This window comes from uncultured Eudoraea sp. (assembly GCF_947490415.1).
Taxonomy (GTDB): Bacteria; Bacteroidota; Bacteroidia; order Flavobacteriales; family Flavobacteriaceae; genus Eudoraea.
On sequence record NZ_CANLGX010000001.1, the window covers coordinates 980,413 to 1,038,083 of the forward strand.

The 57,671-nt window shown below is 37.4% G+C and carries 47 protein-coding genes (2 of these 47 only partly in view); 29 read left to right on the top strand and 18 right to left on the bottom strand.

The features are described 5' to 3' along the window. Both Q0874_RS04365 and Q0874_RS04370 read left to right on the top strand, forming a co-directional pair. Nucleotides 1-579: the 3' portion of an AraC family transcriptional regulator gene (locus tag Q0874_RS04365; RefSeq protein WP_299159840.1), read on the top strand. The gene continues 324 nt to the left of window position 1, outside the view; 579 of the gene's 903 nt are visible here — the last part of the coding sequence; the start codon falls outside the window, past its left edge; its stop codon occupies nt 577-579. A 159-nt stretch (nt 580-738) separates the two neighbouring features. Next, a complete protein-coding gene (locus Q0874_RS04370; RefSeq protein WP_299160103.1) occupies nt 739-1,398 on the top strand; it encodes a ThuA domain-containing protein in 660 nt (219 codons plus the stop codon). Nucleotides 1,399-1,562: 164 nt separating this feature from the next. Here Q0874_RS04370 and Q0874_RS04375 read toward each other — a convergent pair whose 3' ends face one another. Further along, entirely contained in the window at nt 1,563-2,399 is an 837-nt protein-coding gene (locus tag Q0874_RS04375) for an N-acetylmuramoyl-L-alanine amidase-like domain-containing protein (protein WP_299159842.1), read from the bottom strand. Between the two features lie 30 nt (nt 2,400-2,429). Next, nucleotides 2,430-5,954 (bottom strand): TraB/GumN family protein, encoded by a 3,525-nt coding sequence (locus Q0874_RS04380; protein ID WP_299159844.1) that lies wholly within the window; start codon nt 5,952-5,954, stop codon nt 2,430-2,432. Between the two features lie 210 nt (nt 5,955-6,164). Between Q0874_RS04380 and hemH the strand changes: the two genes are divergently transcribed. Both hemH and Q0874_RS04390 read left to right on the top strand, forming a co-directional pair. Then, on the top strand, nt 6,165-7,196 hold the full coding sequence (gene hemH, locus Q0874_RS04385; RefSeq protein WP_299159846.1) for a ferrochelatase: 1,032 nt from the start codon (nt 6,165-6,167) through the stop codon (nt 7,194-7,196). A gap of 87 nt (nt 7,197-7,283) precedes the next feature. Continuing rightward, nucleotides 7,284-8,660, top strand: a complete 1,377-nt coding sequence (locus Q0874_RS04390) for an MATE family efflux transporter (protein WP_299159848.1) — start codon at nt 7,284-7,286, stop codon at nt 8,658-8,660. A gap of 6 nt (nt 8,661-8,666) precedes the next feature. Here Q0874_RS04390 and Q0874_RS04395 read toward each other — a convergent pair whose 3' ends face one another. Then, a complete protein-coding gene (locus Q0874_RS04395; RefSeq protein WP_299159851.1) occupies nt 8,667-10,148 on the bottom strand; it encodes a glycoside hydrolase family 30 beta sandwich domain-containing protein in 1,482 nt (493 codons plus the stop codon). Between the two features lie 34 nt (nt 10,149-10,182). Further along, on the bottom strand, nt 10,183-11,070 hold the full coding sequence (locus Q0874_RS04400; protein WP_299159853.1) for a bestrophin family protein: 888 nt from the start codon (nt 11,068-11,070) through the stop codon (nt 10,183-10,185). 281 nt (nt 11,071-11,351) lie between these two features. Here Q0874_RS04400 and Q0874_RS04405 point away from each other — a divergent pair, with 281 nt between their 5' ends. From Q0874_RS04405 to Q0874_RS04435, 7 genes are all read left to right on the top strand, one after another. Further along, nucleotides 11,352-14,489, top strand: a complete 3,138-nt coding sequence (locus Q0874_RS04405; protein ID WP_299159855.1) for a glycosyl hydrolase — start codon at nt 11,352-11,354, stop codon at nt 14,487-14,489. 30 nt (nt 14,490-14,519) lie between these two features. Further along, a complete protein-coding gene (locus tag Q0874_RS04410; protein WP_299159857.1) occupies nt 14,520-17,651 on the top strand; it encodes a glycosyl hydrolase in 3,132 nt (1,043 codons plus the stop codon). Further along, nucleotides 17,651-18,202 carry a CopD family protein gene (locus tag Q0874_RS04415; protein ID WP_299159859.1) on the top strand — a complete coding sequence of 184 codons (552 nt, stop codon included), beginning with the start codon at nt 17,651-17,653 and terminating at the stop codon, nt 18,200-18,202. Before Q0874_RS04410 ends, Q0874_RS04415 begins: the two co-directional genes overlap by 1 nt. Nucleotides 18,203-18,319: 117 nt before the next feature. Beyond that, on the top strand, nt 18,320-19,735 hold the full coding sequence (locus Q0874_RS04420) for a HAMP domain-containing sensor histidine kinase (protein ID WP_299159861.1): 1,416 nt from the start codon (nt 18,320-18,322) through the stop codon (nt 19,733-19,735). A 14-nt stretch (nt 19,736-19,749) separates the two neighbouring features. Further along, nucleotides 19,750-20,532 carry an enoyl-CoA hydratase-related protein gene (locus Q0874_RS04425; RefSeq protein WP_299159863.1) on the top strand — a complete coding sequence of 261 codons (783 nt, stop codon included), beginning with the start codon at nt 19,750-19,752 and terminating at the stop codon, nt 20,530-20,532. 24 nt (nt 20,533-20,556) lie between these two features. Beyond that, the gene (locus tag Q0874_RS04430) at nt 20,557-22,107 is read left to right on the top strand and encodes a hypothetical protein (protein ID WP_299159865.1); all 1,551 of its coding nucleotides are present in this window, start codon (nt 20,557-20,559) and stop codon (nt 22,105-22,107) included. A gap of 56 nt (nt 22,108-22,163) precedes the next feature. Next, nucleotides 22,164-23,240: a PA0069 family radical SAM protein gene (locus Q0874_RS04435; protein WP_299159868.1), complete on the top strand. Its 1,077-nt coding sequence runs from the start codon at nt 22,164-22,166 to the stop codon at nt 23,238-23,240. Nucleotides 23,241-23,289: 49 nt separating this feature from the next. Here Q0874_RS04435 and Q0874_RS04440 read toward each other — a convergent pair whose 3' ends face one another. The 4 genes from Q0874_RS04440 to Q0874_RS04455 form a co-directional block, all read right to left on the bottom strand. Then, nucleotides 23,290-24,699 carry a Gfo/Idh/MocA family oxidoreductase gene (locus Q0874_RS04440; protein ID WP_299159870.1) on the bottom strand — a complete coding sequence of 470 codons (1,410 nt, stop codon included), beginning with the start codon at nt 24,697-24,699 and terminating at the stop codon, nt 23,290-23,292. A gap of 115 nt (nt 24,700-24,814) precedes the next feature. Next, nucleotides 24,815-25,474 (bottom strand): HD domain-containing protein, encoded by a 660-nt coding sequence (locus tag Q0874_RS04445; protein WP_299159872.1) that lies wholly within the window; start codon nt 25,472-25,474, stop codon nt 24,815-24,817. After that, entirely contained in the window at nt 25,474-26,208 is a 735-nt protein-coding gene (locus tag Q0874_RS04450) for a 1-acyl-sn-glycerol-3-phosphate acyltransferase (protein WP_299159874.1), read from the bottom strand. The genes Q0874_RS04445 and Q0874_RS04450 overlap by 1 nt, the downstream gene beginning before the upstream one ends. A 148-nt stretch (nt 26,209-26,356) precedes the next feature. Continuing rightward, on the bottom strand, nt 26,357-26,767 hold the full coding sequence (locus Q0874_RS04455; protein WP_299159876.1) for a BrxA/BrxB family bacilliredoxin: 411 nt from the start codon (nt 26,765-26,767) through the stop codon (nt 26,357-26,359). A 128-nt stretch (nt 26,768-26,895) separates the two neighbouring features. On the opposite strand from Q0874_RS04455, the gene Q0874_RS04460 reads away from it, so the two are divergent. The 4 genes from Q0874_RS04460 to Q0874_RS04475 all read left to right on the top strand — a co-directional run bounded on the left by Q0874_RS04460 (nt 26,896) and on the right by Q0874_RS04475 (nt 30,501). Continuing rightward, nucleotides 26,896-27,627: a TerB family tellurite resistance protein gene (locus Q0874_RS04460; protein ID WP_299159878.1), complete on the top strand. Its 732-nt coding sequence runs from the start codon at nt 26,896-26,898 to the stop codon at nt 27,625-27,627. Nucleotides 27,628-27,666: 39 nt separating this feature from the next. Then, nucleotides 27,667-28,251: a HupE/UreJ family protein gene (locus Q0874_RS04465; protein ID WP_299159880.1), complete on the top strand. Its 585-nt coding sequence runs from the start codon at nt 27,667-27,669 to the stop codon at nt 28,249-28,251. 173 nt (nt 28,252-28,424) lie between these two features. Further along, the gene (locus Q0874_RS04470; protein ID WP_299159883.1) at nt 28,425-28,862 is read left to right on the top strand and encodes a dCMP deaminase family protein; all 438 of its coding nucleotides are present in this window, start codon (nt 28,425-28,427) and stop codon (nt 28,860-28,862) included. A 16-nt stretch (nt 28,863-28,878) separates the two neighbouring features. Next, nucleotides 28,879-30,501, top strand: coding sequence for a S41 family peptidase (locus Q0874_RS04475; protein WP_299159886.1), 1,623 nt, complete (start codon nt 28,879-28,881; stop codon nt 30,499-30,501). Here Q0874_RS04475 and Q0874_RS04480 read toward each other — a convergent pair. Both Q0874_RS04480 and Q0874_RS04485 read right to left on the bottom strand, forming a co-directional pair. Further along, nucleotides 30,498-30,701: a hypothetical protein gene (locus Q0874_RS04480; RefSeq protein ID WP_299159888.1), complete on the bottom strand. Its 204-nt coding sequence runs from the start codon at nt 30,699-30,701 to the stop codon at nt 30,498-30,500. The genes Q0874_RS04475 and Q0874_RS04480 overlap by 4 nt on opposite strands. Before the next feature lie 47 nt (nt 30,702-30,748). Further along, a complete protein-coding gene (locus tag Q0874_RS04485; protein WP_299159890.1) occupies nt 30,749-31,321 on the bottom strand; it encodes a MarC family protein in 573 nt (190 codons plus the stop codon). A gap of 122 nt (nt 31,322-31,443) precedes the next feature. On the opposite strand from Q0874_RS04485, the gene Q0874_RS04490 reads away from it, so the two are divergent. Continuing rightward, entirely contained in the window at nt 31,444-32,013 is a 570-nt protein-coding gene (locus Q0874_RS04490) for a DUF3109 family protein (protein WP_299159892.1), read from the top strand. Here the strand turns inward: Q0874_RS04490 and Q0874_RS04495 are convergent. Together Q0874_RS04495 and Q0874_RS04500 are read right to left on the bottom strand one after the other, a co-directional pair. Beyond that, a complete protein-coding gene (locus tag Q0874_RS04495; protein ID WP_299159894.1) occupies nt 32,006-33,868 on the bottom strand; it encodes a tetratricopeptide repeat protein in 1,863 nt (620 codons plus the stop codon). The genes Q0874_RS04490 and Q0874_RS04495 overlap by 8 nt on opposite strands. Nucleotides 33,869-33,991: 123 nt before the next feature. Then, complete coding sequence (locus Q0874_RS04500; RefSeq protein ID WP_299159895.1) at nt 33,992-34,726, bottom strand: LytTR family DNA-binding domain-containing protein; 735 nt, start codon at nt 34,724-34,726, stop codon at nt 33,992-33,994. Between the two features lie 368 nt (nt 34,727-35,094). Between Q0874_RS04500 and Q0874_RS04505 the strand changes: the two genes are divergently transcribed. The 4 genes from Q0874_RS04505 to Q0874_RS04520 all read left to right on the top strand — a co-directional run bounded on the left by Q0874_RS04505 (nt 35,095) and on the right by Q0874_RS04520 (nt 40,058). Next, a complete protein-coding gene (locus tag Q0874_RS04505) occupies nt 35,095-35,268 on the top strand; it encodes a hypothetical protein (protein ID WP_299159896.1) in 174 nt (57 codons plus the stop codon). Nucleotides 35,269-35,287: 19 nt separating this feature from the next. After that, nucleotides 35,288-35,836: a hypothetical protein gene (locus Q0874_RS04510; RefSeq protein WP_299159898.1), complete on the top strand. Its 549-nt coding sequence runs from the start codon at nt 35,288-35,290 to the stop codon at nt 35,834-35,836. A gap of 638 nt (nt 35,837-36,474) precedes the next feature. Further along, a complete protein-coding gene (locus tag Q0874_RS04515; RefSeq protein ID WP_299159900.1) occupies nt 36,475-37,461 on the top strand; it encodes a ribonucleotide-diphosphate reductase subunit beta in 987 nt (328 codons plus the stop codon). Nucleotides 37,462-37,580: 119 nt separating this feature from the next. Then, nucleotides 37,581-40,058, top strand: a complete 2,478-nt coding sequence (locus tag Q0874_RS04520; protein ID WP_299159902.1) for a ribonucleoside-diphosphate reductase subunit alpha — start codon at nt 37,581-37,583, stop codon at nt 40,056-40,058. Nucleotides 40,059-40,695: 637 nt separating this feature from the next. On the opposite strand, the gene Q0874_RS04525 is transcribed toward Q0874_RS04520, so the two are convergent. The 3 genes from Q0874_RS04525 to Q0874_RS04535 are packed head-to-tail and all read right to left on the bottom strand — an operon-like array spanning nt 40,696 to nt 43,991. Then, nucleotides 40,696-41,616 carry a TIM barrel protein gene (locus Q0874_RS04525; RefSeq protein ID WP_299159904.1) on the bottom strand — a complete coding sequence of 307 codons (921 nt, stop codon included), beginning with the start codon at nt 41,614-41,616 and terminating at the stop codon, nt 40,696-40,698. A 9-nt stretch (nt 41,617-41,625) separates the two neighbouring features. Next, on the bottom strand, nt 41,626-42,273 hold the full coding sequence (locus Q0874_RS04530; RefSeq protein ID WP_299159906.1) for a gluconate 2-dehydrogenase subunit 3 family protein: 648 nt from the start codon (nt 42,271-42,273) through the stop codon (nt 41,626-41,628). Beyond that, nucleotides 42,273-43,991 carry a GMC oxidoreductase gene (locus Q0874_RS04535; RefSeq protein ID WP_299159908.1) on the bottom strand — a complete coding sequence of 573 codons (1,719 nt, stop codon included), beginning with the start codon at nt 43,989-43,991 and terminating at the stop codon, nt 42,273-42,275. Before Q0874_RS04535 ends, Q0874_RS04530 begins: the two co-directional genes overlap by 1 nt. A 236-nt stretch (nt 43,992-44,227) precedes the next feature. Between Q0874_RS04535 and Q0874_RS04540 the strand changes: the two genes are divergently transcribed. The 4 genes from Q0874_RS04540 (at nt 44,228) to Q0874_RS04555 (ending at nt 48,198) form a co-directional block, all read left to right on the top strand. Beyond that, nucleotides 44,228-45,232, top strand: a complete 1,005-nt coding sequence (locus Q0874_RS04540) for a sugar phosphate isomerase/epimerase (RefSeq protein ID WP_299159910.1) — start codon at nt 44,228-44,230, stop codon at nt 45,230-45,232. A 16-nt stretch (nt 45,233-45,248) separates the two neighbouring features. Next, nucleotides 45,249-45,692: a DinB family protein gene (locus Q0874_RS04545; protein ID WP_299159912.1), complete on the top strand. Its 444-nt coding sequence runs from the start codon at nt 45,249-45,251 to the stop codon at nt 45,690-45,692. An 11-nt stretch (nt 45,693-45,703) separates the two neighbouring features. Continuing rightward, complete coding sequence (locus tag Q0874_RS04550) at nt 45,704-46,933, top strand: nucleoside permease (protein ID WP_299159914.1); 1,230 nt, start codon at nt 45,704-45,706, stop codon at nt 46,931-46,933. Nucleotides 46,934-47,061: 128 nt separating this feature from the next. Beyond that, nucleotides 47,062-48,198 carry a Gfo/Idh/MocA family oxidoreductase gene (locus Q0874_RS04555; protein WP_299159916.1) on the top strand — a complete coding sequence of 379 codons (1,137 nt, stop codon included), beginning with the start codon at nt 47,062-47,064 and terminating at the stop codon, nt 48,196-48,198. 68 nt (nt 48,199-48,266) lie between these two features. On the opposite strand, the gene Q0874_RS04560 is transcribed toward Q0874_RS04555, so the two are convergent. The 3 genes from Q0874_RS04560 to Q0874_RS04570 all read right to left on the bottom strand — a co-directional run bounded on the left by Q0874_RS04560 (nt 48,267) and on the right by Q0874_RS04570 (nt 53,733). Then, nucleotides 48,267-51,479, bottom strand: a complete 3,213-nt coding sequence (locus tag Q0874_RS04560; protein ID WP_299159919.1) for a glycoside hydrolase family 2 TIM barrel-domain containing protein — start codon at nt 51,477-51,479, stop codon at nt 48,267-48,269. Between the two features lie 67 nt (nt 51,480-51,546). Beyond that, a complete protein-coding gene (locus Q0874_RS04565; protein WP_299159921.1) occupies nt 51,547-52,011 on the bottom strand; it encodes an ASCH domain-containing protein in 465 nt (154 codons plus the stop codon). 18 nt (nt 52,012-52,029) lie between these two features. Next, entirely contained in the window at nt 52,030-53,733 is a 1,704-nt protein-coding gene (locus Q0874_RS04570; RefSeq protein WP_299159924.1) for a GMC oxidoreductase, read from the bottom strand. A 150-nt stretch (nt 53,734-53,883) separates the two neighbouring features. Between Q0874_RS04570 and Q0874_RS04575 the strand changes: the two genes are divergently transcribed. The 5 genes from Q0874_RS04575 to gmk all read left to right on the top strand — a co-directional run. Further along, on the top strand, nt 53,884-54,936 hold the full coding sequence (locus Q0874_RS04575; protein ID WP_299159927.1) for a sugar phosphate isomerase/epimerase: 1,053 nt from the start codon (nt 53,884-53,886) through the stop codon (nt 54,934-54,936). A gap of 11 nt (nt 54,937-54,947) precedes the next feature. After that, nucleotides 54,948-55,712 (top strand): DUF1080 domain-containing protein, encoded by a 765-nt coding sequence (locus Q0874_RS04580; protein ID WP_299159930.1) that lies wholly within the window; start codon nt 54,948-54,950, stop codon nt 55,710-55,712. Between the two features lie 2 nt (nt 55,713-55,714). Beyond that, on the top strand, nt 55,715-56,527 hold the full coding sequence (locus Q0874_RS04585) for a DUF1080 domain-containing protein (RefSeq protein WP_299159933.1): 813 nt from the start codon (nt 55,715-55,717) through the stop codon (nt 56,525-56,527). 68 nt (nt 56,528-56,595) lie between these two features. Next, complete coding sequence (locus tag Q0874_RS04590; protein WP_299159936.1) at nt 56,596-57,453, top strand: YicC/YloC family endoribonuclease; 858 nt, start codon at nt 56,596-56,598, stop codon at nt 57,451-57,453. Further along, nucleotides 57,453-57,671 carry the 5' end (the start) of a guanylate kinase gene (gene gmk, locus Q0874_RS04595; protein ID WP_299159938.1) on the top strand. The gene runs 363 nt beyond the window's last position, so 219 of the gene's 582 nt are visible here — the first part of the coding sequence; the start codon lies at nt 57,453-57,455; the stop codon falls past the right edge of the window. Before Q0874_RS04590 ends, gmk begins: the two co-directional genes overlap by 1 nt.

Sequence of the window (57,671 nt, forward strand, 5' to 3'; positions counted from 1 at the left end):
TTTCATTCTCTATTTTCAAAAGAAGCAGACTATATTCCTTTTTTGAGTAATGATAATAAGGAAAAAAAATACTATTCCCAGGAAGGTGTAACTCCGGCAATTGCCGTTATACTAAGCCAAATAATTAATTATAATCTCCATCCTTCCATTAAGGCACTTTATGTTAAAGCCAAAGTTTATGAATTAATCTCGTTGTATTTCAACAAAAGTGAAGATGCAGATTTAGAACAGTGTCCCTTTTTGGTGGATGAGGATAATATAAAGCGAATAAAGCAAGCTAAAGAAATTATGATAAGCCGAATGGCAGAACCACCTACTCTGACACAGTTATCGGAAGAGATTGGCCTCTCACTTAAAAAACTAAAAGAGGGTTTTAAACAAGTATATGGAGAACCGGTATTTAGTTTTTTGTTTGACTATAAGATGGATTTCGCGCGTAAAATGCTTGAATCCGGGGAGTATAATGTGAACGAAGTAGGGCATAGGATAGGATATAGTACATCGAGTCATTTTATTGCCTCTTTTAAAAAGAAATTCGGGACTACTCCAAAAAAATATTTAATGTCATTGAGTAATTAGTAGTATCATTAAGAAGATTTCTCGATATTTAATAAATTATAAAATATACTTATGAAAACACTTGGAAAATTTATTGCCTCTTTGCTTTTTTGCATCTCACTAACAGCATCTTCTCAACCACAGCTGCAAGAAGAAAATATTGCTTCCATAAAAGAAGAAATGGCTCAAATCCTGGTTTTTACAAAAACTATGGGTTATAGGCACAAGTCTATTGAAAAAGGCGTGGAGACTCTGAAAAATTTAGGAAAAGAAAACAATTTTTCAGTCACGCAAACAGAAGATTCATTACAATTTAATGATACCAACTTAAAAAAATATGATTTAGTACTTTTTTTAAGTACAACTTTGGATGTATTGGGCCCTGATCAGGAACAGGCTTTTAAAAATTATATTAATAATGGCGGCAATTACATGGGAATTCATGCCGCCAGCGATACTGAATATGACTGGCCATGGTATGGTAAATTGGTTGGCGCATATTTTACAAGCCATCCAAATGATCCTAATGTCAGAGAGGCCAAAATGAACGTCGTTAACAGACAACATTTATCTACCAGTCATTTGAAGGACACCTGGGTACGCAATGATGAATGGTATAATTATAAAAATATAAATCCGGATATGAATGTGCTTATCTACCTGGATGAAACTTCATATGAAGGGGGCACAAACGGAGATAACCATCCTATTGCATGGTATTATGAATTTGATGGAGGTCGCGTTTTTTATACCGGTGGAGGCCATACAGAAGAATCTTTTGATGAACCAGATTTCCAGAAACACTTGGTAGGGGGAATAAATTATTGCCTGGGGAGATAAACAACATTATTTTGAAGAACCCATTTATCGGATTATTGAATAGGTAAGGATCGAAGAAAGTATAATAATTCTTCAGGTTTGGCACCTATAACAATGTGCGAAGAATACCTTAATATATATGCTCAATAAAAGAGCTGCACTTCAAGACTTCAGAACCACATTTTTTATAATGGCCTGGCCACCATTATCCCTGTATTCTTTTTAATCTTTTTTAAATATTCTACTAAAGGTAATTCAGAAATTTCCACCTTTCCTGAAGAAGAGGCATGCAGTAAGTGAATACGGCCATCTTTTTCTCTAATGGCAATGCCTGTGTGTGTGATATCCAGCCCGGTGATAGAGGTGGTTAGCGCAATAATATCGCCATTCTTTATTTGATTCTCATTGGCTTCAATCTGGTTCTGGGGTAAAATGCAAATAGATTTATGGTTAAGGTAATTTTCTGAAGCTTTAATTTTTTTGAAATTTTCTTCGTCCTGCAAAAAGGGATACAAATCCCTATGAGTACTCATAAAATTAATATCTTTCTTAATTTCGATACCCCCTATTTCTTCAGTTACATCTTCTAAAAGTTCTTTCTTTTCGTTATTTGCTATCCATTCGGAAAAATAATGTAATCGGGATGCATATCCATCTAATTCACCATCCTTATATCGTATATTTTCAAGAACACTCGCGAAGGAATCAAAATTCATTTTATCCTCCACCAACAACGTACTAAAGGCCAAAACGTTCTCAACATAGGTAGTACAGTCCATCCCGTGCAAATTAATAACCAAAGATTCAGATTTTCCTATTTCCAGTGTTTTTGCCACATATGGGGTTCCAAGAAATGTTTGACCAACGGAGATCATGGTATCGCCAAAATCTGATTGTTTTGAATTTTGAATTTCTTTAATCTTAATATCAAATGCCGTTTTGTCTTGATCTGAACAAATTAGCTGTTGCGCACAAATAGTAAGAGATAATAAAAAGAAAAAAAATGAAGAGATTAATTTCATGTTTATTTGCATATAGAGCAAAAATACAATTTAGAAGCCAAAACTTCCATAACCACGGTACTGGTTTGGCCTGTAGGCAATAGCTCTTTTACGGTCTTTTAGTAAAAAGGTTTCAGTCACAAAGTCGATTGCCTCCTCCTCAGTATCTGTATCTGCCATCCGCAATCCGTCATTAATATAATAAGGAACTGAATTGAAAGGCATATCATCTGCAAATACTACAATATGGATTTTAAAGTTCTTATGATAATCCTGGCTATTTTGTGACTTAAAATAATATGCAGTATAAGGGTTGCTCTTATAAGTCATAGACCTGTCGCCGATGTATATAATCTTATCTTTATTACTGTCAAATTTTCTGTCCTTATAAATGAGAGCTTCCGCCAAGTACTGTTCAGAGCTGTATTGATGCGGAAAAATATCAGATTTACCCTGATGCATTAACTTAGTATACAACAAAAGCCTGCTATTAATATCATAAGCCATAGAATTGATCACTGCCGTTGGGATGCTTTTTTCATCTGACGCAAGCTGTGTAACATAGGTGCTGCGAATTTTTGGATCTTTTACTAAAAGAAGCCGGTTAAAAAATTGACCCATTTCTCTTTCACCGGAAAAAGGATAGAGCAAAACAACATAATCTTCTAAAATATCATTATTTCTGAGCCTGATATAATTTGCCTGTCTTGTTTTTAATTCACTGTTGTTTTGTTCACCCAGGTGCCTTTTCAACAGAATTTTAGCATCATTTAATAGCTGGCTCCTGTATTTTTTATAATGTGAGGGTTTTACTAAATCTACCTTTTTTAGCTGTGCCAGAAGGGAAAAAATTGGAGCTTTATATTCAGTAATCGAACTGTATTTCAGCAATTCGGGATATAATCTCTTTGCCAATACCAAACTGTCTTCATATGGTTTAAAAATACTTCTTATCTCCGCCGTATTAGATACCAGAGGCAAATCTTGCGACATAAGATCGAGCAATAGATGCGCGGAGGCTTCAGTTTTTTTCCTTGCAATAGCCTGAAGAATTTTAATTTGCGCACTAGAATTATTATATGATCTGGCATATAAATCTATCAGGAACGGAATAACCTTATCATGCTGCAATTCTCCTAATTTCTTAATGAGGTAAGATTGTATATGCTTTTTATCCTCATCAAAGGAGTACTGTGAAATGTAGTAGGTTAACGAATCTAAATGGCGTTCATCAAATAAGAGGTATCTATAGCCTTTTAGAACTATACTGTCATTTTCCCTGAGTGCGGCAAAAAAATCTGCTGTTTTATCTTCAAGAAGATCTCGTCCTATAGGCTCACCTTCCGGTTTAAAATTGTCAAAAAAGGCACTTACAAACGGACTGGGTTCTGAAATGGTATCGACCACTGCTTTCAACTGGTAAAATAAACCACCCCTAATGATATTCTTAATTAGTATACCCCTTGTGCTTGCAGTATCGGTGATTACGAATTGCAATTCGTGGTAACCATCTCCTGATGTTTTAGTTTTTTCATTTTGAATTTTAAACTGTTTATCGGAGTATTGTTTTTTCCTTAATACCCAAATAGAATCTATATTAGAAAAGGTAAGATAGTCATGTGATTTTGTTATCTCTACCTCAATGGCCTCATTATTTTTGTTCTGATAAATTGTTTTTTTGGAATAGGGATTATAGGCTTTTTCTTTTTTCTTATTACCAAACTTGTGATTGCTGTGCTCAACAAATTTGGGTGGATTCACAGATGTAACAGTACTGAAATGCATGGCAGTGTCTACTACCTTTTTGAATACTTCAGGATAAGAAACTTCTCTTATTTTAAAAGAATTGAAAAATTCTTCAGCATTAATTTCACTTTTAGTACGAGTGCCTAGCAAATAATAATCACCCCGTTTGATTACGGTTTTCAGATATAAATCCTGACCGCTTACTGAATCCCAAACCGCTTTGGAAGTAAGAGATTTATTTTCAAAAGAATTGTATTTCGGCTTAAGCTGAAGGTCTTGGTATATTCGTTTTTGAATTTGTTTAAGTTCAAATGTATCTTCCTCAATAAAATTTAGGTCATTAAGGGTGGTCTTTTTAAGGAAATAATAGGAATTAGTTGCTGAGTCATATCCTTCAATGCTGCGACTGCCGCCTCTTGATGCATTTGTAAATTTATGAAGCCCTGGCATCGATATTTCAAAGTCCTTGTAAGTTGAAGTAATTAGCTTACTTCTGTCATCAGGAGCTTTAAACTTGAGGCTATTAAATATTATATCAGAATAATTTATGACGTAATCACCTTCTCCTCCCATTTTAAAAATAAGTATCTCCAAGGGGGTTATGTAAATTTGGTATCGCTGATGATCACCATTCTTTAGTTTGTTTCTAATATCCAGGCCTTTATACCTCTTGTTAATAATAGGGGTTTTACTTAATATGGTTCCTGGTATATTTTCAAATAACAATTGCTCAATATCCTCTATGGTGTAGTCTCCTCCGGCTTTTAAACTGGCATAGGTGGGAATCCTGTTAACCATAAAGTAACTTCCATTTGCTAAATCTGGTGAAACATAAACTGTAGTAATTCTTTCGGATATTGGATATAATTTATTGGGGAGTGAAATGGTAAAGAAATTATCATCTGGCCCAAAAGTTTTATAAGAATGTTCCCTTATTTTTTTTACGAATTTATCCTTAAGTTTTTGACCTTTTTCGGTAGCTTCTGAAACAAGGGGTTCTACAACATATCCTTTTTCTTGCAATAACGCAATTACACCGTGTGTGCCTGGCAAATGTGCTGCCCCAATTCCTGCAAAAACTTTAGCTTTTTGTATAGCAGAATCCAAACTTCTCGCCATGTTCTCATTACGGATATAGAGCATATTCTTTAGATAATGATCGGTATACATCGCTTTATCAATAGAATCTAATAAGCTTAAATTGCGCTCCCGATAAGCATCCTGCATTAAGAACATCAGGTCTTGTTGTTGCATCCGTTTTTGAAGCCATTCATCCGGTTTCATTTTCATAGAATTCAGGCTCGCTCTTCCTACCAATGCCGCCGATTCTTCCAGTTTCTCCAATGCAAGAATAGGTTTGTTAAACCGACTTCCTGCCTGATAAATGAACATGTCTAAATAGGTGTCCTCCTCAAAATTTTGTGAATACTCATTAGTTCTGTAAAGGATACTATTTACCAATTTTTCTTCAAATGCCAGGTAAGATGCCAGGTCTTTCTTTCTCGGATGTTGCAAAGCAAACGAATGTGTATAAAACCCTTTGGTGGTGAAGCCATAACCTTCTTTCTGGGTTCCTGAACCAAAACGCTCTTCGCTTTCCAGCCAGGTATCAGGATCAGATTCTAGAGCCACTATTTCACTTTTATCCAGGGCTTCGTAAAAAACATCGTCTAATCGGAAAGCAATTTTTTTACTAACGTGCATGGTGCCGTATAAATAGGAAGATGTTTCTAAACCGTTTCCAGATATTTCCCAGAGTAAACTTTTTTCCGATTGGGAATAGCCCATCAGTGATAGAACAAAGCAAATGATTACATTAGTTAAGCGCATTATTTTTGGTTTGTTTGGGGCCTCAGGTAATTTTATGAGGCAGGAATATTTTCTAATCTCCAGGTATTTTTGAATAAATTCCCGCTTAGATTGGTTAGGTCAATAGGGATTACTTATAAGGGCATCAGAAAAGTATTCACCATATTTTAACGGAGTTTCATTCCAAGTAGTATTTTTGTATTGTTAAAAAAAATTGCTTAAAAAAGAATTATGAAGGGTGTATTATTAGTGAATTTAGGATCTCCTGATGGCCCCACGGCTAAAGAAGTAAAACCATATCTGGACGAATTTTTAATGGATGAGCGTGTAATTGATGTGCCAAATTGGTTGCGTAATCTGCTTGTTCGTGGAATTATTCTTCAAACCCGCCCAAAGAAATCGGCAAAGGCATATGCTAAGATATGGTGGGAAGAAGGATCTCCTTTAGTAGTAATTTCAGAACGCTTTGCATCTAAGGTCCGGCAGCAAACAGATATTCCTGTTGCCCTGGGGATGCGCTATGGCTCAATGAGCATTAAGAACGCCTTAAAGGAATTAAAAGACAAAGGAGTAAGTGAAATACTACTGGTGCCTCTTTACCCTCACTATGCCATGTCTTCCTATGAGACTGTTGTAGTTAAAACTATGCAGGAACAGCAGGCGAATTATCCGGATATGAGAATTACTACCTTACCGGCGTTTTATAAAAATCCGGATTACATAAAAGTACTTTCGGAACAAATTTTGAAAGGACTAGAGAACTTTGAGTATGATCATATATTATTTTCTTATCACGGTATTCCGGAACGACATATCAGAAAGTCAGATCCAACCAAATTCCATTGCAAAATAGATGGAAGTTGTTGCCAAATAAACTCAGTAGCACACAATACATGTTATAGACATCAGTGTTATGATACCACAGAACTGGTAAAAGCGGAGTTAAACCTGGACGAAGACAAAGTGAGTACTTCGTTCCAATCACGTCTTGCCGGTGATCCATGGTTAAAACCTTATACAGATTTTGAGTTTGAGCGTTTGGCGAAAGCCGGGATTAAGAAGCTTGCTGTGATTACACCTGCTTTTGTAAGTGATTGCCTCGAGACTCTTGAGGAAATCGCGATGGAAGGTAAAGAACAATTCATGGAAGCAGGCGGTGAAGGTTATATACATATTCCTTGCTTAAATGAGAGTGATTCCTGGGTAGCTTTAATGGCGGAGTGGATAAACAATTGGCATAGCAGTAAAACTCTGCCGGTTTAATGCTTAGTATTCATTTATTATCATTGGCCTGGTAAAAGGTGAATTTATCTAATAGTATATGTATATTTTCATAATCATTGCATTATAATGGCTAAAGTCTCCTCAGATCAATTAGGGGCAGAACCCATTGGAAGACTTCTTATAAGGCAAGCAGTGCCTGCTTCGATTGGCATACTTGTGATGTCACTCAATATATTAGTAGATACTATATTCGTAGGGAACTGGATTGGTTCTATTGCCATAGCGGCCATTAATGTAGTTCTACCGGTTTCTTTTTTTATTGCAGCATTGGGAATGGCAATTGGAATCGGGGGAAGCAGTATTATTTCTCGTGCTCTTGGTGCAGATCATAATGAAAAGGCACTAAAAACCTTTGGAAATCAGATCACGCTTACATTGTTGGTCACCATTTCCATGGTGGTTCTAGGCCTTTACTATGTAGATGGTTTAATTCCTGCATTCGGAGGTAAGGGTGCTATATTTGATCCTGCAAAGATTTACTATACCATAGTTTTATACGGAGTTCCTTTTTTGGCTCTTTGTATGATGGGTAATACGGTTATTCGCGCTGAAGGGAAACCTAAGTTTGCCATGATTGCCATGATTATACCATCAATAGGAAATCTCGTATTAGACTACCTATTCATTTATGTCTTTGACTGGGGAATGGCAGGAGCAGCCTGGGCAACTACGGCAGGCTACCTTATGTGTTTTGCCTATATTTTTTATTTTTTCAGATCCAAAAATTCTGAACTAAAAATTAATTGGTCTCATTTTGGATTAGATAGAGATATTTTGCGAGAAATAGGGGGCCTGGGATTTGTAACCCTTTCGCGACAGGCAGTAACAAGTATCACCTATTTACTCATGAACAATATTTTGTTTGCCCTTGGGGGTGAGCCGATGGTAGCCGTGTACGCCATTATAGGACGAATGCTAATGTTTGCCCTCTTCCCTGTATTTGGAGTTACCCAAGGGTTCCTTCCTATTGCAGGCTATAACTATGGGGCACAAAAGTATAATAGGGTAAGAATATCAATTAAAACAGCTATTATATATGCCGCTTCTGTAGCTACCCTGGTATTTGTCCTTCTTATGATTTTTCCTGCAGAGATAACATCTTTATTTTTAAGCGATAAACCTAATATGCCCGTCCTTGAAATGGCAACAAATGCCTTTGTAATGGAACATACTCCTTCCGCAATGCGCTGGGTTTTTGCCGCAACACCCATTATTGCACTCCAGCTAATAGGAGCTGCTTACTTTCAGGCTATAGGGAAAGCGGTTCCCGCTTTGCTCCTTACTTTAACGCGGCAAGGATTCTTTTTTATTCCTTTAATCCTGACCTTACCAAATTTTTTAGGAGAACTGGGTGTTTGGATCTCTTTTCCCATAGCAGATGTATTGGCAACCTTAGTTACCGGGCTTTATTTAAGAAAAGAAGTCAAAAAGACACTAGTCTGAGATCTGTTATTCCCAGACCAATGTAGCTATATCCTTACCACCTAAAGTAATTATTAACTTTTCTCCTTCTTTATTGAGCTCAACAGTAATAGTCTCATTATTCTTATTTTGTAAAATTACTACTGTTTTATTTTCTGGAGTACTATAAGCTACGTTAAGTAGGTTCTCTTCCTGGTTAGAATCTATTCTAACCGAACCAGGGGGTACAAATTTGGAAGCATGAGCAATAATATAGTAGGCCGGATTTCTAATTATACTATCACCTTTTATTGTAATAGCTCCAAGACAACGAGTACAACCACCCCGATCTGTATGTGGTTTTTGATTTTCATCAGCTGCAAGATTCCATTGCAATACGTTTCGGCTCCAATTCCTGGGCGCACCAATAATAAGATTTTCCATATGCCAACTAAGATTCTCCTCAAAATCGCCGGGAGCACCTATCCATTGTTCAGTAAAATAGAGATGTTTCTCAGGGTGCGCATTATGCACTTTGGATAAGGCGTCTATAGTGCCCCCATATAAATGAAATGCTGAGCCGTCTACATATTGTGCAGTTTGCGGATCGTCCAGGATAGAAATAGGATAGTCTGGCCGGTCTGCATTATGGTCATAAAGGATAATTTTAGTTTCAATTCCATTTTCTTTAAAAGCAGGTCCCAAATGATTTTTTACGAATTCTCCCTGATCCTTGGCTATCATTAAGAGGCTTGGATTATTGCCCGGATGCAAAGGTTCATTTTGAACAGTAATAGCATCAATTGGGATACCCTCAGCTTCCATGGCTTTTATATATTTTACAAAATAATTGGCATAGGCGGGATAGTATTCTTTAAGCAGACTGCCACCGCGTGTATCTTTATTATCCTTCATCCATGCGGGGGGTGACCAGGGGGAGCCCATAATTTTTATTTGCGGTGATATTTTAAGTATTTCCTTTAAAGTAGGGATCAGATAAAGGGTATCGTAGGCCATTGAAAAATGTTTCAGATCAGGATCTGATTTGCCAGAAGGGAGGTCGTTGTAGGACCATGGAAATTCATCCAGATCCGAGGCGCCAATACTTACTCTTAAATAACTCACACCAATACTGTTATCACCTTTGCCAAAAAGTTCTTCTAATATCTTGCCTCTGGAGAGAGCAGTCATCTTTTGTAAATGCAATGCACTGCCCCCAGTAAGCGTATATCCGAAACCATCCATTATCTGATAGGTGGTAGAAGGGTCCACGGTAATTGTCGATTCAACAGAGGTGGTTTCAGAAACAGCGCTCATTTTAATTGCGACTTTGTTTAATAATTGGGTTTGGTCCAGTGAAGTGCGATATACTATTGCCGTAGATATGGCATCTTCTGAACCAGGCTGTCCCTTGCAGCTTAAGAGAACACCCAGAACAATAAAAATTCCAAATATTGAATACGTTTGACTGAGTAATTTGTTAAGACAATTAATTTGTTGGGCTAACTTTTTAAATAAACATAAAAACATAAAATTTACACTTTATAACAGAATTAAAAAACGTTTACATAATATAAAATCCTTTATTCTTTAAAGGTTCAGGTAATTCTTTTTCCCCTAGAAGTTCCTTAATATTGATCTCAATGTTACGTGAAATGCTAGTCATAGCGGTATCAGTCGGAAAATTTTCGAAGGGATCCTGAATGACAAAGGCAATTTTTTCAAGCATAAAAAAAGGGATGGAAATAAAAATTAATAACGGGATCTCTAAAAACCCATAGACATCTTCAAGTGCCAAAGAAAGCAATAACAAAAAGATATAGATAAAAAAGTGTAGCACATTTCTGTACGTTCTGGGAAACACTGTATTTTTTATACGCTCAGCCATGCCCATAGAGGCTGTAAGTTTCAAAATTGTGGTATCTAACTGAATTTGTTGGAAGTCATTGAGTGATTTTTCCTTATGAAGGTTTCTTACATTTTGTCCATGATGGTCCAGTAAAGTCAGAGGGACATGGTTTTTGTGCTTTATAGATATTATTTCATCCTTAGAAATGAAGTCTTCTAATTTACCAAGCACATCCTGCTTTCGCAAATGTTGCCCGAGTGCGTAACACCAGGCGATCTGTCGATAAGCCATAGTTTTCACAATACTGCTATCGGGTTCTTTAATGAATTGTTTTAGTTGAATCACTAAAGTTCTTGAATCATTGACAATGGCCCCCCAAATTTTTCGGGCTTCCCACCAACGGTCATAGGATTGTGACAACTTAAAAGACAATAACAAGGCAATAGCTGTTCCTAAAAATGTTCCAATACCTAATGGAATATCCAGGTTAACTACATAAAGTTTAAAAAAATAGATTATTATCGAAAACACACTGACAATAAGCAAATCCCATTTTATTTCTTTGAACCAATATTTTAATGGTATTCTCTTTTCTAATATCATCAGCTATTTCTTTATACTTACTTCTTTCTTAATTTATTAATTACAAGCCTGTGATCGTTAAATCAGCTTGTCTTAGGATGTTGAATTTTCTAATAATTCCAAATACCTAAAATTAGGGAATATTTCTGCACAAAGAGTCCAAATCACCTCTAATTAGGAACATTCAATACCTAATATGCCGAAATAATTAGTTTGATTGTTTACAATCATCTGTTCGGATATTACATTCTCAGTTCCCTACTTTTTTCCTACATTTAGCCATGAATTCAAATAAGTTTAATATGAAGATCATTACTTCGAAAGCCGGACTTATAATTTTGGCTGTTTTTTCTTTTATCTCCCTTACCAACGCTCAAAAAAAACGCACTAATTCTAATACCCAAACAGAATACCCGGAAGCATTATATTCAAGCCTTGAATATAGATTGGTGGGCCCTTTTCGCGGTGGGCGTTCTGCTGCGGTCACCGGAGTGCCCGGAGAGCCAAATCTATTTTATTTTGGCTCCACCGGAGGTGGTGTTTGGAAAACAATTGATGGCGGCAGGAGTTGGGAGAATATTTCAGATGGGTTTTTTGGAGGCAGTGTAGGCGCGGTGGAAGTTGCGAAAAGTGATCCTAATGTTATTTATGTTGGCGGCGGTGAAAAAACTTTACGGGGGAATGTATCTTCTGGTTATGGTGTCTGGAAAACTGAGGACGCAGGTAAGACATGGAAGTCAGTAGGCCTCAAAAACAGCAGACATGTACCGCGAATTCGAATACATCCGGATAACCCAGATATTTTGTATGCTGCGGTATTAGGAAATATATATAGACCAACTCAAGAACGTGGTATTTTTAAAAGTACAGACGGGGGCACTACATGGCGTAATACCCTTTTTGTAAATGAGCAGGCGGGTGCGGTTGACCTGGTTATGGATCCTAACAATCCTCGAATATTGTATGCATCGACCTGGAGAGCAAAAAGAACACCTTATAGCCTAAGCAGCGGTGGTGATGGTTCTGCTTTATGGAAAAGTACAGATAGTGGAGAAACCTGGAGTGAAATTTCAAAAAATGAAGGGTTCCCAAAGGATACTTTGGGAATTATAGGTGTAACCGTCTCACCTAAAAACTCTGAACGCGTTTGGGCCATTGTTGAACAAAAGGAAAAGGGAGGTCTTTATAGAAGTGAAGACGGAGGTAAAAAATGGACACAGGTTAATAGCGAAAGAAAGCTAAGACAAAGGGCATGGTATTATACCCGTTTATATGCCGATACCGAGGATGAAGATGTAGTGTATGTTCTAAATGTACGTTACCATAAGTCAACAGATGGCGGTAAGTCTTTTAATACTTTTAATGCTCCGCACGGGGATCACCACGATTTGTGGATAGCACCTGAAAATTCACAACGGATGATTATTGGAGATGATGGGGGAGCTCAGATTTCGTATGATGGAGGTGAAACATGGAGTACGTATTACAATCAACCTACTGCACAGTTTTACAGGGTTACCACAGATAATAATTTTCCCTTTCGAATCTATGCAGCCCAACAGGACAATTCAACGGTCCGGATTAAACATCGCAGTGATGGTGGAAGTATCAGTGAAGATGATTGGGAAAGAACAGCGGGGGGTGAATCAGCGCACATTGCTGTAGATCCATTAAATAATGATATTGTCTATGGTGGAAGTTATGGAGGCTTTTTAACCAGGGTAAATCATAATACAGGTACTATTCGCGGAGTGAATGTGTGGCCCGATAATCCAATGGGTTACGGAGCTGAAGGAATGAAATACCGTTTTCAATGGAATTTCCCTATTATTTTTAGCAAACTTAATCCGAAGAAATTATACACCTTTTCCAATCACGTACACATGAGTGAGAACGAGGGACAAAGCTGGAAACTATTGAGTGGGGATTTAACCAGAAATGATCCGGATAAACTTCTGTCGAGCGGGGGACCAATTACACAGGACAATACCGGTGTTGAGTATTATTGCACCATTTTTGCGGCAAATGAAAGTCCATTGAAAGAAGGTCTGCTTTGGGTTGGGAGTGATGACGGCCTAATTCATGTGTCGCGCAACAGTGGTGAAAGCTGGGAAAATGTCACACCTTCGGGGATGCCCGAATGGAGTATGATAAACAGTATTGAGCCTTCTGCTTTTGATGAGGGCACGTGTTATGTTGCGGCTACTCGCTATAAGTTGGGCGACTTTGAACCGTACTTGTACAAAACCAATGATTTTGGAAAAACCTGGATAAAAATAACGAACGGTATAAATAAAGAACACTTTACACGAGTTCTTCGGGAAGACCCAAAAAGAAAGGGTCTTCTGTATGCGGGAACCGAAACCGGGATGTATATTAGCTTTAATGATGGGCAAAACTGGAAGGCTTTTCAGCTTAATTTACCCATAGTCCCTGTAACGGATCTTACTATCAAGGATGACAATCTTATAGTAGCAACCCAGGGGCGCAGTTTGTGGATTATAGATGACCTTACGGTGCTGCATCAACTTGATGCGTCGAAAAAAAATGCCGCTATCATACTTTATAAACCTAAAGATGCATACAGGACCAAAGGGCGGGCTGCAAGTGAACCTTCAAAAACAGAAGGACAAAACCATCCGGGGGGCGTAGTGACTCAGTTTTACTTAAATGACTGGGATAAGAAAGATAGCATTGCACTGACTTACATGTCTATGTCGGGCGATACTTTGGCTAATTTTAGCACGTATAGTTCTAAAAAAGATAAAAAGTTAGAAGTTAAAAATGAAGGCAATACCCATGTCTGGGATACTCGTGGCAAAGGAGCAGAAAAACTGGAGGGGATGATTTTATGGTCGGCAAACCTGGAGGGGGCAAAGGCAGTCCCCGGATCCTATAAAGTATATTTAAACAGAAATGGCACAAGTATATCAGAAACCTTTACTATTTTGCCAGATCCAAGAGCCGAAGTTACTGTAGCTGATATGCAAATGCAATACGATTTTGTCAGTGATATAAATGCAACAGTTGATAAAGCACATCAATCCATCAAGAAAATTCGCAAAATCACAGCCCAGTTGGATGCTTTTATGGAACAGTATAAAGGAAATTCCGCAACCGCCGATTTAGTGGAAAAAGCGAAGGAAATGAAGAAGGGTTTTGAGGAGATTGAAAAGGCCTTATACCAAACAAAAAACAGAAGCGGTCAGGATCCTTTGAATTTTCCAATTCGACTTACCAATAAACTGGCCCATTTGAATAGTTTGGTCTCCTTAGACGATTTTCCGCCAACCGAGCAGGATATTGCTGTAAAAAATGAATTAACCACAAAGATTAATACACAACTTAGAGCTTTTGATGCAATGGTTGATAAGGAAATCAAAGAATTTAATAAAGCATTTAATGATTTAAACCTCAATTACCTCTTTATAGAAGAATAGTTTTTACACAATAGAACCCATACCATTATTATGAAACAAATTTACATATTGCTAGTTTTTGTATTTGCAGTTAGTCTGAGCTTTGCTCAGGATGCGGAAACTTATTTTAAACCACTTAAGTATCGAAATATAGGGCCATTTCGTGGAGGAAGATCTGTAACAGCGGTCGGAGTTATTGGAGATCCTTTAACTTATTATATGGGTACTACAGGAGGGGGCCTTTGGAAAACTTCTGATGCTGGTCAACGTTGGGAAAATATATCTGATGGGTATTTTGAAACCGGTTCTGTAGGAGCAGTTGCCGTCTCGGCCTCTGACCCAAATGTTGTTTATTGCGGTATGGGTGAGCATGCACCCAGAGGAGTAATGACTTCTTATGGAGATGGCGTATATAAATCTACTGATGCAGGAAAGACTTGGAAGAAGATTGGGTTGAGTAAAACCCAGCATATCTCGCGGATTGTAATTCACCCGAACAATCCAAATATTGTATATGTGGCCGCTCAGGGAGCACTTTATGCCCCTAATGAAGAACGCGGAATTTATAAATCTATTAATGGTGGAGAAAGTTGGGAGAAAGTGTTATTTGTAAATACACTTACCGGATGTTCGGAACTCTCAATGGATCCCAATACACCAGAGGTGCTTTACGCTGCAATGTGGCATCATCAAAGGAAGCCAAATATAGTTATTAGTGGAGGCCCGGGAAGTGGTTTATATAAATCTGTGGATGGAGGAGAAAATTGGATTGAAATACATGAAGGTCTGCCAGATGAAAAGGGTAAGATGGCTATAGCCGTAAGCCCCGCCAATTCTAATAAAGTATATGCATTAATTGAAAGTGATTCTGAGCAGGATAAGGGAGGATTGTTTGTGTCTGAGAATGCAGGAATTTCCTGGAGCATGGTAAGTGGTGATAACAGATTGGTGCAACGAGCCTGGTACTATATTGAAGTATTTCCAGATCCTAATGATGAAAATACGGTATATGTTATGAGTGCTTCTGCATTTCGATCTATTGACGGCGGAAAATCATGGGAATTAATAACGGGAACGCATGGTGATTACCATGATCTTTGGATCAATCCCAATAATTCAAAAAACATGGTTATAGCGGACGATGGCGGTGCCGCCATCACTTATAATAAAGGCAAAACATGGTCTACCCAGGATATAATGCCTACTGCTCAAATTTACCGTATAAATGCAGATAGGCTTTATCCGTACAACATCTATGGTGGGCAACAAGACAATACCTCCGTAAAAATTGCCAGCCTCTCATTAGGCCGAGAGGCAATTACTGAACGCGATTGGACTTATGCTGCAGGTGGTGAAAGTGCTTTTCTGGCATTTGACCCTGATAATCCCAGGTATGTTATGGGGGGAAATTATTTAGGGACTATCGAAATACTGGATATGGATACCAAGTCAGAAACAAAAATCATGGCAGCTCCCATCCAGTATTTAGGAAGAGCTGCCAGGGATATGAAATACCTATATAACTGGAGTGCCCCAATAATAAAATCTCAACATGAACCCGACACTTTTTATCATTGTGCCCAATTGGTTTTGCGAACAAGGGATAAAGGCCTCAACTGGGAAGAAATTTCTCCGGACCTAACACGAAATATGGACGACAAACAAGGCAAAGGAGGAGGTCCTTATACCGTTGAAGCGGTAGGCGCTGAAAATTATGGCACAATAGCTCATATTATTGAATCTCCCCATGAAAAGGGAGTGCTATGGACAGGAAGTGATGATGGCCTTGTTCATTTAACTAAGGATGGTGGGGATACCTGGGTAAACGTTACGCCTAAAGGGTTAAAAGAATGTTTGGTTAACGCTATTGACATTTCTCCACATGACCCGGCTACTGCTTACATTGCAACTACCCGATATAAGTTTAATGATTACACACCTGCATTATACAAAACCACGGATTATGGTAAAAGCTGGACAAATATTAGTTCCGGAATACCTTACGGGTCATTTACCAGGGTGGTTCGAGAAGATGCTTCACGTAAAAACCTTCTCTATGCAGGCACCGAAAAGGGAGTCTATATTTCCTGGAATGGAGGAATCTCATGGGAGCCGTTTCAGCTTAATTTACCCATAGCGCCAATTACGGATCTCATGGTGCATCAAGGCGATTTGATTGTAGCTACTTCAGGAAGATCTTTTTGGATATTCGACGACCTCGGTGCACTTGCTCAATACAAAACAAAAAATGGAGATTTAAAAATAATGGAGCCTGAGGATGCATATAATGGTTCCTGGGACAGCCCTTTAAATAAAAATTCGGCTAGTTTTAAAGGGACAGACCCTTTTTCCGGAGTCAACCCTGCTAATGGGGTAGTACTTTATTATGAATTACCCAAAAGCACTGATTCTACCGAAATTTCTCTGGAAATACACAATGACAAGGGAAACCTTATCCGAAAGTTTAGCTCCAAAAGGGATCTAAATTATAAAAAGCATAACGGCGGAGGGCCACCTCCTGCCCCGGTTCTTTCTAAGGAAGAGGGATTAAACAGATTTGTATGGGACATGCTTTATCCAATAATTCCAGGTATCCCCGATGTATATATTGAAGCTAACTTCCTGGGACATAAGGCACCACCGGGAACCTATACATTTAAATTACATCAGGGAGATAAAACAATAAGTACCACAGCTAAAATTCTTGAAACACCAGGTTTCGAAATTCAACAGGGCCAATATGCTGCTTACGATGCATTTATGACGGAATTGGAGCAAAATATTACCCAAATGCACCTGATGGTAAATACACTTTTTAGTGCTAAGATTCAACTTAAGGATATTATAAATGACCTTGAAGATGATACACTTAAGAAGGCTGGGATGGCTCTTTATAACAAATTGAATTCATGGGATGAGGAGATGATTCAACGCAAGTCCCAGGCATATGACGATGTGGAAAATTTTCCAAATAAATTTACCGCTGAGTATTTATTTTTGATAGACAAAACCAACAGTACAATTCCAAGGGTTAATACTTCATCGAGGACTCGAAAAAATGAATTAGATAAAGAATGGGAGCTGTTAAAAATGCGTGGAAATGAATTTTTAGATAAAGAACTACCGGATTTTAATAAAAAATTGTGGGAGGCTGGTATCGGGGCAATTAGATATAAGAAATAATGGAGGAATACTATAATTATATAAAATCACTGCATCTAATATTTGTAGTAACATGGTTCGCCGGTTTATTTTATATACCCAGATTGTTCATTTATCATATTGAAGCAACTGATAAGCCTTCTCCGGATAAAGAAATACTTTCTGATCAACTAAAACTAATGACAAAACGTTTGTGGTACATTATTACATGGCCTTCGGCTGTTTTGTGTACAATATTTGCTTTTTGGTTGTTATTCTTAATACCAGGGTGGTTAGAGCAACCATGGATGCATATTAAATTGTTGTTTGTGGTATTACTTATTGTTTATCATATGAAAACACATATGATATATCTTCAATTACAGCGCGATGAAATAAAATACACTTCCAATTTTATGAGAATCTGGAACGAAGGCGCCACTGTGATTCTGTTTGCAGTTACCTTTTTAGTTATATTAAAGGGTACTTTCAACTGGATTTTTGGGGTATTGGGGCTGATTGTCCTTGGTATTCTTCTTATGCTTGGCATACGGTTGTACAAAAGGATTAGAGATAAGAATCCCAATGCGTAACCCCATTTAATTTGGGGTATTTCGTTGACTGCTTTGGCTTGATTATTGCTATCTTTAAACTCAAATCAGGACTCCTTGCTTAAAAAATTATCCCTTAGATCCCGAATTTTTGTCACTATGATTTTACTGGTGCTTATAGCATCGGTATTAATAGCCGGAGTTACTATTTACCAATATAGGGAGCAATCTAAAGATTATCACCAGGTCCGTTTGGAGCGGAAGGAAGCTCAGATTAAACAGAGTATCGCCTATACCTTACAGGAAACCACTTATCCGGTGACTACAGAAAATCTGGCACTGATATTTAAAGATGAAATTTATCGGATTGCTGATGTCCAAAACGTAAACTTTAATATTTATGATCTTAAGGGGAATTTAATCAAGAGTTCAAAACCCAGATTCAGAAATGATTCTATATCTCTTCACTTGGGATCGGAAATAATTAATATGTTATCAAATACCGTGGATAAGCGGTATGTACTCGACGATACTGCTGCGGGGGATAAATATCAGGCTTCGTATACTTATATAACTGATGACAAATTTAAACCAATTGGTATATTAAATCTACCATATTTTCAGGATAACTCCTTCAACGACATGGAACTCAAGGAATTCCTGATGCGTCTGGGTGTTGTCTATCTGTTTATGTTGCTTATTGCTATTATTTTGGCTTATTTCATTTCAAAATATATCACCCGTTCTTTACAAACTATTTCCGAAAAAATTACGCAGACTGACATCACCAAAAGAAATGAAAAAATCTTTATTGAAAATCCGGGGCACGAAATAGGAAAACTTATTAATTCATATAATGAGATGATTGATGAACTGGAAATAAGCGCAGCCAAACTGGCACGGAGTGAAAGGGAACAGGCTTGGCGTGAGATGGCCAAGCAAGTAGCTCATGAAATAAAAAATCCGCTAACTCCTATGCGTTTAAGTGTTCAAAGTTTTGAAAGAAAATTTAATCCTGAGGATCCGGATATACAAACCAAGGTAAAGGAATATTCCAAGACTCTGATTCAGCAAATAGATACAATGAGCAGCATTGCTTCTGCTTTTTCAAGCTTTGCGGAAATGCCCGCTCAACAGAATGAAAATTTGAATGTGGTAAAAATAGTTAAACTGGCATTAGACATTTTTAATGAAAAATACATACATTTTATGGCTGATGAAGAGGAAATCATAGCCAAGTTAGACCGCACCCAATTGATACGTGTAATTACTAATTTGGTGAAGAATGCGATACAGGCAGTACCGGAAGTGGAATCACCAAGAATATTGGTTTCGGTAGTTTCTCATGGGGATAAAGTAAAAATATCAGTGGCGGACAACGGTATTGGAATTCAGGATGGCTTTAAAGATAAAGTGTTTGAACCCAAGTTTACAACTAAATCCAGTGGGATGGGCTTAGGCCTTGGCATGGTGAAGAATATTGTTGAAACCTATAACGGGAGTATTAATTTTACTTCACAACTTGGAAAAGGAACCGTATTCACTGTTATGTTTCCAAAAGGTGTAAAAAATTAATAAAATAACTATAGATGAACTTTGAAAATATCCTGATAGAGCATAATAATAGCCTGGCAACAGTTATTATTAACAGACCAAAAAAATTAAATGCGTTAAACAGAGCAACAATTAAGGACTTAAGTAAGGCATTTAAGACTCTGGCCAAGGACAAAACAATACGAGCCATTATACTCACCGGGAATGGTGAAAAGGCCTTTGTAGCCGGAGCGGATATTTCAGAATTCGCAAACTATTCAGTAAAGGAAGGCAAAGATCTTGCAGCAAAAGGGCAACAGGCTCTTTTTAACCTTATAGAGAACTTATCTACTCCAGTCATTGCAGCTGTCAATGGTTTTGCGCTGGGCGGTGGACTGGAATTAGCCATGGCTTGTCATTTCAGAATTGCCAGTAATAATGCCAAAATGGGCCTGCCTGAAGTTTCTCTTGGGGTGATTCCAGGTTATGGCGGAACGCAACGCCTGCCCCAATTAATCGGAAAAGGAAGGGCGATGGAACTTATAATGTCGGCCGGAATGATTGACGCAGAAAAAGCCCTATCCTACGGTCTGGTAAATTATGTGGTTCCGCAAGAAGAACTTTTACCACTATGTCTTAAAATTGCAGGCAAAATAACGAATAACTCACCTGTTGCAATTTCTTATGCAATAAAAGCGGTAAATGCGGGTTTTAAGAATAATGCGAAAGGGTTTGAAACAGAGATAAATGCATTTGGAAGCTGTTTTGGCACAGCTGATTTTAGAGAAGGCACTACTGCCTTTTTAGAAAAAAGAAAAGCAGAATTTCCCGGAACCTGATACGCTTAAAATTCTTAATCTATCATGAAAATTCGTTTTATATTATTTTTTGCGGTTTTTACTGCTGGCTTTACCCACGCGCAAAAAATGCCTATTTCCTATGATTTTGGAGAAAAATATGACGACCGATATAAGTATTCTAATTTAGTCTCTATTTCTGAGGATGGAACAGGCGGAACAGTTTTGGTTAGATCCTACTATACGGGAATGATCCTGAAACCTAAGGGTTATTTTATAGAGCATTATAATAAGGATCTTGAACTGATCTCAGAATATAATTATAAATTAAAAGGGCCTGATCTTATAGAAGGTTACTTAAGAAACGGACAATTATATTTGCTGTTTTTGGATTATAATTGGGAAACTTTGTCATATGACTATATAGTTCACCGCAGTCCTATATCAAATTTCAATTTTACCGAAGAGAAGTTACTCTCAATTCAGTCAGATCAGGTACAACAACCCTATGATCGCAACTATTACAACAGAAATTTTTCGTCTGGTTTTACCACAACGGCATTATTTAACGATGATAAAAGTGCATTTATAATTAGCACACATTTTAAGAAGGGAAAGATTAATAAACACAATATATATTTATTTAATGCTTCGCTCAATAAGATATTCGAACAGGATTTTTCTAATGAAATAGAAGATAAAAATTATGCTTTTGAAAATATAGTGGTCTCCCCCAATATGGAACGTGTATATATTATTGGCAAGGCTTATTTTAAGAAGAAAAGATTTACAGCCTTAGAACGTAAATTTCAGTATGAACTTATTATGCTGTCAAAACAAGGTGCCATTACACAAAACTTTGACGGCCCTGGTAAATTCTCTGAAGCTTTAAAGCCTATTCTCCGAAACGGGAATCTTATTTGTGTTGGGTTTTATGCCGATCGTAAGGATAACAGGTATAATGGATTGGGTTATTTTAAATTAGATCCAATAACACTTGAAGTCCAAATAAGGAAATACAATCCTTTTTCAAATCAATTTATGACAGACAAGTTTGGAACGGAGGATGCTGAACAGGTAAAGAATCTGGTATTTAAAAATGTAAGCTTTACTCAGGATGACGAAATACTCTTTAATGCTGAGGAGTATTTTGTTACATCAAGTGTACAGGCAAATTCAAGCGGAGGCAGAATAAGGGTTGAACGTTTTCATCACAATGATATAGTGAGCGCAAAACTCAATTTAAAAGGTGAAATGCTTTGGGCCAGAAATATTAATAAATCGGAAGTAACACAGGGTGACGGCGCCTATGCATCTTATTGTTCCTATACTAAAAATGATAACACCTACTTTTTTATAAGTAGCTCAGCTGAAAATCCGCAATTACTCAATAATGAACGTGTAATTTTTAAACAGGGCATGAGCAGGAATAGAAATGTTTTTGTCATTCAATTGGACAAACATGGTAAAATGAGTTATGAAAAAATCATTGATGATAAAGAAGCTCGCTTGCCGCTTATGGTTTCAAAACCTCTTGTGGACTTCAACGATAACGCGGTTTTGTTTTACGCTAAAAGAGGAACTAAAAAACAATTGGTGAATGTCTCTATCAATTAAATTTATAAAATTGTCTAAATAGGAATAATTCCATAATTTTGGAATAAATCCATATATTGAAAAAAGAAAATTTTATTAGGGGAAGAGGAGCACAGCAAAATACTCCAAACAAATTTCTTAAACACATACACGAAATACAGCAAGATTTTCTTGAGTTTTGCAGAAAGGAAGGCGAAGAGGCCGTACAAAGGAAAACACAATACTTACCTGTTTTCCCTAAAACAATCGTAAATAAAGTTACCAGTCCCGACGTCGGGATGGAATATTCGATGAATCCTTATCAGGGCTGTGAACACGGGTGCATATATTGCTATGCCAGAAATACCCATGAATATTGGGGCTTAAGTGCGGGTTTAGATTTTGAACAAAAGATTTTAGTAAAGAAAGATGCTCCAAGGCTCCTTGAAGCTAAATTAAAAAGTGATAAATGGAAAGCTGCTACCATTGTGCTTTCGGGAAATACAGATTGTTACCAGCCCGCAGAGCAGGAATTTAAAATAACGAGAGCTTGCCTTGAGGTATTTTTGAGGTACCGCCATCCTGTAGGGATCATCACTAAGAATTCTTTGATTTTAAGGGATATGGACCTGTTAAAGGAATTAAATTATCACGGGTTGATTGGAGTAAATATCTCAATTACTTCGCTTTCAGAAAATACTCGAAGAATTTTAGAACCCAGAACAACAACTATTAAAAAACGTCTTGAAACAATTGCCATTTTAGCTGAGAATAAAATCCCGGTTAATGCCATGCTGGCTCCAATTATTCCGGGCATAAACAGTCATGAAATTATAAATTTGGCAAAGGCGGCTGCTGACCATGGTGCGTCTTCTTTTGCTTATACTATAGTTAGATTGAATGGCGCCATTGGCCTTATTTTTACAGATTGGATCAGGAAAGTCATGCCTGATAGGGCAGAAAAGGTATTGGGCCTTATAGCATCATGTCATGGGGGCACATTAAATGATAGTAGATTTGGTTTGCGAAGCAAGGGCGAAGGCCATATTGCATATCAAATACAAGAAATGGCCAAATTAGCTAAATTGAGATATTACAAAGGAAGATCATTTTCCAAGTTAAACAGAGAATTACACGAACAATATAAACAGGGTCAATGGAGGCTATTCACCTAAACCTGGTTTTTGTTGTGTTTTTATTAAAGAAGATAAGAAAAATTACTTCTTAACTAAGTTCCCATCCCTTACGATAAGTCCCCTTTACCCATTCGTTGGCTTTTTCGTAATTAGTAACCCTCATATTCTCACCATCCCATAGTATTTTGCGTCTCCCCGGATATATAAATCCACGGCCATTTTCATTTGGTTCTTTATACTGAAAAGACTTGATAGCCAGGTTACCCATTAAAACAGCTTCTGTCAAAGGTCCTGAACGCTTAAAATCCGAGGAAGTCTCAGAGCCATTTAAACAAGCTTCCACCCAATTACTTTGATGCCCACCGGTATCCCCTGCTATTCTTTTCAAATAAGGTTCAGGTGCATTTATCTGTTGCATCCTCTCAGAAGGTAACAACCGGGCATTTCTGGAATATGTATCACAAACTAAAATTCCTTTGGATCCGTAAAACACTGTGCCTCCACCAGTATCTCCAATTTTTTCATCATCTTTTAATTCATCAGGCAGATCAGGCATTAAACCCCCATCATACCAGTTTAAGGCAATATCACCATGTTCAGCCGTATTAAATTTAAGCCTAACCAAAGAAGAAGAAGGACAGGATTCACTATAATCCGCTTCAATAAAATCACCTACCCAATTAGTAGTACAGCTAGCTTCAGCCTCTGTAGGATATCCAAGGTCCAGCACTCCAAAAGGAGTTTCCATGATATGACAACCCATATCACCCAATGCTCCGGTTCCAAAATCCCACCAGCCTCGCCATTTAAAAGGGAGATAGGAATCATTATAATCACGCATTGCCGCAGGACCCAACCATAAATCCCAATCGAGTCCTTGTGGAATTGGATCTATTTGGGTAGGTACCGGAACGCCCTGGGGCCAAACGGGCCTGTTCGTCCAGCAATCAACTCTTTCTATTTTGCCAATTACCCCGGATTTTATCCATTCTTTCGCCTCCCGGCTTCCATCACTGGAAGCCCCCTGATTACCCATCTGAGTAACAATTCCATTTTCCCGGGCAACTTCTGTCATTAATCGGGCCTCCCTAATATTGTGGGTTAGTGGTTTTTCTACATAGGCATGTTTTTTTTCGCGCATAAAAGGCAAAGCAATAGTCGCGTGTGTATGATCTGGGGTAGCCACCATAATGGCATCTATATCATTTAAATGGTTGTCAAATACCTTTCTGAAATCTTTGTAGCGTTTTGCTTCTGGATATTTATCGTAACTGCTTTTCGCTCTGCGATCGTCTACATCACATAAAGAAACATACTTTACCTTATTTGTCATATCAAGACCGTTCATAACCCCGGCACCACGGCCACCCACACCAAAGGCTGAGACATATAATGTATCACTGGGGGGCACATGACCTTTCCCTAAAACAAAGCTGGGGACAATTGAAAAAGCAGTAGAAGATGCTGCTACTTTTTTGACAAATATTCTTCTTTTCATAGTGGAGTATGATTTTAAAATAAGGACAGAATATACAAAAAAATAGGACGTATCCCTTTAAAGTGAATGTGTTTCGTTAATTCAGATAAAAGTATGTATTGAAATCAAAATTAGGTTATTTTATACCTTCCCATTCCTGATAGAATTGGTCGAGATAACTGAGCATAAATGCATGACGCTTTTCCGCCAGCTTTTTACCGGTAGACGTATTCATCTTTTCTTTTAAGAGCAGCAATTTTTCATAAAAGTGATTGATTGTAGGGGAATCAGACTTCTTATATTCTTCCTTGCTCATTGACCTATTTGGGGTAATTTTTGGATTATAAAGTTCCCTGTTTTTAAAACCACCATAGTTAAACGCCCGGGCTATACCTATGGCTCCAATGGCATCTAACCTGTCTGCATCCTGTACTATCTGCAATTCAATAGAATTAAAAGGATTATCTGTATTGGAAAAGCTATTCTTAAATGATACAGATTCAATAATTTTAACAATGTGTTCCCTGCATAATTGATCCACATTGTGTTCTATCAAAAATTCAGAAGCTACCTTAGGACCCACAGTTTCGTCACCATCATGGAATTTGGCATCCGCAATATCATGCAATAGTGCCGCCAGTTGAACTACAAATAGATTGGCGTTTTCTTTTTTAGCTATATGTACAGAATTGGCTAAAACCCTTTTTGTATGAAACCAATCATGGCCTCCTTCAGCTCCTTTAAACCTTTGTTTGACAAATTTTTTTGTCTTTTTTAAAATGGCCTTCCGGTTCATTAAAATGAAGTTACTCCGTTAGTTATCTCTTGTTCTACCTTATCAATTAATTCATCAGGATTTCCACTATTATTAACCGGCTGATGAATTTTAAAGGTTAAATGTGATCCAATCCCATATGGAAATTTACCATAACGAAGCATTTTCCATGAATTATTGATACTTATTGGAACAATTAATGCAGAGGGTGCTTGTTTCATAAGGATTTTTAAGCCCGTTCTTTGAAACTTTTTCGGATGTCCGTTCCGGCTTCTGGTTCCTTCAGGAAAAATAACCGCACTTCTGTTGTATTTTTCAATATACCGACCAAGTTTGGATATTTCCATCAGGGCCTGTTTGGCATCCTTTCTGTCAATAAGTACAGATCCGCCATGTCTAAGGTTATATGAAACGCTGGGGATGCCTTTCCCCAGTTCAATTTTGCTCACAAATTTGGGATGATGTGCGCGCATAAACCATATTATAGGAGGGATATCATTCATGCTTTGATGATTTGCAACTATAATAAGGGGCCTGTCTTTAGGTATTTTGTAGGGATTGGTAAAGGTATATCTGGTTCCCAGAACATGTGTGCATCTTATCAGTGCTAAATTGAGGATACTTACACTTTTTTTATGGGCATTATAACCAAAAAGATTGAAGCAAACCCATTGAATGGGATGAAATATTACCAAGACTAATCCAAAAAAGATAAAATATATTACGGTAAGTGGATAAGCCAATATTTTTTGCATGACACAAAAATAAAAAACCGCTTTTATAGAAGCGGTTTTTTACCATTTTTTATGTTATCTAATAAACATTTATTCTAAATGAAGTCTTTGAACCTGAATGAAACCTACCATAAATTCCCGGGGATTTATAGAACTGGCACATCTAATGTTAGCAGAATTCCTCGTATGCTTGCATTAAGTTCTCTGAAATCAATTCTGCAGGTCTTCCTTCGATATGATGTCTTTCTATCATATGTACCAATTCCCCATTTTTAAACAAAGCCATACTTGGTGATGAGGGAGGAAATGGAATCATAAGATTTCTTGCCGCATCTACGGCTTCCGTATCTACACCCGCAAAAACAGTGATAAGATGGTCTGGTTTTTTGCCATTTCCCAGGCTTAATTTCGCAGCTGGTCTTGCATTCGCAGCAGCACAGCCACATACAGAATTAACAACTACCAAGGTAGTACCTTCCTGTTTTATGGACTTCTCAACTGCCTCTGCAGTATATAATTCTTCAAATCCGGCTGAAGCCAGGTCTGCTCTCATTGGTCTTACTAATTCTTCAGGATACATAAGCATTTTTTTATTAAATTATTGGCAAAGATAGTGAAATTGTAATATCCTTAACCAAAAGCTTAACCATTCTTTAAGTAAGGGATTCATTCATATTATCCTATATTTGCGCAAATTTTACTACTGTTATGATTAGGTGGTTCGCCGCAATTTTGGGTTATTTTCTTTTCCGTTTACCTGGAGCTATTTTGGGCTTTTTAGTTGGGAGTTTTATAGATAATTTAAATAGCAGTTCCGGCGGAAGAACAGTCTTTAGTGATTTTACTAGACAGAAGGTGTCCCCGGCAGATTTTGAACTAAACCTCCTTTCGCTTTGTTCTATTGTGATTAAAGCAGATGGACAAGTAAATCAGCGAGAATTAGACTATGTCAGACAATACTTTCTAAGCACATACGGAAAGGAAAAAGCGAATGCTATTTTTAGAACATTTAATGAGGTTATTAAAAATAGAGAGATATCTGCTCAACGCATTTGCACGTACCTGAATCAGCGAACGCGCTATGAAGTGCGGTTGCAATTATTGCATTTTCTTTTTGGCATTGCACAGGCCGATGGAGCGGTGAGTAATCTAGAAATTGAAAAAATAAAGGAAATAGCCGGTTACCTGAGGGTGGGAAGCCATGATTTTGAAAGTATTAAGGCAATGTTTATAAAGTCTGCAGACAATGCTTACAAGATATTGGAAATAGAAAAGGCGGTTTCAGATGATGAAGTTAAAAAAGCCTATCGGAAAATGGCCAAAAAGTATCACCCGGATAAGGTGATCACAGATAATGAGGCGATTAAAAAAGGAGCAGAGGAAAAGTTTAAGGAAGTTCAGAGAGCCTATGAACAGATACAAAAGGAAAGAGGAATTTAATGAGATTTTGGAACTCTTTTATTTTTAAAAAGAATATTCATGTATGATTTTTGGTTCTATTGCAAGCTTGGAATTCACCATGTCTTAGATTGGGGAGCTTATGATCATGTGTTATTTCTGACCGCCCTTACGGCTCCTTTTACATTTAAGCACTGGAAGAAAGTAATTGTATTAGCGACATTATTTACCATCGCTCATTGTCTTTCTTTACTGTTATCTGCCTATTCATTTGTTAAGGTTGACGTCCAGTTAGTTGAATTTTTAATTCCGTTAACCATATTGTTAACTGCATTGTTTAACATAGTGCGGACTATTGTGTTCCAGGCTAAAAGCAAAGGATACCTGCTTGAATTTGCCACTACTTTTTTTGGCTTAATACATGGGTTTGGATTTTCTAATTACTTCAATATGTTAATGAGTGATGAAGATGAAAAGATAGGACCTCTGCTGGGTTTTGCCGGCGGAATAGAAATTTCGCAGGTCATTGTAATATTTTCAATATTAATACTGGCCTTTATAATGCAAAATAAGCTGGGTATGAAAAGGGTAGTATTCACGGTATTATTTTCCTCGATTATAGTATTACTTACAATACCTATGCTGATAAATAGTTGGCTCTGGTAAAAGAATTCATGTATTAAATCAACTTTGGTTTGGAGGAGAAATGTTTTAACAGATTAGATATACCAGACAACGGTTTTAATTAAAAATTAACCATATAAGGTTGTGGGACTTTCCCAAAGCAGGTATCTTAGTGCTTTACCTGAATAAAATGGCGCATACAAAGATTCTGTTTGGTGAGACAAAGTAAACAGGAAAAATACGATAAAGCTTATTTAAGAATGGCTCATGAATGGGGTAAATTGTCCTATTGTAAACGCAAACAGGTGGGAGCTATTGTGGTTAAGAACAGGATGATTATCTCAGATGGGTATAATGGTACACCCACGGGATTTGAAAATTTTTGTGAGGATGATGAGGGATATACCAAATGGTATGTTTTACATGCGGAAGCTAATGCTCTTTCCAAGGTAGCTGCTTCAACTCAGTCTTGTGAAGGTGCTACTTTGTATATAACGCTATCACCCTGTCGTGAATGCAGTAAGCTTATTCACCAATCTGGCATAAAACGTGTGGTATATCAAATTGAGTATAAAGATAATTCGGGATTAGAATTTCTAAAAAGGGCGGGGGTGGAATTGCAGCACCTTCCTGTTATTGACGGTGCTGTTTAAATTATAATTAGACTAAATGAAGAAACGTTATTATATATGGCCAACAATCATAGCCCTGGCTTTGTCGCTCGGAATCTTTGTGGGCGGGAAACTTCACTTTAATGATACTCCAGAGAAATTATTTACAACAAATTCTAAAAAAGATAAGCTTAACAGACTTATAGATTATATTGATTATGAGTATGTTGATGACATTAATACGGATAGTATAGTAGATGTTACCGTAAATAATATTCTGGATAAATTGGATCCTCATTCCGTTTATATTCCCAAAAGTGAAATGACCCGGGTTGCTGAAAATATGAAAGGGGATTTTGTTGGCATAGGGATAAATTTTTATATGTATAGGGATACTATCACGGTAATACGAACTGTAGAAAAAGGGCCTAGTTTTCTTAAAGGGATTAAGGCAGGAGATCGAATACTGATGGCAGGAAGTGATACCCTTTATGGCAAGAGATTGCCAAGTGAAGTTATTGTAGATAGATTGAAAGGACAAAATGGTTCGTCAGTTCAACTTCAGGTTTATCGTAAATCTGAGGATAAACTATTTAAGGTAAATCTTAAGCGAGACCGCATACCAATAAAAAGCGTTCAGGCATATTATATGCTTACCCCTGATATAGGATATATTAAAATAAACAGATTTGCCGAATCTACCTATAAAGAATTCAACATGGCACTGCGGATATTGCAGCGTCAGGGGGCAAAAAAGCTAACTCTTGATTTAAGGGATAATCCTGGAGGTTATCTGGGAATTGCAGAGCAGTTAGCTGACGAATTTTTGCAGGATGGTAAGTTAATTTTATATACTAAAAATAAAAAAGGGAAAATAGAAAAAACCTTTGCTACAAAAAAGGGTAATTTCGAAGATAAACCGGTCTATGTTCTAATAAACGAACGCTCCGCGTCCGCAAGTGAAATAATAGCAGGAGCCCTGCAAGACAACGATATAGGAACAATAGTTGGACGCAGATCTTTTGGCAAAGGATTGGTTCAGCGAGAAATGGAACTGGGCGACGGCTCAGCCGTTCGCCTGACAGTATCGAGATATTACACACCTACAGGTCGTTCTATTCAAAAGACTTATAAAAATGGAAATAAGGACTATTATCAAAAATTTACAGATCGCTATCATAACGGAGAGCTGATTTCTGTTGATAGCATCAAAGTAGCAGATTCTTTGAAGTTCACCACTCCTAAGGGGAAGGTGGTTTACGGAGGGGGCGGCATAATTCCTGATGTTTTCGTGCCAATTGGCAGTAATGAAGAAGAAGCTGTTGAAAGTCTGGAAAGTCTTGGTTTTATGTCCAGGTTTATATTTGAGCATTTAGAAGAAGACAGAAATAGATATACCAATTATACCGAAGCAGAGTTTCTCCGGGATTTTAATGTGGATGACATAGTTTTTGAAAAATTCGTAGACTACTCAATAGATCGAAATATTAAAATTAATTTTTATGATTTTGAAGAGAAGATAAAACTCTATTTGAAAGGTGCTTTGGCAGAGCAATTATTTTCCTCAAACCTCAATGCAAAAATAAAGTCAACTTCAGACAGTATGCTACAAAAAGTTCTGGAATTGGATCTACCCACAATTCATCCAAAAGAAAAAAAGCAGATTGAATTCAACAACTAATTATCCTCTATTTTTTTTTGAATTTTTTTGGAAGTCAGATATATTAACAGCAGTAAAATTGCGCATAGAGAGGCCACAATCCCAATTAAAGCAACAACACTATTTCCTTTCAGGGGCTCATCAAAATCAATAAGAGTAACATTGTAAGTAATAAGTACAAGCGCCAGGATTATAAGTACAATAGATAATGTTTTATTCATTTTAGTTGTTTCTAGTTTTTCACCCCGTTTCCTCTCAATAATCTATTCTAAAATAGTTGGTTAATATTTGAAGTAAATAACTTAACTGCTATAGCTAATAAGATTACTCCAAAAACTTTCCGAATTATATTAATCCCGTTCTTTCCAAGTATCCTTTCAATTGCCTTTGACGATTTTAGAACTATATAAACAAAAATAATATTTATAATAATAGCCACAATAATGTTCTCTACATGAAATTCTGCCCTTAAAGAAAGGAGAGCGGTCATAGTACCTGCACCGGCAATAAGAGGAAAGGCAATGGGAACTATAGAAGCACTTTCAGGCGCATCATCTTTATAAAGTGCTATCCCCAAAATCATTTCAATGGCTAAAAAAAACAAAACAAAGGCACCGGCCACCGCAAATGAATTTACATCTATCCCTATTAGCTTTAGAATTTCCTCGCCAATAAATAGAAAAGCTATCATAATACAAGCTGCTACAATAGTGGCTTTCCCTGATTGTATATGACCCACTTTATTTCGAAGACTGATAATTATAGGGACGCTGCCTACTATATCTATTACGGCAAAAAGGATCATACTTGCCGAGGCTATTTCTCTTAAGTTAAAATTCATTGGACTATTGAATTAAATAAGCTGGCAAATTTACGCATACCAAAGGTTTTTAGATCACAGAAGTACAAATATTTTATATATGTAAATTTCAATAATTACCTTTACGATCTTAATTTTACAGGATGTTTGAAATTGGTAAAGCCATAATCTCTGACGATATTTTGGAAAGGGAATTTGTATGTAATTTATCTGCATGCAAGGGCGCTTGTTGTATAGACGGAGAGGCGGGAGCTCCTTTGGAGGATAAAGAGACTGAAATTCTAGTGGATATTTACGCGGATGTTAAGCCTTTCCTTAGGGCGGAAGGAGTTTCAGCTATAGAAGAGCAAGGTGCCTTTATAAAGGGCGCAGATGGTGAATGGGAAACACCATTGATTAATAAAGAAGAATGTGCATATGTAATTTATTCAGAAAGAGGGATTGCAAAATGTGGACTGGAAGAAGCTTATAATAATGGAGCGACAAAATGGAAAAAACCCGTATCCTGTCATTTATATCCGGTAAGAATTACCGAATATGAGGAGCTTACAGCTGTGAATTATCATAGATGGGAAATTTGCGATCCGGCATGTTCTTTGGGAGAAGAATTGAAAATCCCCATTTATAAGTTTGTAAAAGAGGCACTCATTAGAAAATTTGGGAAAGAATGGTATCAGGAATTGGAAAAAATAGCGGTGGAGAACTCTAAATAGTAGGAATATGTAATATTACCTTGGTGCCCGAGGCTGCACCCAGCGTATTAAAAAGGTCTACAATTTCTAACTTAAATGTATTTTGATAATCTTTAGCAAAATTCTCCAATCGTTCTTTTGTAATATTGATTCCGACTGATTTTCTTTTTAAAATCTTGCTTTCCTTGAGTTTTTCTGCAACTTCTCTTCCCACGCCATTATCGGTTATAGAAATATCTATATAGCCGTTTTTCTTTCTGCTTACCTGTAATAAAATAGATTTGTCACCATCCTTTGAAGAAAGGCCATGCCATAATGCATTTTCCAAAAAAGGTTGAAGAATAAGAGAAGGGATTTTAACTATATGGGGATCAATACCTTCATCTACAATTATTTTAAACTGAATTTCATTGGAAAATCGGATATTTTCAATATTCATGTATAACTCTACGGTTTCTAACTCTTCAGCCAGAGGTATTTCCTTAAGAGAAGAGGCCTCAAGTATTTTACGCACCAGTTTCGAAAACTTATTTAGATAATGGACTGCGTTCTTTTTTTCATTGTTTATGATATAGAGCTTTATAGAATTTAGCGAATTAAATAAAAAATGAGGATTCATCTGGCTGCGAAGCATAGTTTGCTCCAGCGTAAGCACCTTCTTATCGCTTTTGAGCTGGGCTTGTCTGTATAAAATATATAACATTAGCGTAAATAAGGCCAAGAATAAGGCACCGATCAATAGGGTGTTTTGATTTCTGCGCAGTTTTAAATTCATTATTTCATTCTCTTTGGCAAGTACTTCTATCTGACTGTTCTTTTTCTCTGCCTCAGAACGAGAAATTAAATCGGCTAAATATCGCTTATTACGATCATTTGAAATTATTTCCTCCACACTTGCCGCCTCTAAAAAGAATTCTTTAGATTTTTTGAAATCATCTTTATTTTCCCATAAATCGGCTAAGAAGGAGTATGCCTCTTCCATCTCACTAAGCAGGTTATATTTCTTAGCTATTTCCAGCCCTTTATTTAGATTGTGTTGAGCCTTCTCAAACTGATTATTTTGCATTTGTGCCCAGCCTATATTTATATAAATTGCGGAAATAATCTTCATGTCGCCCAAATCTTTAGATAGTTCAAGAATGGATTCAAAAATTTGAAGCGCTTCATTGTTTTTCCCCTGATGAACATATATATGTGCAATTCCGAGATTTGACATCACTTTGATTCTTTTTGATCCAACCTTTTCATTAAAGACCTTGGATTTTTCATAATTTTGGAGCGATTCTTCAAGCTTACTCTCGGCTTCAAGGCATTCTGCAATTCCCATATAATTCATGGCAAGCCCGAGGGAATTGTCCAATTCGGCCTCTAGCGCTATTGATTTCTTGAAACTGGCAATAGCAAGATCGTATTGGCCTAGAGTTCTATAAATATGGCCAATACTGCTCAGAGATAAATTTAGGTTCCTTTTTATATTTTCATTAGGCTGTTCTATAGACTGAGCTAGATCTATTACCTTTTGGGCACAGTCTAAAGCTGAGGGGATAGCCTCTGTTTGCCGATAGACGGCACTTAACATAGTTAAACTATAAATTTGAAATTCTGTATTGTCATTTACCTCGGCGGCCTCTAAAGCCATTTGGTGTAGTTTAATGGCTTTGCTATATAGTGCATAATTCCGGTAAGATATGCCCAATTGATTAAATGCATAGGACTTGCCTTCATGGTAGTTTTCTTTAGTTGAAGCATTAGCAAAATAACGCATCAAACTGGTATCTCGCTGTATTGGCTTAAGCACAATGTCCAAATCATTGTAAGTCTCAGGGGCCTTGGATATAAGGCTTCCCGTTATTTCCTTGAAATTTTTGTCGCTCACCTGCGCATTCGCCTTATGCAAAAAGAGCATTGTAATAACCCAAAAAAGCAAGAAATAATTAGGTATAATAGAAGGACTTTGGGGGATTTTATAACTCTTTAGCATAGGTAATTTTCGAATTGATTATAACAAATCCAAAAAATCAGACTTTTTTTGACGGGATACAGGTATTTTATGATTGGATTGAAGCACCACATATCCGTCTGTTTTTAGAAACTCCTTAATTTTTGTAAGGTTAATTATATAAGAGTTGTGAATCCTGAAAAAGGAATCGCTTGGCAACAACTCATTAACTTCTTTTAATTTTTTGGTAAGAACAATCTTGTGTCCATCTACAAGATAAATAGTACTGTAATTGCCGTCCGATTCGGCATATAGGATCTGTTCACTTTCCAGGAATACTAATTTCCCGTCCGTATTGAAAGTAATTTTTTTTTGCTTTTCGTTAGCATTAAAATTCAGCAGAATTTTTTCCAGTCTATCTGTAGTATAATTTTTTGCGTTAAACTTTTTAATTTTTACAATAGTTTCTTTTAAGTCGTCCGTATCAATTGGTTTTAGAAGATAATCAATAGCCTCGTTCTTAAGTGCTTTTATCGCATATTGATTGTAGGCTGTTGTAATCACAACTGGAAAATCCTTATTGCTTAATTTTTTAATGAACTGAAACCCATCCATGGTAGGCATTTCAATATCCAAAAACAAGCAGTCCGGGGTGTTATGGCTAAGATAACTTAAGGCTTCAAAAGGGTCCGTAAAAGAAGCAACTACATTTATTTCATCACTGAAATTAGTCAATTCCCATGAAAGACTTTGAAGTGCTTTTATCTCATCATCTACAATAACAGCTTGTAACATTATCTTATTATATACTCGTAAGTTACAAAATTAGCAGTACTACTATTAAGACTTATTGAAATTTGTATAGATAGATTAAATAGGTGTATGACTAGTGCTAAAACACTTAAAGTTTACATTAAAAAAAATATTCACCGATTGTGGTCTTCTTTTTTTAAGAAAAAAATAGATTGTTAGAATTATAACAGATTGATATTAAAAAGACTAAAAAATTTCATTCAAAAACAAAATTAGCAAGGCAATTCATACATAATTCCATACCAATTATACAAATGAACTGTGCAGATCATTAGTTACTCCATAATTTGGCTCTACTATAATTTGGAAGAAAGCGTACTGCTGAAGGCTTGTAAAATGCATGTCAAACAATGAAAAAATGTGTTCTATTTTTTACCCTTTTAATCTTAGCATTATTGCTCGCAGTTTTGACGGATAATAAGGAACGCTTTGAGCTGTTAGATGAAGTAGTGTTTTCGGAGAATAACATTGATAGTCTTTTGGCGGAAGAACAGGGCCAAATAGAAGAATTATGTACAGAATAAAAATATAAAATAAACTACCATGCCACATCTCTTAATCAAATCCCTCAAGGTTGGTCTATGGGTTATTTTGTCCCTAATTTTCACCTCTAATAATTCAACGAAAATAAAGTCTGACAAGCTGGTCTTGGCAGCCGGCAGTTATATGCTAAATGTTGCCGGAGAAAGTGAGTTTCAGCTTCATGGGATAATTAATTTTGAAACTGCGATAAAGCGTTCTTCAAAAGGTAAGGAGTATACCATATTAAAATTAAACCTAAATGATGGTCAAGAGCTTCCCGGACATTCGCTGGGATTTTTTCTTTCTAAACAACACCAATCATTAAAAATGGCAAGGGGTCGCCATAAAATCTCTGGGAATATTGAAGGATTTCTTGATTATTTTGACGGGGTTTTTGGGTTTGCCAATATAAATCAATTTGGGGAATCACCATTTTTTGCGAAAAATGGCGCAATTACTATCAACAACATTGATGATAAAATATTAAAAGGTGGTATAAATGTAGTTTTTGAAAATCCAAATAAAGGCAGCTTTGAAATTAATGGTAATTTCATTGCCTTAAAAAAATAATGTTTGGAACTAATTATTTTATTGATATAAATTTGTTTATCAATATCAAGTTCATTGAAGAATAATAGCAGTTTTTATTTTTAAAGATCAAATAAAACTGTCAAACCATTATGTACGACTCTAAGGGGGTATGTCTTTATAGAAATACTACTGCTTTAATGCAGTCCCATAGGTGTAATTGCTAATTGGATAACCATACCAATCATGTTGGTCATGCAATTTGCTCGATTTTTAGGTTTCGGGGGAACTACCTAGATCAGCAGACCCAAACGGTAATTAACAGTTTAAACATCTATTGAGTCGTGCGGTTTGGCGGTATTTTTTTGTAGTTAGCTTACCAGCAAGGGATTAAATCATTAATGTTTTAGTTTACTTATTTAATAAACCAAGAAGTATGTTTTATTATACTTTCTGGTTTAATATTTCACATCCAATAATCACATTTTTTTTACAAAAATTTACTTTTCTGGAAACGTAGCAAACATCACTGGCGAGCCTAGATTTCAACATACGGTGTTAAAAACTTTGGGTAGTATTTTATAAAATCGCCTTTACAATTTGATAACATTTTTGAATCTTTGTTAGCCCAACACTTAGGAAATTCCACCCTACATTAACACTATTTAAAAAGAAAAAAAATGACAGCAGCCTTTGAGCCAATTTTACAGGAAAACGAAGATCGATTTGTGATATTTCCCATACAACATCATGATTTATGGGAATGGTACAAAAAATGTGAGGCTTGTTTTTGGACTGCTGAGGAAATAGATCTTCATGAAGACTTAACAGACTGGAATAATAAGCTTAGTGATGATGAGAAGTATTTCGTTAAGCATATCCTGGCATTTTTTGCAGCTTCAGATGGAATAGTAAATGAAAACCTTGCGGAGAATTTTGTAAACGAAGTTCAATATTCAGAAGCTAAATTCTTTTATGGCTTTCAGATTATGATGGAAAACATTCATTCTGAAACCTATTCTTTATTAATAGATACCTATGTTAAAGATGAAAAGGAAAAGGGGATTTTGTTCAAAGCAATTGAAAATTTCCCGGCCATCAAGAAAAAGGCAGATTGGGCTTTAAAATGGATTGACTCCCCGAGTTTTGCAGAAAGGTTAATTGCTTTTGCAGCGGTTGAAGGCATCTTTTTTTCCGGGGCTTTTTGTTCGATATTTTGGTTAAAGAAGAGGGGGTTAATGCCGGGTCTTACATTTTCTAACGAACTAATATCAAGAGATGAGGGAATGCATTGTGATTATGCCGTACATCTCCACAATAAACACCTGGTTAATAAGGTTCCAAAAAAACGAATCACAGAAATACTTGTAGATGCCTTGAATATTGAACGGGAGTTTATTACTGAATCACTACCAGTTAGCCTAATTGGCATGAATGCAAAACTCATGACGCAGTATCTGGAATTTGTCACCGATAGATTATTGGTTGAATTGGAATGTGATAAGGTTTACAACGCTACAAATCCGTTTGATTTTATGGATATGATTTCTCTGCAGGGAAAAACCAATTTCTTTGAGAAACGTGTGTCCGAATACCAAAAGGCAGGTGTCCTTAACAAAGACAAAGACGTAGATGCGCAAAAAATCAGTTTCGACGCAGATTTCTAAAGTATAGAATAACGTATTATACCTTATTTCTATAAGGGTTTTTAGTTCATTTAATTAGAGTATTTCGCTTATATAAGCTTTTCAATAACCAGTATAGCACTTAAAACAATTAGAACCACATGTATGTAGTAAAAAGAGATGGAAGAAAAGAGCCGATGATGTTCGATAAGATCACGGCCAGAGTACGCAAGCTTTGTTATGGTCTAAACGACCTGGTAGATCCTGTAAAAGTTGCCATGAGGGTAATTGAAGGTCTTTATGATGGTGTAACCACATCCGAGCTGGATAATCTGGCAGCTGAAATTGCAGCCACATTAACTACGGCACACCCGGATTATGCCAAATTGGCTGCGCGAATTTCTGTCTCTAACTTACATAAGAACACAAAAAAATCTTTTTATGAAACAATGAAGGATTTATATGAATATGTAAATCCTAGAACCGGAAAAAAGGCCCCGTTATTATCTGATGAGGTCTTTAAGGTTATATCTGAAAATGCTGATGAGCTGGATTCTACTATAATTTATAACAGGGATTTTGGGTATGATTATTTTGGCTTTAAAACCTTGGAACGCTCTTACCTCCTGAAATTAAATGGGAAAATAGCCGAAAGACCACAGCATATGTTAATGCGTGTGGCCGTGGGGATTCATCTTGATGATTTGGAATCGGCAATAGAGACTTATGAGCTCATGTCCAAGAAGTACTTTACACATGCTACTCCTACATTATTCAATTCAGGTACTCCTAAACCACAAATGTCTTCATGTTTCTTACTGGCTATGAAAGATGACAGCATAGATGGTATTTACGATACACTAAAGCAAACCGCTAAAATTTCGCAGTCTGCAGGTGGTATAGGATTATCAATACACAATGTACGAGCAACAGGATCTTATATTGCCGGGACAAATGGCACATCCAATGGAATTGTACCCATGTTGCAAGTGTTTAACGATACGGCTCGTTACGTTGACCAGGGAGGTGGAAAGCGCAAGGGGAGTTTTGCAATATATGTTGAACCATGGCATGCAGATATTTTTGATTTTTTAGACCTTAAAAAGAATCACGGGAAAGAAGAAATGAGGGCAAGAGACCTTTTCTATGCTATGTGGATCCCCGATCTTTTTATGAAAAGAGTAGAAGCCGATGCGGAATGGACATTAATGTGTCCGAATGAATGCCCTGGCTTATTCACCCATCACAGTGAGGAATTTGAAACATTATACACTGGTTATGAAGCGGCAGGAAAAGGCAGAAAAACAATTAGGGCAAGGGAATTATGGGAAAAAATCCTGGAATCACAGATAGAGACAGGAACCCCTTATATGCTGTATAAGGATGCAGCAAACAGGAAGAGCAATCAAAAGAATTTAGGTACAATCCGCTCTTCCAATTTGTGCACAGAAATATTGGAATACACTTCCCCTGATGAAGTTGCGGTTTGTAACCTGGCGTCTATTGCATTACCAATGTTTATAAAAAATGGAGAGTTTGACCATAAGGAACTCTTTAAAGTTACGAAACGAGTCACCAAAAACCTCAATAGAGTAATTGATCGAAACTATTATCCGGTAGAAGAGGCCAGAAATTCAAATATGCGACACCGGCCTATAGGTTTAGGTGTACAGGGATTAGCAGACGCTTTTATAATGTTACGATTACCTTTTACAAGTGATGAAGCCAAGCAACTCAATCAGGATATTTTTGAAACTCTTTACTATGCCGCCGTTACTGCTTCAATGGAACAGGCAATAGAAGAGGGAACTTATTCAACTTACGCCGGATCACCTATTTCTCAGGGTCAGTTTCAACACAATCTTTGGGGTATTCAGGATGAAGAATTATCCGGCAGATGGGATTGGGACAAATTGAGGAAGAAAATAGAAAAGCACGGTGTGCGCAATTCTCTTTTAGTTGCTCCAATGCCTACTGCTTCTACTTCACAGATCTTAGGGAATAATGAGTGTTTTGAACCCTATACGTCTAATATTTATACTCGAAGAGTACTTTCGGGTGAATTTATTGTCGTTAATAAACATCTTTTAGAGGACCTTGTTAAACTGGGATTATGGAATGAAAATCTCAAACAGGACTTGATGCGTGCCAACGGTTCCATTCAACATATTGATAATATTCCGGAGGATATTAAAGAGCTTTATAAAACCGTTTGGGAACTAAGTATGAAAGACATTATTGATATGTCCAGGCAACGTGGCTATTTCATAGACCAAAGCCAATCCCTAAACCTCTTTATGGAGAATGCCAATTATGGAAAACTTACTTCTATGCATTTTTATGCATGGAAGAGTGGCCTTAAAACAGGAATGTATTACCTGCGCACAAAGGCTGCGGTAGATGCTATTAAGTTTACTCTTGATAATACAAAGAAAAAAGAGATCCCAATTAGCGTAGCTGCAGAGGCGGAAGTTGCGGCTGCATCGCCAGAAGCCGCCGTGGCATTACCGGTTGAAACCACACCTGTTCAGCAACAGGAAACAGATGTAGAACCAATGTCAGCAGCTGAAATGAAAGAATTGATCGCCCGTTCCAAAGAAGGACTAGCAGATGATGATTGTCTGATGTGCGGTTCATGAACGTAACCTATACTGAAATGCAATTGGCTGACTATACTATATCGTTTCAGTTATAGTGTAATAGTGTTTATTGTTTAAAAGACACCTCGGGTAGGTCTAGCCCATTTCCAGGATCTATCAGCAGGTGTTTTTTATGTTTTAAATCTTCGGACTTAACGGGATCTACATAGGAAATAAAATTCCTTCTGAACTAAAGAATATAGAATAATCAGGATATCTATATGAAAAGTGCATAAGCGCCATATCAATAGATCTGAAACAATACTCTAGTTAATAAATAATAGTTGTTTTTTGGGGTAAGTCGCCCTTCTAAGCCTAAAGAATAATATCTTAATAGGGCTTTTGTTCTATTTTTTGAAAATAGGTCTCACAACGTTATACGAAATAATAATCATCGCTGTGTAAATCAATAAAAGAATAAAATAATTGTCCATTGCTCGGGATAAAATAAAACTTCCAACAATATAATATACGCATCAAATTCATATTCAGATTACCAAATTGTAAAAAAAACATATAAAAAATGTTAAAATCAACAATTTGACTCCCTAAAAACAAACAATTCGCATATTCATTTTAATAAAGAGACGTACTCCAGATATACAATTCATAGAAATAACAAAAAAAGCAGGAAAGATTAAATAAAAGCATCCACCGTTTTATAGGCATTTATTACAGCTAGTTCACCTTCTTGATCTGGTCGGGAATTTCCGTGTTCCATCCCCATAACCCCATTATACCCTTTTTCATGAATGAACTTAAAAACATTTTTATAATTTATTTCACCCGTGGTAGGTTCATTTCTACCAGGGTTATCCCCAATTTGAAAATATGCAATTTCCTCCCAGCAGGCCTCAATATTCGGAATTAGGTTACCTTCCTGGATTTGTTGATGATAAATGTCAAAAAGTATTTTGCATGAAGGAGAATTAACCGCCTTACAAATTTCATAGGCCTGAGAAGAACCTGTAAGAAATAATCCGGGATGGTTTCGGAAGTTTAGGGGTTCCAGTACCATAGTTAAATTATGTGGTTCTAATAAAGCACTGGCTTGTTTCAGGGATTCAATAACATGAGCGGTTTGGTATCCCATAGATAAGCCTAAGTCTAAATGTCCGGGCACAACAGTCATCCATTTCGCGTTTACACGCTTGGCTACAATAATGGCTTTCTTCATATAGTCTAAAAACTCTTCCCGTTTCTCCGTTTCTCCGGATGCCAGATTTGGTTCAGTCCAATAGATTTTATGTGCTACAAAAACACCCATTTCAATGCTCCGGGCGGCCATGGTCTTTGCCATTTCTTCCTGTAAAGCAACGGAACGCTCCATCATTCCATTGTCCTCAAAAGCAGTAAAGCCCTGGTCTGCCATGAAATTAAGTTGAGCTATTGGGTTTTCACCAGCACTATGTTTAAACATACCAAGGTGAGGTGCATATTTCAGATGAAAGGAATGCTTTAAAGGTGTTTTAGAAATAGAGCCCAAGGCAGAAAACCCAGTCAGGGACAGGGCGCTTGCACTGCAAGCTGATTTTGTTATAAAACTTCTTCTTTTCAATTAAATTAATTATAAGGACCAGTCTTTACCCCCTGTGAGTTCATTAAGATCACCACAACCGATATATTCTCCGGGAACCGGCAGGTATGCGAGCACTTCCTCTCCAACATATTCTGAAGTTTTGTATCCCCAAATTGTCATATCGCGGAGATTCTTTGCAAAGGAATAACTGACTACCTCATCAGCCAACGCCTCATTTTCTCCTTTAGCAATTGCCGAAGTATTTTTAATAGTTAGTTCCGCATTCTTTATGTCATCTTCTTCGCTAACTTGCAGGGCAGCTGCTAAGACGGGTTCCAGGTCTTCAGAAGTTAAATCATCTGCTTTCTTTTTGCCGGAATCCTGTAAAGCCGTTTCAATGAATTGTTCAAAAGACACTTTGACCATGGCTTGCTGTCCATCTTCCATAACCTCGTTCGTAAAACGATCTATGAATACATGAACGTTCACTTCAGTGGCCGAAGGCGTATCTGTTTTAGGGAGGATAATATCTACTAGCTTGTAAATTATATTGCCCTCCTCTTTGGTAAAAAAATCAGGTTTCCAGTCAATTGTATTTACATCATTACATCCTTGAACAAGGCTTAATAATGTTGGGGTGGCTATAGTATATCCTAGGGCAAGCCCCATATTTTTTAACGCTACTCTTCTATCCATTATAATAATCCTTTTTTAAGTTGTTCAGCAGCATGGGCTGCAGCACGAGCCGTGAATGCCATATAGGTCAACGAGGGGTTTACGCAGGCTGCTGAGGTCATAAATGCCCCATCTGTCACATATACATTTTTGACTTCATGTACCTGATTGTATCCATTAAGGACAGAGGTTTTAGGATCTCTTCCCATCCGTGCAGTGCCCATTTCGTGAATGCCTAAACCAAGGGCTCCTGGCCTGTCATAAGCTTCAACGTCTCGGAGTCCGGATTTTTTCAGCATTTCATACGCCTGTTCTTTCATATCTTCCCGCATCTTCCACTCGTTTTCTTTAAACTCAGCATCAAATGTTACTGTTGGTAATCCCCAACCATCTAATTTGTCATAATCTAATGTCATCCGGTTATCTTCATAGGGCAATACTTCACCAAAACCGCCCATCCCAAAGGTCCAGCCACCTGGTTTTAAGATAGCCTCTTTAAGGTCTTTTCCATGTGATAATTCAGAAACGGCATCTTCCCAATTACCCCTGCTGCCACTTCCCTGATATCCATATCCGCGTATAAACTCTTTCATATTAGTATCTCCGCCAATATTCCGGAAGCGCGGCACATAGATTCCATTAGGTTTTCTTCCCTTATAAAATTTGTCTTCATAACCGTCATATTTTCCCGCGGCGCCTACCCCCAGATGATGATCCATAATATTTCTGCCTAACTGATCTGAATCATTACCCATTCCGTTGGGGAACCGATCCGATTTTGATTGCATCAATATTGATGTAGAAGCTATAGCAGAGGCACAAAGGAATATCACCTTTGCTTTAAATTCAAAGGTTTCTTTGGTAACCCTGTCTATTACTTTTACTCCGGTTGCTTTTTTGGTATCGGGATCGTACATAACCTCATGAACAATAGAATCGGGTCTCAGGGTCATATTTCCGGTGGCTTCTGCTGCCGGTAAGGTAGAGGAGTTACTGCTGAAATATGCGCCAAAAGGGCATCCCCGTATACATCTGTTTCTAAATTGACACCGGGTTCTCCCATCCCCGTCAAACTGTTTAGCACTGTTAATATGGGCCACTCGGCCAGCGGTGATAACGCGCCCCCCAAAATTATCGGCTACCTTTTCACGGACATGTTGTTCAATACAGTTTAGTTCCATCATAGGCTCAAACTCACTGTCTGGTAATTGTGGAAGCCCTAAACTTTCCCCTGTCACCCCAATATAAGTTTCAACTTTGCTATACCAGGGTGCTATATCCTTATATCGGACCGGCCAGTCAACAGCTATGCCATCCATTTTATTGGCTTCAAAATCCAGATCGCTCCAACGGTAGCTATGGCGCCCCCAAAGCAATGATCTCCCACCCACGTGGTAACCGCGCATCCAGTCGAATCGTTTTGTTTCATTATAGGGATGTTCCAGGTCATTGACGAACCAAAAATTATGTTGTGCTCTTACGGTGTAGCCTGTACGCGCTTGTTTTGATTGTTTGGCTACTTCTTTCGGGGGCATTTCCCCATTATTAGGAAAGTCCCAGGTATCCATATTTGCCGTGGGATAATCTTCACGATGCTTTACCATTCGCCCTCGTTCCAGAACAAGTGTCTTTAATCCTTTCTCACACAATTCTTTTGCTGCCCAACCACCACTAATACCAGTACCTACAACAATCGCATCATACAAGTCCTGTTCTTCATTGTAATAAAATTTACCCATGTAGTACTATTGTTTACTTGCTAAAAGTATCAAATATAAAATTAATTTTCTACATTTAAAGTCATATTAACTTATGGAGTCTTCATTAAAATGAAATGTAAACTGAGAATATAAAAAAGCTTTATTTTATAAAGGTTGAATAACATTTTAAAGCCAATTCCAGTGATATTTCGAATGAGAAAATATAGTTACCTAAGGTTTTAAAAGTATACGAACTATTTTACAGAATCAGATTTATGAAAAGAAGAAAATTCATTAGAAATAGCACCCAGGCAGGGATAGGTTTTTCTTTGCTTGGAATTTATTCCTGCAAGGACGAAAAGAAAGTTGTAAAAGAAGAAGAAAATGTTGAAAAAGATGCGCTTATGTCCATGGCCCCCTTTTTTAAATTATCCCTGGCACAATGGTCTATTCACAATATGATCAATAATGATGGTGTTGATCCTTATACCTTTGCTGAAAAAGCCAGGAATTGGGGATTTAAAGGACTGGAGTATGTAAGTCAGCTATATAACAAAGAGTTGGAGCCCGCCAATTATTCAAAGGAAGCCATGCAATCTTTTGTAGATAAATCTAACGCCGAAGCTGAAAAACACGGATTAAAGAATGTCTTGATCATGATTGATGGACAAGGAGATCTGGCAATTTCCGATTCTAAAGAACGTAAAAAAGCAGTTGAAAATCACTATAAATGGGTTGATGCTGCCGCGTCTATGGGTTGTCACTCAATTAGAGTGAATCTTTCGGGGAGTTCCGATCCAATTGAATGGAAAGCCAATTCAATTGACGGCCTTTCCCAGCTTTCCACATATGCAAAAACGAAAAATATAAATATACTTGTGGAAAATCACGGAGGACTTTCATCGAATGCTGCTATGCTCTCTGATGTGATGACCCAGGTAAACATGTCAAATTGTGGCACCTTACCTGATTTTGGTAATTTCTGTATAAAAAGAAAAGATCCAAAAGATTATTCTGCAGGCTGCGCAGAGAATTACGATATTTATAAAGGCGTAAAAGAACTCATGGTGCACGCCAAAGCAGTTAGTGCGAAATCACACAATTTTGATGCAAATGGAAATGAGACAGAAATAGACTATGTTCATATGCTACAAATTGTTAAGGATGCGGGTTATACGGGCTATATTGGTGTTGAATACGAAGGAAGTGAATTATCTGAAGAAGAAGGGATTATAGCCACAAGAGACTTATTGCTCAAAGCATCTAAAGAAGTTACCTAACCACGCATCATGACCTATGAAAGTTTTTTTTAATCAGCTCTTTGATTACAATTTTTATTGCAATAAAAAGCTTATCGAGGAGTGCATTAAACTCGATAAGGTACCGGAGAAAAGTATATTGTTATTCAGCCATATCCTTAATGCCCACAATTTATGGAATGCAAGAATTCTTGGGAAACCTGCTGATTATAAAGTTTGGCAGATTCACCCTATTAAAAATTGGGGGGATATTCATTATGAAAACCAAAGAAGTTCTTTTGAAATAACCACGAATGCTACAGATTTTGAAATAAGGATAGACTTTGATAATGAAGAAGGAAGGCTTTTCACAAGTACTTTACAGGATATATTATTTCATATTATAAACCATTCTACACATCACAGGTCCCAAATAGCTATGAATTTTAGGGAGAATGAACTGGAACCTCTTTCATTAGACTATATTTTTTATAAACGCTAGCGGAAAAATTCATGAATAAAAAGATTCAGGTTCAACTTTCAATAATGATGTTCTTGGAGTTTTTTATTTGGGGTAGCTGGTATGTTACTATGGGTATTTATTTACCTAATAGTTTGGATGCAAGCGACCCTGAAATCGCCATGGCTTATTCTACACAATCCTGGGGAGCAATTATTGCTCCGTTTATTATCGGACTCATCGCAGACCGTTATTTTAATGCAGAAAGGATTTTGGGAGTATTACATCTTATTGGGGCAATTTTAATGGTGCAGTTGGCTTATGCAACAAGTTTTAATGGATTTTACCCTTATATTTTAGGTTACATGATATTGTATATGCCAACCTTGGCACTGGTTAATTCGGTTTCCTTTAATCAGATGGATAACCCGGCAAAACAGTTCTCCTTTGTTCGCGTTTTTGGAACCGCAGGTTGGATAGTCGCTGGTTTAGCTATTAGTTATTTCTTTCATTGGGATTCTATGGAAGGTTTAGCCAAAGGCTATCTTAGAAATACATTCCTAATGACTGCAGCAGCATCGGGCGTATTGGGAATTTTTAGTTTTACCCTGCCAAAAACACCTCCTTCAATAACAGGGAAAAGAAAAATAAGGATAGCAGATATTTTTGGATTTGAAGCCCTAAAACTTTTAAAGAACAGAAATTTTTTAGTGTTTTTTCTGGCTTCTGTATTTATCTGTATTCCTTTGGCCTTTTACTATCAGCATGCAGGACAATTCCTGGGAGAAATTGGGGTCTCAAACCCGGCAGGTAAAATGACTATAGGTCAGATATCAGAGATTCTATTTATGCTTCTTTTGCCTTTCTTTTTTAAGAGGTTTGGCTTTAAAAATACAATGATAGTTGCTATGTTGGCTTGGATGGTGCGTTATATCTGTTTTGCCTATGGAAGCGCCGGAGAATTTTCATTCCTTCTGCTTCTGGGAATTGCTTTACATGGCATTTGTTATGATTTCTTTTTTGTATCGGGCCAGATATATACGGATAGCAAAGCGGGACCAAAATACAAAAGTGCAGCCCAGGGATTGATTACCCTTGCTACTTATGGAGTTGGTATGTTAATGGGATTCTGGATTGCGGGAAGAATAACGGATTATTTTATTCTGGAAGAGGTCTCACATAATTGGGAAATGATCTGGATGTTTCCTGCGGCATTTGCACTTGGGGTTTCTGTATTGTTTGCGTTCTTATTTAAAAACGAGAGAATTGCCTATAAATCTTAGATATTTTACATAAATTGAACCGACCATATAGGTTCAAACAAGAGATTAAGAATCATGAGAAAATGGCATATTTTGAAAAGATTTTAACGAAAAGGTGAATATTAGAATAATAAAAATGATAAAATAAAATGGCAAAAAAAATTAGATTAGGAGTAATAGGCGGAGGAGGAGATTCCCTCATTGGGGTATTGCACAGAGTAGCTTCGCATATAAATGATAATTACCAAATAGTGGGGGGAGTTTTTAATCCCGATTTTGAATTGAACATGGAATTTGCAAAAGAAATTGATGTTCCAACAAATAGGATTTATAAGGATTTTGACACCCTTATTGATGAAGAATTAAAGCTGCCTAAAGAAGAAAGAATGCAGGTATGTTCAGTTCTTACGCCAAATTTCCTGCATTTCCCTATGGCCAAGAAACTGTTGGACAATGGGTTTCACGTGATCTGCGAAAAACCAATGACGACTACTTTGGCAGAAGCAAAAATTTTACAGGAGGCTCATAAAAAGGCAGGGACTGTTTTTGCCGTAACGCATACATACACGGGCTACCCGATGGTTCGTCAAATGCGTGAGATGATCAAGGATGGGGCTTTAGGCAAGATTCATAAAGTAGACGCCAGATACTATCAGGGATGGATTAACACAATAATCCATGACAAAGAAAAACGCTCCTCTGTATGGAGGCTGGATCCCAAAAAGGCAGGAATAAGTTCCTGTATGGGAGACATAGGGGTACATGCTTTTAATCTTATAGAGTATACTACAGGGTTAAGAGTAAAATCTTTGTTGTGCGATTTCAATTACCTCTATGATGACAACCAAATGGATGTAGACGGTACTGTATTATTGCGCATGGGAGAACATATTAAAGGTGTCATAAGAGGCAGCCAGGTGGCCACAGGTGAAGAAAACGGATTGGCAATTAGAATTTATGGTGAGAAGGCTGCTTTTGTATGGGAACAGGAAAGGCCTAATTTTCTCTATATGTTGAGTGATACAGAACCAACTCAAATATATAAACCGGGGCATGGATATAATTCTAAGCTATCTCTTGATGGGACTAAATTACCGCCAGGACATCCCGAAGGGATTTTTGATTCCATGGCTAATATTTATTTAGGAGCTGCCAGGGCTATACGTGGAGAAGATTATAATGACGGCGAATTCCCAACTATGTTAGACGGTGTTCGGGGACTTAATTTTATTGAAGCTACCGTGGAATCTAATAAGGAGGGTAATGTTTGGGTAGATATGGAATAATCATAACTACACTATAAAAAATAAAGAGTCGCTCAAAGCGGCTCTTTATTTTAATATATTTTTTCCTTTTATTGTATTGGCCGTATCATATAACTGAACGATAGATTGGTTGCAGGTATTTGATACTCTTTATGTGGCATTAGCCCCCAACTATTATCTCCCCCAATTCCCATTTGACTTTGGTCTATATTGATGTTGATCAGATCTCGTTTCGGAATATCAAATGTGTGGCGTTGCTGTTTCTCTTCTCCTTCATCAAAATCGGAATTATATTGGTGATGTGCGCTAAACCCAAAAGTAGTAGGGGCGGTAATTAAAATTCCCTTTCCATTACCATTGGTAAAAGAAAGTGTGCGCACATCGGTGCGATTACCATTTTCCTGTGGACGAATGTATTCAAAATATAAATCTTCAACTTTTGCCTCGTACAATCCCACTAAGGCCGAAGTTTTACGGTCCTGATAGTTTTCATGGGCTCCCCTGCCATACCAGGTTACATTTTCGTAGGCATCATCGATAACGAAATTATTGCCAAATCGTGGTAAAATGGGAAGAGTTTCATCAATCCCCGTTAACTGAGTTTTTACCAATATTTCCCCTTTGTAGTTGATGCTATATGTTATAGCTACTTGCCCTTCAACGGCTGGCAATGTATAGGTTGTGGTCAATTGAAAATCTTTTTTGACCTTAAAAGGGTTTTCAGCCAATTTTACCACATCCATTACTTTTTTCTCTCCATTGGATTTCACCTCTAGAGCGACTAGATTTTGATTATCAGTAGCTTCCTTCCACTTTTTTAGTTTTAAGGGCATATTGTAGCCAAAATCATTGTCGGTCGGTGCACGCCAGAAATTTACGCGCTGTCCTTTTATAATGATGTTCCCTTGACCATAATCTAATGTAACAAGTTTGCCATCATTGCTGTTGAACCCAATTTCAAATCCATTTCCCAAGACTTTGATGGTGTTATTTTCTTTTCTTACAGATATTCCTTCTATAGAATTCTCAAAAATAGCGGGTTTGTATTCGGTTAATTGAAATTGTTCATAGGCTATTAAAAAATGCTCAGGGATTAAAGCAGAAGCTGTTTTGGTGGTTGCAAAAATGTTTAAAAAATATTCTGCGTTTTTGTTTTTAAGTTCAGGTAATTCTAGTTGTAATTCTTTTGATGCATAGGGAGCTACTTCTACCTCAGGTATGTTCCCACTCGCTATCTGAATTCCATTTTCCATCAACCTCCAAGAAAAATTGTATTCTGAGAGATTTGTAAAATCATATTTATTTGTAAGGGTAATTTTGCCCGTTTTTGGATTTTCTGAATCAAATTTTACGTATTGGTATACTTTTTTCACTTCATATAAGGAAGGATGTGCAGACCGATCAGGATTTACGATTCCGTTTAAGCAAAAATTATCGTCGTTTTGAAGATCTTGTCCACCAAGATCTCCACCAAAAGCGTAAAATTCAACGCCTTCTTCATTTTTGGTTTTGAGACCTTGATCTACCCAATCCCAAATAAATCCGCCTTGTAATACATCATACTTTTCTATAGCATCCCAATAATCCTGCAAGTTGCCAACGCTATTCCCCATGGCATGTGCATATTCACATTGTATAAAGGGACGTTTTGGATTGTTTTCCGCATAGGCTATGCTTGCTTCTATAGTGGCGTACATAGGTGCCTGTATATCAGAATTCGCATACATTGTTGCTCCTTCATATTGCACAGGCCTTGTGGCGTCATGCGCTTTTAACCAAGCGTAAGTGGCCTCAAGGTTTTGACCATTACCCGCTTCATTTCCTAAGGACCAGGTAACAATGGAAGTATAGTTTTTATCACGTTCGAACATGCGAATAGTACGGTCCAGGTGCATGGCTTTCCATTCCGGTCTATAGCCCGGGTGAATTTTTTTGGCCGCTTCGTTTTTATCAAGGCCTTGATTGGTTGTACCCATTCCATGAATTTCTATATTGGCTTCATCTACAATATAAAAGCCATATTTATCTGCCATCCTATAAAAGAATGCGTTCTTGGGATAGTGACTACAACGAATCGCGTTTATATTAGTGCGTTTCATCACTTCCATGTCTTTTAGTGTTAGTTCTTCACTAATAACATGTCCGGATTCTTCATCATGATCGTGTAAGTTTACCCCTTTGATTAGTACAGGTTGCCCATTGACCAAAAATTGGTTGTTTTTGATTTCCACTTTTCGGAAACCTATTTTTGAAGTTATAGCTTCGGTAACCATTCCTTTTTTATTTTTGACCGCAAATAATAAGGTGTAGAGGTAGGGTTTTTCAGCATTCCAGGTTTTTATGTTTGGTATCTTCTTTTCAAAGTTTAGTGTATTGTTCCCTTTTGTAAGGTCAATTTTTTTGGTTTCTGCATAGATTTCGGTATCACCATCCAATAACTTTACCTGTATTTGATATCCTTTAGCTTTTTGGTCAGAAGTATTGATTTGTAAATTAAGTTTGAGCTTACCATCGGTATAGTTATTTTCTAAATCCGCTATGGCCCTATAGTCTTTAAGGGTTGTTTTATTAGTGGCATATAGGTAAACATTTCGGTCTATACCGCTGAGACGCCAAAAATCTTGATCTTCCATATAACTGGCGTCAGACCAGCGTAAAACCTGGACAGCCAGCGAATTTTTCCCCTTTTGAAGATATTGCGTAATATCAAATTCAGCAGGTGTTTTACTACCTTCACTATAACCAACTTTTTTTCCATTTATCCAGACGTATGCAGCACCACTTATACCCTCAAAGTGTAGATATATGTTTTTTCCATTCCAATTTTCGGGAATTTCAAAATTGCGTTTGTAGCTTCCTACGGGATTTTCATCATGGGGAATAAAAGGAGGGTTTTTGGGGAACGGATAAACTATATTGGTATATATAGGAATGCCCAATCCTTCTAGTTCCCAGTTAGAGGGAACAGATATTTTATCCCAGCCGGAAGTATCAAAATCAGAATTGAAAAAATCAACAGGTCTTTCCGGGACACTTTCAACATAGTTGAAATTCCAATTTCCATTTAAAGATTGATACAAGGGAGAGTTCTTCCAACTTTCATTTTCTAGTGCGTTTTTAACGGTTTCATACCTGTAAAAAGAAGCTGTTGGTGCTTCTCGATTAATTTGAAATATTTCAGGATTCTCCCATTCAGGATTCTCCCATTTTGGGGCTTGGGCGTTTGTAGCCAGAAAAAGAAAGTGACCAATTAGAATTGCAGAAAACCTAAAAATTTTATTATAGGATACTAAAATATGCATGACGGTATTCGTTTAAAAAATGGATTCTCCAAGATGAACAAACTTTTAAGAAGAAAGACATAGTTGTCTATCTTTCAAATACCTTTTCAAAATACTCACATACAATGATCATACTTTCTCTTGGGACTCTTCCAAATGCTTCTAGTTCTCGGGTATACTGATCCCAGTGTTTCGTTTTCCAGTATGCTAGGGACAAATCCCCTTCACCTTCAATTTTAGAATAAGATTCCCTAATGCTAAAGAATGGTTTAAGACGCACAGCCACCGTTCTTAAAATACATTTGGCATCTCCTTTCCAATCTGTTAGTACTGTAAAATCTCCAATCCTGGGAAGCGGTTCCTTTCTATATTGAAGTCCTAGTAAGGAATGAGAAGTGGCTCTTTTTTTTCCTGACAAGATTAAATTAAGCGTTTCTTTTACTTCTTTTTCATTTTCACCAATTTGTGTTACTTTGGGCTCATGTGAAAAAGCGTACTCAAGGTGATTATCTAAATAGTCTCCCCACAAATTTCTAGCTGATGCATTTTTCATACAATATCCACTTTTGATTTAGGAAAATTTTCCTGCATTAATCTCTTTAGCGGCATGATGGGCTGCTCTGGAGGTAAAAGCCATATAAGTAAGAGATGGATTAACACAGCTGGCAGATGTCATAAACGCGCCATCTGTCACATAAATATTAGGCACGTCATGAACCTGATTATTTTTGTTTAACACAGAAGTCCTGGAATCCCTTCCCATTCGTGCCCCACCCATTTCATGAATGCCAAGACCGGGTCCGGTAGTTCTGTCATAGGGTTTTATATCTTTGAATCCTGCAGCGGTAAACATTTCTGTAATCTGTTTGATAATATCTTCCCGCATTTTATATTCATTTTCTTTAAATTCAACATCAAAGTCTAATTGCGGTAGTCCCCATTGGTCTTTTTCGGTAGTACTCAGGGTAACTCTGTTGTCATGATAGGGGAGCATTTCACCAAATCCTGTAGCACCAATTTGCCAGCTTCCTGGTTTTAATACAGCCTCTTTTAAGTTTTTTCCATAACCGAGTTCTGCTACTGAAGCGGTCCAATCCTCTCTACTGGCCCCGCCCTGGTATCCGAAGCCCCTCAAGTATTCTTTCTTTGAAGTCTTTGCATTTAAATTTACAAATCGGGGGATGTAAAACCCATTAGGACGTCTTCCCTTATAATATTTATCAAGATGCCCTTCTACTCTTGCAGAAGCACCTAGTTGATAGTGATGGTCCATTATATTTCTACCCAATTGGTCATGATCATTACCTATACCATTGGGAAAACGTTCTGATTTGGATTGCAGAAGGATTCCCACAGAGGCCATTGAGGAGGCACATAAGAATATCACCTTTGCTTCAAATTCAAAATTTTCATGAGTTTCTCTGTCTATAACCCGGACTCCTGTGGCTTTTTTGGTATTATCGTCGTAAATAATTTCATGAACAATGGAATTTGGCCGCAATGTCATGTTTCCAGTTCGCTCTGCTGCGGGAAGTGTAGAAGAATTACTGCTGAAATATCCTCCGAAAGGACATCCGCGCCAACATCTGTTTCTATACTGACAAGGCGTTCTTCCTTCTATATTACCTTCTTTATCTGTAATATTTGCTACACGCCCTATAGTAAGTAATCGGCCATCATCGAACTTCTCAGATAATACATTTTTTAAGTCCTCTTCCGGGCACATAAGATCCATCGGGGGATGAAATTTACCATCAGGCAGATGTCTTAAACCCAGTTTTTCTCCACTAACCCCTATATATTCTTCCACCTTATCATACCATGGAGCGATATCCTTATAACGCACTGGCCAGTCTACCCCAATGTTTTCTTTTAGGTTGGCTTCGAAGTCAAGATCACTCCATCGGTAACTCTGACGGCCCCATGTTAATGATCGTCCTCCTACATGGTAACCACGAATCCAGTCAAAACGTTTTGTCTCTACATAAGGGTGCTCCAAATCGTTCACAAAAAAATGCTTTACATCTTCTTTAGGCGCCCAATTTACCCTTCGTTGCTTGTGGTATTTTTTCTGGTCTTCTCTGGATAGTTCATTGTTGTTAGGAAGATCCCATGTATCCATATTCATTGTAGGATAATCTTCAATATGCTTTACCATAGGTCCTCGTTCGAGAACCAGGGTTTTCAGCCCATTTTCACATAATTCCTTGGCAGCCCATCCACCACTTATTCCGGTGCCTACAACTATGGCGTCATATTTCTCCTTCTGATTCATGCTGTATTGTTATTTTAATTCTGATGTAATTGCTATATTTAACACTTCCCAAGTGAAGAAATAAAAGTTGAATTTTTACCCATTAAATATAGGATTTAATTCTTAAAACGTAACAAAATACAAATTTGATTAACTAAGCAGAACCGTATCATGAAAACAATTAAAGGACCCGCCGTTTTTTTAGCCCAATTCGTAGATAGTAAAGCCCCGTTTAATTCGCTTGATGGCATGTGCAAATGGGCATCTGACTTAGGGTATAAAGGGATTCAAATACCCACTTGGGAAAACTTTTTAATTGATTTGGACAAGGCAGCTGAAAGTCAGACCTATTGCGATGAATTAAAGGGGACCATTAACTCGTACGGATTAGAGATCACTGAACTATCTACGCACTTGCAAGGGCAGCTGGTGGCTGTTAACCCGGCTTATGACCTTATGTTTGATAATTTTGCTCCTGATGCTGTAAAAAACAATCCGAAAGCGCGTACAGAATGGGCAATAGATGTTGTTAAAAAAGCCGCTACAGCAAGCAGAAGATTGGGAATAAGTGCTCATGCCACATTTTCCGGAGCGTTATTATGGCACACATGGCATCCATGGCCTCAGAGGCCACCCGGATTGGTAGAAATGGGCTTTGAAGAACTGGCAAAAAGATGGCTGCCAATATTGAATCATTATGATGAGGAAGGGGTTGATGTATGTTATGAAATTCATCCTGGAGAAGATCTCCACGACGGAGATACATTTGAGAGGTTCCTGAAGGCAACAGGAAATCATAAGCGGGTAAACATACTTTATGACCCCAGCCATTTTGTGTTACAACAATTAGATTACATTGCTTATATAGACCATTATCATGAGTTTATTAAATCTTTTCATGTTAAGGATTCTGAATTTAACCCCACAGGCAAAAAAGGAGCTTTTGGCGGCTATAATGACTGGGGCGACCGTGCAGGCCGGTACCGTTCCCTTGGAGACGGACAGATCGATTTCAAAACTATTTTCTCAAAGTTAACCCAATACGGTTGTGATGTGTGGGCAGTGATGGAATGGGAATGCTGTATTAAAAGCCCGGAACAAGGAGCCCGTGAAGGAGCTATCTTTATACAGGATCATATCATTGAAGCTACCGAAAAAACATTCGATGATTTTGCCGGAGGTACCATTGATAAAGAAATACTCAAAAAAATCCTGGGAATCTAAACAATACAACTATGAGAAATATACTGAGTATTATGTTGTTTGCCGGCCTTTTAATTGGTTGTAAGGAAAAATCAAAGAATCAGGACGCGGAAAATACCGTCTCATCTAATATAGAATCCACGATGAACGCTGGTGAAGAAAACGAATGGACTGTCCTTTTTGACGGGACGTCCTTTGATGGATGGCATGTTTATCCTGGAAAGGAAGTGCCTGATGCATGGAAATTGGAAGATGGTGCTATGAGGTTACGCACAGATGAAGCCAGAACAGATGGCAACAGGTTTAATCTGGTGACGGATAAAGAATATACAGATTTTGTACTATCGATAGAATGGATGGTTACAGAAGGAGCAAACAGTGGTATTATGTGGGGGGTTTTTGAAGATCCTAAACACTTGGAACCATATTATACAGGACCTGAAATTCAAGTTTTAGATAACATAAATCACCCCGATGCCAAAAACGGAACAACGCACCAGGCAGGCGCTCTTTACGATATGATTGCACCATCTGAGGATGTTGTTAAACCCATTGGAGAGTGGAATACTTATGAGATTACAATTAATCATAAGACCAATGAAGGGATTGTAGTACTCAATGGAACAAAAATCGTGGAGTTCCCGGTCACCGGGGAAGGATGGGATACCATGGTGGCTAATTCTAAATTTGCGGACTGGGAGGATTTTGGAAAATACCAAACGGGGAAGATCGCATTGCAGGATCATGGCGAAGTGATAAGTATAGGATATAGAAATATTAAGATAAAAGAACTGTAACCATGAATCGATACTATTTGCTATCAGTTATACTTTTGATAATAGGTTGTAAACAGGGATCTCAGGATACGCCCATGCTTCATGAAGACACTTCTGATGAGGTAATAGTTTATAAGGAATACATGGGGGAAGAACCTACAGAACCTGAACAGACGGAATTCTATGAACCCGTTCCACCCATAGTAAACCCAACAGGAAATAACGGTGCGCCAAGCGATGCTATTGTTCTTTTTGATGGCAGCGATTTTGAAAAATGGGAGATGGTAAATGATAGTTCTTCCGTGGTTTGGCATCTGAATGATGATGGTAGTATGACAGTAAAAGATTTAGCAGGTAATATACAGACCAAACAGAAATTTGGGGACGTACAGTTACATATTGAATGGAGGTCTCCTGCGGAGGTGCAAAGGGATGGCCAGAATAGGGGAAATAGCGGAATATTTTTATCAGGTCTGTATGAAGTTCAGGTTTTAGATAATATTGATAATGACACCTATGTAAATGGCCAGGTGGCTTCTATTTACAAACAGCACGTTCCGTTAGCGAAAGCTTCGGTGCCTACCGGAGAATGGAATACCTATGATATTATTTATCACGCACCTGAGTTCAATTCAGAAGGGGGTAAAATAAAATCAGGTAATATAACCGTAATCCACAATGGAGTACTCGTACAAGATCATGTGGAAATTAAAGGAACTACTCCTTATATAGGATGGCCGAAAAACCCACCTCATGGCAAAGGACCTTTGATGCTTCAGGATCATGGTGATAATAGCCGTGTTAGCTTTAGAAATATATGGATTAGGGAATTATAGCAAAATTCCCCGGGGGTCAAAAATTCACTTTGAGATTTTAGTACCTTTACGAAAATTAAAGACAATTTATGATCCAATCCATGACAGGGTTCGGGAAGCATACGGTACAGCTTCCATCTAAAAAGATCACCATCGAATTAAAATCCCTAAACAGTAAAAGCCTGGATATCAATGCCCGTATGCCTTCGGCCTATCGGGAAAAAGAATTGCAGCTGAGAAAGACTATTGCAAGCTCGTTGATCAGAGGAAAAATAGATTTTGGTTTATATGTGGAAATGACCGGAAACGAAACTTCATCAGTAGTAAATGAGGGAGTGCTTAGACAATATATGGAACAGCTTAAGTCAATCGCAGATGGGGAAGACATAAGGCTAATGGAAATGGCACTAAGATTACCGGATGCTCTTAAAACCGATAGGGAGGATATTGATGAGTCTGAATTTAAGATCATACAGGATACCTTGGAGAATGCTTTAAAAGAGATAAATGATTTTCGAACCGAAGAAGGTGTAGTACTTGAAAAGGATTTTATAGAGAGAATATCTTCCATTAAGAACCTGTTAAAAAACGTCATTCTAATGGATCCGGATAGGTTGGCCACAATTCGCGAGCGATTAGAAAAGGCCGTAGCAGATTTAAAGGCCGAAGTTGACGCTAACCGATTTGAACAGGAACTGATTTATTACCTGGAAAAATATGATATTACTGAAGAGAAAGTGCGATTGGATAACCATTTGGATTATTTTATTGAGACCATGAAATCTGCCGACTCCAATGGTAAAAAACTGGGTTTTATCAGTCAGGAAATTGGACGAGAAATCAATACTATAGGATCTAAGGCCAATTATGCCCCGATGCAGCAGTTAGTTGTACAAATGAAGGACGAGTTGGAAAAAGTTAAGGAACAAATGCTCAATGTACTTTAATGAAAGGAGGTAAACTTATTATTTTTGCGGCTCCCTCGGGAAGCGGTAAAACAACAATAGTAGAACATTTATTGAAGCAGGAGGAGCTAAATCTGGCATTTTCGGTTTCCGCCACTTCAAGACCAAGAAGAGGGAAAGAAAAACATGGGGTAAATTATTATTTTATGTCAATTAATGAATTTAAGCGACATATAAAAAATGATGATTTTTTGGAATGG

Coding starts and splice junctions, on each gene's coding strand:
- Q0874_RS04370 (WP_299160103.1), top strand. CDS start 739: ATGGCTCAAATCCTGGTTTTTACAAAAACTATGGGTTATAGGCACAAG.
- Q0874_RS04375 (WP_299159842.1), bottom strand. CDS start 2,399: ATGAAATTAATCTCTTCATTTTTTTTCTTTTTATTATCTCTTACTATT.
- Q0874_RS04380 (WP_299159844.1), bottom strand. CDS start 5,954: ATGCGCTTAACTAATGTAATCATTTGCTTTGTTCTATCACTGATGGGC.
- hemH (WP_299159846.1), top strand. CDS start 6,165: ATGAAGGGTGTATTATTAGTGAATTTAGGATCTCCTGATGGCCCCACG.
- Q0874_RS04390 (WP_299159848.1), top strand. CDS start 7,284: ATGGCTAAAGTCTCCTCAGATCAATTAGGGGCAGAACCCATTGGAAGA.
- Q0874_RS04395 (WP_299159851.1), bottom strand. CDS start 10,148: ATGTTTTTATGTTTATTTAAAAAGTTAGCCCAACAAATTAATTGTCTT.
- Q0874_RS04400 (WP_299159853.1), bottom strand. CDS start 11,070: ATGATATTAGAAAAGAGAATACCATTAAAATATTGGTTCAAAGAAATA.
- Q0874_RS04405 (WP_299159855.1), top strand. CDS start 11,352: ATGAAGATCATTACTTCGAAAGCCGGACTTATAATTTTGGCTGTTTTT.
- Q0874_RS04410 (WP_299159857.1), top strand. CDS start 14,520: ATGAAACAAATTTACATATTGCTAGTTTTTGTATTTGCAGTTAGTCTG.
- Q0874_RS04415 (WP_299159859.1), top strand. CDS start 17,651: ATGGAGGAATACTATAATTATATAAAATCACTGCATCTAATATTTGTA.
- Q0874_RS04420 (WP_299159861.1), top strand. CDS start 18,320: ATGATTTTACTGGTGCTTATAGCATCGGTATTAATAGCCGGAGTTACT.
- Q0874_RS04425 (WP_299159863.1), top strand. CDS start 19,750: ATGAACTTTGAAAATATCCTGATAGAGCATAATAATAGCCTGGCAACA.
- Q0874_RS04430 (WP_299159865.1), top strand. CDS start 20,557: ATGAAAATTCGTTTTATATTATTTTTTGCGGTTTTTACTGCTGGCTTT.
- Q0874_RS04440 (WP_299159870.1), bottom strand. CDS start 24,699: ATGAAAAGAAGAATATTTGTCAAAAAAGTAGCAGCATCTTCTACTGCT.
- Q0874_RS04445 (WP_299159872.1), bottom strand. CDS start 25,474: ATGAACCGGAAGGCCATTTTAAAAAAGACAAAAAAATTTGTCAAACAA.
- Q0874_RS04450 (WP_299159874.1), bottom strand. CDS start 26,208: ATGCAAAAAATATTGGCTTATCCACTTACCGTAATATATTTTATCTTT.
- Q0874_RS04455 (WP_299159876.1), bottom strand. CDS start 26,767: ATGTATCCTGAAGAATTAGTAAGACCAATGAGAGCAGACCTGGCTTCA.
- Q0874_RS04460 (WP_299159878.1), top strand. CDS start 26,896: ATGATTAGGTGGTTCGCCGCAATTTTGGGTTATTTTCTTTTCCGTTTA.
- Q0874_RS04465 (WP_299159880.1), top strand. CDS start 27,667: ATGTATGATTTTTGGTTCTATTGCAAGCTTGGAATTCACCATGTCTTA.
- Q0874_RS04475 (WP_299159886.1), top strand. CDS start 28,879: ATGAAGAAACGTTATTATATATGGCCAACAATCATAGCCCTGGCTTTG.
- Q0874_RS04480 (WP_299159888.1), bottom strand. CDS start 30,701: ATGAATAAAACATTATCTATTGTACTTATAATCCTGGCGCTTGTACTT.
- Q0874_RS04485 (WP_299159890.1), bottom strand. CDS start 31,321: ATGAATTTTAACTTAAGAGAAATAGCCTCGGCAAGTATGATCCTTTTT.
- Q0874_RS04490 (WP_299159892.1), top strand. CDS start 31,444: ATGTTTGAAATTGGTAAAGCCATAATCTCTGACGATATTTTGGAAAGG.
- Q0874_RS04500 (WP_299159895.1), bottom strand. CDS start 34,726: ATGTTACAAGCTGTTATTGTAGATGATGAGATAAAAGCACTTCAAAGT.
- Q0874_RS04505 (WP_299159896.1), top strand. CDS start 35,095: ATGAAAAAATGTGTTCTATTTTTTACCCTTTTAATCTTAGCATTATTG.
- Q0874_RS04510 (WP_299159898.1), top strand. CDS start 35,288: ATGCCACATCTCTTAATCAAATCCCTCAAGGTTGGTCTATGGGTTATT.
- Q0874_RS04515 (WP_299159900.1), top strand. CDS start 36,475: ATGACAGCAGCCTTTGAGCCAATTTTACAGGAAAACGAAGATCGATTT.
- Q0874_RS04520 (WP_299159902.1), top strand. CDS start 37,581: ATGTATGTAGTAAAAAGAGATGGAAGAAAAGAGCCGATGATGTTCGAT.
- Q0874_RS04530 (WP_299159906.1), bottom strand. CDS start 42,273: ATGGATAGAAGAGTAGCGTTAAAAAATATGGGGCTTGCCCTAGGATAT.
- Q0874_RS04535 (WP_299159908.1), bottom strand. CDS start 43,991: ATGGGTAAATTTTATTACAATGAAGAACAGGACTTGTATGATGCGATT.
- Q0874_RS04540 (WP_299159910.1), top strand. CDS start 44,228: ATGAAAAGAAGAAAATTCATTAGAAATAGCACCCAGGCAGGGATAGGT.
- Q0874_RS04545 (WP_299159912.1), top strand. CDS start 45,249: ATGAAAGTTTTTTTTAATCAGCTCTTTGATTACAATTTTTATTGCAAT.
- Q0874_RS04550 (WP_299159914.1), top strand. CDS start 45,704: ATGAATAAAAAGATTCAGGTTCAACTTTCAATAATGATGTTCTTGGAG.
- Q0874_RS04555 (WP_299159916.1), top strand. CDS start 47,062: ATGGCAAAAAAAATTAGATTAGGAGTAATAGGCGGAGGAGGAGATTCC.
- Q0874_RS04560 (WP_299159919.1), bottom strand. CDS start 51,479: ATGCATATTTTAGTATCCTATAATAAAATTTTTAGGTTTTCTGCAATT.
- Q0874_RS04565 (WP_299159921.1), bottom strand. CDS start 52,011: ATGAAAAATGCATCAGCTAGAAATTTGTGGGGAGACTATTTAGATAAT.
- Q0874_RS04570 (WP_299159924.1), bottom strand. CDS start 53,733: ATGAATCAGAAGGAGAAATATGACGCCATAGTTGTAGGCACCGGAATA.
- Q0874_RS04575 (WP_299159927.1), top strand. CDS start 53,884: ATGAAAACAATTAAAGGACCCGCCGTTTTTTTAGCCCAATTCGTAGAT.
- Q0874_RS04580 (WP_299159930.1), top strand. CDS start 54,948: ATGAGAAATATACTGAGTATTATGTTGTTTGCCGGCCTTTTAATTGGT.
- Q0874_RS04585 (WP_299159933.1), top strand. CDS start 55,715: ATGAATCGATACTATTTGCTATCAGTTATACTTTTGATAATAGGTTGT.
- Q0874_RS04590 (WP_299159936.1), top strand. CDS start 56,596: ATGATCCAATCCATGACAGGGTTCGGGAAGCATACGGTACAGCTTCCA.